The sequence below is a fragment of the Planococcus rifietoensis genome, from assembly GCF_001465795.2.
GTDB classification, from domain to species: domain Bacteria; phylum Bacillota; class Bacilli; order Bacillales_A; family Planococcaceae; genus Planococcus; species Planococcus rifietoensis.
On sequence record NZ_CP013659.2, the window covers coordinates 688,646 to 744,722 of the forward strand.

The 56,077-nt window shown below is 49.9% G+C and carries 57 protein-coding genes and 1 riboswitch (2 of these 58 cut by a window edge); of the genes, 39 read left to right on the forward strand and 18 right to left on the reverse strand.

Annotated elements, in window-relative coordinates; translation table 11 throughout:
• The 8 genes from pcrA to AUC31_RS03245 form a co-directional block, all read left to right on the forward strand.
• On the forward strand, window positions 1–1,473 hold the 3' portion of the coding sequence (gene pcrA / locus AUC31_RS03210) for a DNA helicase PcrA (RefSeq protein ID WP_058381398.1). It extends 744 nt beyond the left edge of the window; the window shows 1,473 of its 2,217 coding nt (coding positions 745–2,217); its start codon lies beyond the left edge, outside the window; its stop codon occupies window positions 1,471–1,473.
• A gap of 15 nt (window positions 1,474–1,488) precedes the next feature.
• Entirely contained in the window at window positions 1,489–3,495 is a 2,007-nt protein-coding gene (gene ligA / locus AUC31_RS03215) for an NAD-dependent DNA ligase LigA (RefSeq protein ID WP_058381397.1), read from the forward strand.
• 12 nt (window positions 3,496–3,507) lie between these two features.
• Window positions 3,508–4,638 carry a CamS family sex pheromone protein gene (locus AUC31_RS03220; RefSeq protein ID WP_058381396.1) on the forward strand — a complete coding sequence of 377 codons (1,131 nt, stop codon included), beginning with the start codon at window positions 3,508–3,510 and terminating at the stop codon, window positions 4,636–4,638.
• 100 nt (window positions 4,639–4,738) lie between these two features.
• Entirely contained in the window at window positions 4,739–5,029 is a 291-nt protein-coding gene (gatC, locus tag AUC31_RS03225) for an Asp-tRNA(Asn)/Glu-tRNA(Gln) amidotransferase subunit GatC (RefSeq protein WP_058381395.1), read from the forward strand.
• An 18-nt stretch (window positions 5,030–5,047) separates the two neighbouring features.
• Window positions 5,048–6,517: an Asp-tRNA(Asn)/Glu-tRNA(Gln) amidotransferase subunit GatA gene (gene gatA / locus AUC31_RS03230; protein ID WP_058381394.1), complete on the forward strand. Its 1,470-nt coding sequence runs from the start codon at window positions 5,048–5,050 to the stop codon at window positions 6,515–6,517.
• Window positions 6,514–7,944, forward strand: coding sequence for an Asp-tRNA(Asn)/Glu-tRNA(Gln) amidotransferase subunit GatB (gene gatB / locus AUC31_RS03235; RefSeq protein ID WP_058381393.1), 1,431 nt, complete (start codon window positions 6,514–6,516; stop codon window positions 7,942–7,944). Before gatA ends, gatB begins: the two co-directional genes overlap by 4 nt.
• Window positions 7,945–8,928: 984 nt before the next feature.
• Entirely contained in the window at window positions 8,929–9,489 is a 561-nt protein-coding gene (locus AUC31_RS03240; protein ID WP_058381392.1) for a thioredoxin family protein, read from the forward strand.
• Between the two features lie 100 nt (window positions 9,490–9,589).
• The gene (locus AUC31_RS03245) at window positions 9,590–10,504 is read left to right on the forward strand and encodes a diacylglycerol kinase (protein ID WP_058381391.1); all 915 of its coding nucleotides are present in this window, start codon (window positions 9,590–9,592) and stop codon (window positions 10,502–10,504) included.
• Between the two features lie 54 nt (window positions 10,505–10,558).
• On the opposite strand, the gene AUC31_RS03250 is transcribed toward AUC31_RS03245, so the two are convergent.
• On the reverse strand, window positions 10,559–10,993 hold the full coding sequence (locus tag AUC31_RS03250; RefSeq protein ID WP_058381390.1) for an NUDIX hydrolase: 435 nt from the start codon (window positions 10,991–10,993) through the stop codon (window positions 10,559–10,561).
• A 199-nt stretch (window positions 10,994–11,192) separates the two neighbouring features.
• On the opposite strand from AUC31_RS03250, the gene AUC31_RS03255 reads away from it, so the two are divergent.
• From AUC31_RS03255 to AUC31_RS03285, 9 genes are all read left to right on the forward strand, one after another.
• Window positions 11,193–12,536 carry a cytochrome ubiquinol oxidase subunit I gene (locus AUC31_RS03255; protein WP_058381389.1) on the forward strand — a complete coding sequence of 448 codons (1,344 nt, stop codon included), beginning with the start codon at window positions 11,193–11,195 and terminating at the stop codon, window positions 12,534–12,536.
• Entirely contained in the window at window positions 12,536–13,564 is a 1,029-nt protein-coding gene (locus tag AUC31_RS03260) for a cytochrome d ubiquinol oxidase subunit II (protein ID WP_058381388.1), read from the forward strand. Before AUC31_RS03255 ends, AUC31_RS03260 begins: the two co-directional genes overlap by 1 nt.
• 14 nt (window positions 13,565–13,578) lie before the next feature.
• The gene (cydS, locus tag AUC31_RS18010) at window positions 13,579–13,689 is read left to right on the forward strand and encodes a cytochrome bd oxidase small subunit CydS family protein (RefSeq protein ID WP_374703198.1); all 111 of its coding nucleotides are present in this window, start codon (window positions 13,579–13,581) and stop codon (window positions 13,687–13,689) included.
• An 88-nt stretch (window positions 13,690–13,777) separates the two neighbouring features.
• Window positions 13,778–15,139: a 23S rRNA (uracil(1939)-C(5))-methyltransferase RlmD gene (gene rlmD / locus AUC31_RS03265; RefSeq protein WP_058381387.1), complete on the forward strand. Its 1,362-nt coding sequence runs from the start codon at window positions 13,778–13,780 to the stop codon at window positions 15,137–15,139.
• Window positions 15,140–15,350: 211 nt separating this feature from the next.
• Window positions 15,351–15,827, forward strand: coding sequence for a flavodoxin family protein (locus tag AUC31_RS03270; protein ID WP_058381386.1), 477 nt, complete (start codon window positions 15,351–15,353; stop codon window positions 15,825–15,827).
• A gap of 48 nt (window positions 15,828–15,875) precedes the next feature.
• Window positions 15,876–16,346: a GNAT family N-acetyltransferase gene (locus AUC31_RS03275; protein WP_058381385.1), complete on the forward strand. Its 471-nt coding sequence runs from the start codon at window positions 15,876–15,878 to the stop codon at window positions 16,344–16,346.
• 96 nt (window positions 16,347–16,442) lie between these two features.
• A complete protein-coding gene (locus AUC31_RS03280) occupies window positions 16,443–16,868 on the forward strand; it encodes a DUF1801 domain-containing protein (RefSeq protein ID WP_058381384.1) in 426 nt (141 codons plus the stop codon).
• Between the two features lie 126 nt (window positions 16,869–16,994).
• Window positions 16,995–17,153, forward strand: a complete 159-nt coding sequence (gene fbpA / locus AUC31_RS17545; RefSeq protein WP_083509116.1) for a Fur-regulated basic protein FbpA — start codon at window positions 16,995–16,997, stop codon at window positions 17,151–17,153.
• 69 nt (window positions 17,154–17,222) lie between these two features.
• Window positions 17,223–18,671, forward strand: a complete 1,449-nt coding sequence (locus AUC31_RS03285) for an amidase family protein (protein WP_058381383.1) — start codon at window positions 17,223–17,225, stop codon at window positions 18,669–18,671.
• Window positions 18,672–18,714: 43 nt separating this feature from the next.
• Here the strand turns inward: AUC31_RS03285 and AUC31_RS03290 are convergent, their stop codons facing one another.
• Complete coding sequence (locus AUC31_RS03290; protein WP_058381382.1) at window positions 18,715–19,554, reverse strand: TetR/AcrR family transcriptional regulator; 840 nt, start codon at window positions 19,552–19,554, stop codon at window positions 18,715–18,717.
• Between the two features lie 182 nt (window positions 19,555–19,736).
• Here AUC31_RS03290 and AUC31_RS03295 point away from each other — a divergent pair, with 182 nt between their 5' ends.
• The 4 genes from AUC31_RS03295 (at window position 19,737) to AUC31_RS03310 (ending at window position 24,641) form a co-directional block, all read left to right on the forward strand.
• Window positions 19,737–21,203, forward strand: a complete 1,467-nt coding sequence (locus tag AUC31_RS03295; protein ID WP_058381381.1) for an MDR family MFS transporter — start codon at window positions 19,737–19,739, stop codon at window positions 21,201–21,203.
• A 109-nt stretch (window positions 21,204–21,312) separates the two neighbouring features.
• A complete protein-coding gene (locus AUC31_RS03300) occupies window positions 21,313–22,470 on the forward strand; it encodes a DEAD/DEAH box helicase (RefSeq protein WP_058381380.1) in 1,158 nt (385 codons plus the stop codon).
• The gene (locus AUC31_RS03305) at window positions 22,470–23,693 is read left to right on the forward strand and encodes an aminopeptidase (RefSeq protein ID WP_058381379.1); all 1,224 of its coding nucleotides are present in this window, start codon (window positions 22,470–22,472) and stop codon (window positions 23,691–23,693) included. Before AUC31_RS03300 ends, AUC31_RS03305 begins: the two co-directional genes overlap by 1 nt.
• A 12-nt stretch (window positions 23,694–23,705) precedes the next feature.
• Window positions 23,706–24,641, forward strand: a complete 936-nt coding sequence (locus AUC31_RS03310; protein ID WP_058381378.1) for an SGNH/GDSL hydrolase family protein — start codon at window positions 23,706–23,708, stop codon at window positions 24,639–24,641.
• A 61-nt stretch (window positions 24,642–24,702) separates the two neighbouring features.
• Here the strand turns inward: AUC31_RS03310 and AUC31_RS17835 are convergent, their stop codons facing one another.
• Both AUC31_RS17835 and AUC31_RS03315 read right to left on the reverse strand, forming a co-directional pair.
• Window positions 24,703–24,852 carry a hypothetical protein gene (locus tag AUC31_RS17835; protein WP_167456542.1) on the reverse strand — a complete coding sequence of 50 codons (150 nt, stop codon included), beginning with the start codon at window positions 24,850–24,852 and terminating at the stop codon, window positions 24,703–24,705.
• Between the two features lie 64 nt (window positions 24,853–24,916).
• Window positions 24,917–25,999 (reverse strand): M20 family metallopeptidase, encoded by a 1,083-nt coding sequence (locus AUC31_RS03315; protein WP_058383676.1) that lies wholly within the window; start codon window positions 25,997–25,999, stop codon window positions 24,917–24,919.
• 139 nt (window positions 26,000–26,138) lie between these two features.
• Window positions 26,139–26,238: riboswitch (TPP riboswitch) on the forward strand.
• Between the two features lie 98 nt (window positions 26,239–26,336).
• Here AUC31_RS03315 and thiT point away from each other — a divergent pair.
• Both thiT and map read left to right on the forward strand, forming a co-directional pair.
• On the forward strand, window positions 26,337–26,912 hold the full coding sequence (thiT, locus tag AUC31_RS03320) for an energy-coupled thiamine transporter ThiT (protein WP_058381377.1): 576 nt from the start codon (window positions 26,337–26,339) through the stop codon (window positions 26,910–26,912).
• Window positions 26,913–27,073: 161 nt separating this feature from the next.
• A complete protein-coding gene (gene map / locus AUC31_RS03325) occupies window positions 27,074–27,826 on the forward strand; it encodes a type I methionyl aminopeptidase (protein ID WP_058381376.1) in 753 nt (250 codons plus the stop codon).
• A gap of 45 nt (window positions 27,827–27,871) precedes the next feature.
• On the opposite strand, the gene AUC31_RS03330 is transcribed toward map, so the two are convergent.
• Complete coding sequence (locus AUC31_RS03330; RefSeq protein ID WP_058381375.1) at window positions 27,872–28,612, reverse strand: hypothetical protein; 741 nt, start codon at window positions 28,610–28,612, stop codon at window positions 27,872–27,874.
• Between the two features lie 186 nt (window positions 28,613–28,798).
• Between AUC31_RS03330 and AUC31_RS03335 the strand changes: the two genes are divergently transcribed.
• The 3 genes from AUC31_RS03335 (at window position 28,799) to AUC31_RS03345 (ending at window position 31,710) form a co-directional block, all read left to right on the forward strand.
• Complete coding sequence (locus AUC31_RS03335; protein ID WP_058381374.1) at window positions 28,799–30,598, forward strand: M3 family oligoendopeptidase; 1,800 nt, start codon at window positions 28,799–28,801, stop codon at window positions 30,596–30,598.
• Between the two features lies 1 nt (window position 30,599).
• A complete protein-coding gene (locus tag AUC31_RS03340) occupies window positions 30,600–31,148 on the forward strand; it encodes a GNAT family N-acetyltransferase (RefSeq protein ID WP_058381373.1) in 549 nt (182 codons plus the stop codon).
• Window positions 31,149–31,227: 79 nt separating this feature from the next.
• The gene (locus AUC31_RS03345) at window positions 31,228–31,710 is read left to right on the forward strand and encodes a DinB family protein (protein ID WP_058381372.1); all 483 of its coding nucleotides are present in this window, start codon (window positions 31,228–31,230) and stop codon (window positions 31,708–31,710) included.
• Window positions 31,711–32,060: 350 nt separating this feature from the next.
• Here AUC31_RS03345 and AUC31_RS03350 read toward each other — a convergent pair whose 3' ends face one another.
• The 4 genes from AUC31_RS03350 to AUC31_RS03360 all read right to left on the reverse strand — a co-directional run bounded on the left by AUC31_RS03350 (window position 32,061) and on the right by AUC31_RS03360 (window position 35,257).
• On the reverse strand, window positions 32,061–32,633 hold the full coding sequence (locus tag AUC31_RS03350; protein WP_058381371.1) for a beta-class carbonic anhydrase: 573 nt from the start codon (window positions 32,631–32,633) through the stop codon (window positions 32,061–32,063).
• Window positions 32,634–32,663: 30 nt separating this feature from the next.
• Window positions 32,664–33,671: a rod-share determining protein MreBH gene (gene mreBH, locus AUC31_RS03355; protein ID WP_058381370.1), complete on the reverse strand. Its 1,008-nt coding sequence runs from the start codon at window positions 33,669–33,671 to the stop codon at window positions 32,664–32,666.
• Window positions 33,672–33,799: 128 nt separating this feature from the next.
• On the reverse strand, window positions 33,800–33,940 hold the full coding sequence (locus AUC31_RS17840) for a hypothetical protein (protein WP_167358028.1): 141 nt from the start codon (window positions 33,938–33,940) through the stop codon (window positions 33,800–33,802).
• Between the two features lie 84 nt (window positions 33,941–34,024).
• Entirely contained in the window at window positions 34,025–35,257 is a 1,233-nt protein-coding gene (locus AUC31_RS03360; RefSeq protein WP_058381369.1) for an aminopeptidase, read from the reverse strand.
• A 144-nt stretch (window positions 35,258–35,401) separates the two neighbouring features.
• On the opposite strand from AUC31_RS03360, the gene AUC31_RS03365 reads away from it, so the two are divergent.
• From AUC31_RS03365 to AUC31_RS03380, 4 genes are all read left to right on the forward strand, one after another.
• Entirely contained in the window at window positions 35,402–36,496 is a 1,095-nt protein-coding gene (locus AUC31_RS03365; protein WP_058381368.1) for a carbohydrate kinase, read from the forward strand.
• Window positions 36,493–37,404, forward strand: coding sequence for a pseudouridine-5'-phosphate glycosidase (locus AUC31_RS03370; protein ID WP_058381367.1), 912 nt, complete (start codon window positions 36,493–36,495; stop codon window positions 37,402–37,404). Before AUC31_RS03365 ends, AUC31_RS03370 begins: the two co-directional genes overlap by 4 nt.
• Window positions 37,405–37,514: 110 nt before the next feature.
• Window positions 37,515–38,822, forward strand: a complete 1,308-nt coding sequence (locus tag AUC31_RS03375) for an FAD-dependent oxidoreductase (RefSeq protein WP_058381366.1) — start codon at window positions 37,515–37,517, stop codon at window positions 38,820–38,822.
• Window positions 38,819–39,817 carry a class I SAM-dependent methyltransferase gene (locus AUC31_RS03380; RefSeq protein ID WP_058381365.1) on the forward strand — a complete coding sequence of 333 codons (999 nt, stop codon included), beginning with the start codon at window positions 38,819–38,821 and terminating at the stop codon, window positions 39,815–39,817. Before AUC31_RS03375 ends, AUC31_RS03380 begins: the two co-directional genes overlap by 4 nt.
• Before the next feature lie 625 nt (window positions 39,818–40,442).
• Here AUC31_RS03380 and AUC31_RS03385 read toward each other — a convergent pair.
• Window positions 40,443–40,664 (reverse strand): DUF1128 domain-containing protein, encoded by a 222-nt coding sequence (locus AUC31_RS03385; RefSeq protein WP_058381364.1) that lies wholly within the window; start codon window positions 40,662–40,664, stop codon window positions 40,443–40,445.
• 58 nt (window positions 40,665–40,722) lie between these two features.
• Window positions 40,723–42,084 carry an alanine/glycine:cation symporter family protein gene (locus tag AUC31_RS03390; RefSeq protein WP_058381363.1) on the reverse strand — a complete coding sequence of 454 codons (1,362 nt, stop codon included), beginning with the start codon at window positions 42,082–42,084 and terminating at the stop codon, window positions 40,723–40,725.
• A gap of 188 nt (window positions 42,085–42,272) precedes the next feature.
• On the opposite strand from AUC31_RS03390, the gene AUC31_RS03395 reads away from it, so the two are divergent.
• Together AUC31_RS03395 and AUC31_RS03400 are read left to right on the forward strand one after the other, a co-directional pair.
• Window positions 42,273–42,737, forward strand: a complete 465-nt coding sequence (locus AUC31_RS03395; RefSeq protein WP_058381362.1) for a YtxH domain-containing protein — start codon at window positions 42,273–42,275, stop codon at window positions 42,735–42,737.
• A gap of 11 nt (window positions 42,738–42,748) precedes the next feature.
• Window positions 42,749–43,663 carry a YihY/virulence factor BrkB family protein gene (locus tag AUC31_RS03400; RefSeq protein ID WP_058381361.1) on the forward strand — a complete coding sequence of 305 codons (915 nt, stop codon included), beginning with the start codon at window positions 42,749–42,751 and terminating at the stop codon, window positions 43,661–43,663.
• A gap of 26 nt (window positions 43,664–43,689) precedes the next feature.
• Here the strand turns inward: AUC31_RS03400 and AUC31_RS03405 are convergent, their stop codons facing one another.
• The 3 genes from AUC31_RS03405 to AUC31_RS03415 form a co-directional block, all read right to left on the reverse strand.
• Window positions 43,690–45,564 (reverse strand): heavy metal translocating P-type ATPase, encoded by a 1,875-nt coding sequence (locus AUC31_RS03405; protein WP_058381360.1) that lies wholly within the window; start codon window positions 45,562–45,564, stop codon window positions 43,690–43,692.
• Between the two features lie 167 nt (window positions 45,565–45,731).
• Window positions 45,732–45,929: an SE1561 family protein gene (locus AUC31_RS03410; RefSeq protein ID WP_058381359.1), complete on the reverse strand. Its 198-nt coding sequence runs from the start codon at window positions 45,927–45,929 to the stop codon at window positions 45,732–45,734.
• A gap of 321 nt (window positions 45,930–46,250) precedes the next feature.
• Window positions 46,251–46,631 (reverse strand): OsmC family protein, encoded by a 381-nt coding sequence (locus AUC31_RS03415; RefSeq protein ID WP_058381358.1) that lies wholly within the window; start codon window positions 46,629–46,631, stop codon window positions 46,251–46,253.
• Window positions 46,632–46,710: 79 nt separating this feature from the next.
• Here AUC31_RS03415 and AUC31_RS03420 point away from each other — a divergent pair, with 79 nt between their 5' ends.
• A complete protein-coding gene (locus tag AUC31_RS03420) occupies window positions 46,711–47,883 on the forward strand; it encodes an MFS transporter (protein WP_058381357.1) in 1,173 nt (390 codons plus the stop codon).
• Between the two features lie 116 nt (window positions 47,884–47,999).
• Here AUC31_RS03420 and AUC31_RS03425 read toward each other — a convergent pair whose 3' ends face one another.
• From AUC31_RS03425 to AUC31_RS03435, 3 genes are all read right to left on the reverse strand, one after another.
• Window positions 48,000–48,551, reverse strand: a complete 552-nt coding sequence (locus tag AUC31_RS03425; RefSeq protein WP_058381356.1) for a flavodoxin family protein — start codon at window positions 48,549–48,551, stop codon at window positions 48,000–48,002.
• 138 nt (window positions 48,552–48,689) lie between these two features.
• A complete protein-coding gene (gene rlmD / locus AUC31_RS03430; RefSeq protein ID WP_058381355.1) occupies window positions 48,690–50,054 on the reverse strand; it encodes a 23S rRNA (uracil(1939)-C(5))-methyltransferase RlmD in 1,365 nt (454 codons plus the stop codon).
• 41 nt (window positions 50,055–50,095) lie between these two features.
• Complete coding sequence (locus tag AUC31_RS03435; RefSeq protein WP_058381354.1) at window positions 50,096–50,995, reverse strand: TIGR01777 family oxidoreductase; 900 nt, start codon at window positions 50,993–50,995, stop codon at window positions 50,096–50,098.
• 99 nt (window positions 50,996–51,094) lie between these two features.
• Here AUC31_RS03435 and recX point away from each other — a divergent pair, with 99 nt between their 5' ends.
• From recX to AUC31_RS03450, 3 genes are read left to right on the forward strand one after another with little or no spacing between them, the layout of a single operon-like run.
• Window positions 51,095–51,901, forward strand: coding sequence for a recombination regulator RecX (gene recX, locus AUC31_RS03440; protein ID WP_058381353.1), 807 nt, complete (start codon window positions 51,095–51,097; stop codon window positions 51,899–51,901).
• A complete protein-coding gene (locus AUC31_RS03445) occupies window positions 51,894–52,226 on the forward strand; it encodes a YfhH family protein (RefSeq protein WP_058381352.1) in 333 nt (110 codons plus the stop codon). The genes recX and AUC31_RS03445 overlap by 8 nt, the downstream gene beginning before the upstream one ends.
• A gap of 4 nt (window positions 52,227–52,230) precedes the next feature.
• Window positions 52,231–52,485, forward strand: coding sequence for a YfhJ family protein (locus tag AUC31_RS03450; RefSeq protein ID WP_058381351.1), 255 nt, complete (start codon window positions 52,231–52,233; stop codon window positions 52,483–52,485).
• A gap of 45 nt (window positions 52,486–52,530) precedes the next feature.
• Here the strand turns inward: AUC31_RS03450 and AUC31_RS03455 are convergent, their stop codons facing one another.
• Window positions 52,531–53,511 (reverse strand): metal-dependent hydrolase, encoded by a 981-nt coding sequence (locus tag AUC31_RS03455; protein WP_058381350.1) that lies wholly within the window; start codon window positions 53,509–53,511, stop codon window positions 52,531–52,533.
• 137 nt (window positions 53,512–53,648) lie between these two features.
• Here AUC31_RS03455 and mutY point away from each other — a divergent pair, with 137 nt between their 5' ends.
• The 3 genes from mutY to ntdP all read left to right on the forward strand — a co-directional run.
• A complete protein-coding gene (mutY, locus tag AUC31_RS03460) occupies window positions 53,649–54,713 on the forward strand; it encodes an A/G-specific adenine glycosylase (RefSeq protein WP_058381349.1) in 1,065 nt (354 codons plus the stop codon).
• A complete protein-coding gene (fabL, locus tag AUC31_RS03465) occupies window positions 54,710–55,456 on the forward strand; it encodes an enoyl-[acyl-carrier-protein] reductase FabL (protein ID WP_058381348.1) in 747 nt (248 codons plus the stop codon). Before mutY ends, fabL begins: the two co-directional genes overlap by 4 nt.
• 103 nt (window positions 55,457–55,559) lie before the next feature.
• Window positions 55,560–56,077, forward strand: partial view of a nucleoside tri-diphosphate phosphatase gene (gene ntdP, locus AUC31_RS03470; protein ID WP_058381347.1) — the 5' portion only. The gene runs 28 nt beyond the window's last position; 518 of the gene's 546 nt are visible here — the first part of the coding sequence; its start codon is at window positions 55,560–55,562; its stop codon lies beyond the right edge, outside the window.

Consider the following 56,077-nt stretch of genomic DNA (forward strand, 5'->3'; position numbering starts at 1 on the left):
ATTTGTGTTGTCGGCGATTCCGATCAGTCGATTTACCGTTGGCGCGGTGCGGATATCACCAATATTCTGTCATTCGAAAAGGATTATCCGGACGCCAAAGTAATCATGCTCGAACAGAATTACCGTTCGACCAAACGCATTTTGCAGGCAGCAAATGACGTCATCCAGAAAAACACGAGCCGCTACCCGAAAGAATTGCGCACCGACAACGACGAAGGACCGGCGATCACGCTCCATAAAGCGGGTGATGAGCGCCAGGAAGCCCAGTACATCGTCCAGACCATCCAAAACCTCATGCAGGAAGAAGGATACAAAACCTCTGACTTCGCCATTCTTTACCGGACCAATGCCCAATCGCGTATTTTAGAGGAAATGTTCGTCAAATCGAATATGAGCTATACAATCGTCGGCGGCACGAAGTTCTATGACCGCAAGGAAATCAAGGACTTGCTCGCGTATTTGCGCTTGATTGCCAATAACGAAGATGACCTGTCGCTCGCGCGCATCATCAATGAACCGAAGCGAGGGATCGGTGCGACGTCATTCGAGAAAATGGCGCGCTTTGCCATCGAGCAGGACCGCACCATCATGGATTCCTTGCAGGAAGCGGATTTCATGGGCTTGACGGCGAAAACCGCACAGACCGCGCTTGAATTCCGTGCGATGATCGCCGGATTCACCGAAATGCAGGAATTTCTGTCGGTGACGGAATTGGTGGAAGAAGTGCTGAAGAAATCCGGTTACCGCCAGATGCTTCAAAACGACAAGACGATCGAAGGCGAAAGCCGCCTGGAGAACTTGGATGAATTTCTGACCGTGACGCAAGCGTTCGAAAAACAAAGCGATGACAAGTCATTGGTAGCGTTCCTGACCGATTTGGCTTTGATTGCGGACATCGATTCACTGGACGAGGAAGAAGAACAAGGCGACGGCCCGATCATCCTCATGACGATGCACGCTGCGAAAGGTTTGGAATTCCCGGTCGTGTTTATCGCTGGTTTGGAGGAAAATGTCTTCCCGCACTCGCGTTCGAACAACGACGAGGAAGAATTGGAAGAAGAACGCCGGCTTGCTTATGTTGGCATCACGCGTGCCGAGAAACGGCTGTATTTGACGCATGCCTCGTCACGGACGATTTTCGGCAAGAGCAATTTCAATCTGCCATCGCGCTTCATCTCTGAAATTTCGGAAGATCTCATCGAGCAGACGTTTGCCAATCACCGTGCAGGCGCAGCGACGAGTTATAAACAGGCACCGAAACGTAAAGCGGTTATAAAGCCTTCCTACCAAGCATCCGGCGGCGATCGGCTGGGCTGGAAAACAGGCGACCGCGCGAAGCATAAAAAATGGGGCACAGGCACTGTCGTTAATGTCAAAGGCGACGGCGAACAAACAGAACTCGATATCGCCTTCCCAAGCCCGACAGGCATCAAGCGGCTGCTCGCAAAATTTGCGCCGATCGAAAAAGAATGATCTGGAGGAACCCGAATGGACCGCATCAAAGCTGAAGAACGTGTAACCGAATTGAATGAATTGCTCCGGAACTACGGGCATGCCTATTATGTGCTCGATAAGCCAAGCGTGCCGGATGCCGTGTACGATCAATTGCTCAACGAATTGATCGAGCTGGAGAACCTATATCCCGATTTGATTTTCCCGGACTCCCCAACGCAACGGGTCGGGGGGACACCCTTGTCGAATTTCGAGAAAGTCCGCCACGAGCGGCCGATGCTCAGTTTGTCGAACGTCTTTAACGAAGAAGATTTGCGTGATTTCGATAAACGTGTGCGCGGCGGTGCCGGGGACTCGGTCGAATATGTGTGCGAACTGAAAATTGACGGCCTGGCCGTTTCGCTTCATTACGAAAACGGCAAATTCGTGCGCGGTTTGACGCGCGGCGACGGCCGTGTCGGAGAAGACATTACGGTCAACCTCCGCACAGTCCGCTCGATTCCGCTTAAATTAAAAGAGCCGGTATCGATCGAAGTGCGCGGCGAAGTGTTCATGCCGAAAAAATCGTTCCATGCACTTAATGAAGACCGCGAGGAGCGGGGCGAAGAATTATTCGCCAATCCGCGCAATGCTGCAGCCGGTTCTTTGCGCCAATTGGATTCAAAAATTGCCGCTAAGCGCAATTTGGATGTCTTCATCTACGGCATTGGCGGAGACGGGGAAACTTACGGCTTGAACAACCATAACGAGTCCCTTCAATATTTGACGGATCTCGGCTTTAAAACGAACGGCGAGCGGAAAGTTTGTCGCTCGGTGGAAGAAGTGCTGGCATACATTGAGCAATGGACAGATGGGCGCAACCAGTTGAGCTATGAAATTGATGGCATCGTCATTAAAGTCAATCGCTTTTTGCACCAGCAAGACCTCGGGTTCACGGCAAAAAGCCCGAAATGGGCGACCGCCTATAAATTCCCGGCAGAAGAAGTGATGACGACCGTACGTGATATCGAGCTGAGCATAGGCCGGACCGGCGTCGTCACCCCGACAGCTATTCTTGAGCCTGTCGCTGTTGCCGGCACCACGGTGCAGCGTGCGTCTCTCCATAATGAAGACTTGATCCGGGAGCGCGATATCCGCATCAATGATAAAGTGATCATCCGAAAAGCGGGCGATATCATTCCGGAAGTCGTCAAGGCGCTGATTGAAATGCGCTCCGGCGACGAACTGCCGTTTGAAATGCCGACCGAATGCCCCGCATGCGCAAGCGAATTGGTCCGCATTGAAGGGGAAGTGGCGCTGCGCTGCGTCAACCCGAAATGCCCGGCGCAAATCGTCGAAGGCATGATACATTTCGTTTCGCGCAATGCCATGAATATTGACGGGCTCGGTGAGAAAGTGATCGAGCAATTATATCGCGAAGGGCTCATCCACGATATTTCGGATCTCTATGCTTTGACGAAAGAGCAATTGTTGGAACTCGAGCGCATGGGCGATAAATCCGCCACCAACTTGATCGAGGCGATAGCAGCTTCCAAGAGCAATTCGATGGAACGCTTGTTGTTCGGCCTTGGCATTCGCCACGTCGGTGAACGCGGGGCGCGCATCTTGTCGGAGCATTTCGGCTCGATGGATCAATTGATGCAGGCAAACTTGGAAGAATTGATTGCCATCCATGAAATCGGCGATAAGATGGCCGATGCAGTCGTCACCTATTTCGAAAAGGAAGAAGTTGCAGCACTTGTGGAACGTTTACGCGAGCGAGGCGTCAATTTATCCTACACGGGCACAATCGTCCGCGTAGAAGAAGGCGCCAATGCGTTTGCCGGCAAGAAAATCGTGCTGACCGGTAAGTTGGAAAACATGACCCGCCAGGAAGCCGGCGAACGGATCGAGGCACTCGGCGGCAAATTGACCGGCAGCGTCAGCAAGAAAACCGATTTGCTGATTGCCGGCGAAGAAGCCGGGTCCAAACTCGACAAAGCGCAGGATCTCGGCGTAGAAGTGTGGAACGAAGAACGCCTGCTTATGGAATTGAACGAATAAGGAGATTAGCATATGAAACGCATTTGGTGGATCCCGATCAGCATCTTGCTGCTTTCGGGATGTGTCCCTTCCGGAAATGACGAGGCGGAAGTGATCAACACAGAAGAAGAAGAGGCGGAAACGGCGATCATCCCGAGCATGCAGCTCGATGATCAATATTACCGGACGCTGTTGCCGTATAAGCAAAGCGCCACCCGCGGAAAAATCGTCAGCCGGCTGAATTCTCGCTACGATATCAAGGAAGCGGAGCACGGATTATTGCGCCTATCGCAGCAGCAGTTCTCACCGGATGATTATTATTTCCAGGAAGGCCAAAAAATCACCGATGAAGAAGCTTCGCTGTGGCTCCAACGCGAAAGCAAAGATAATCCGCAAGGGCTAAACCCGGAGGATGGCCGCAGCCAAGCGGAGACCGACGGCGGCGAACGCCCGCAACCGGAATTGCTGGCGCATATCCTTGAGCAAAATTACCTCGTCAAAACCGAGGAAGACAAAATTCGTCTTGGCGGGGTTTCCATCGGACTTGCCATGAATACGGTTTATTATAGTTCGACGGACGACATCCCCTACGAAGAATCGATTCCTCAAGATCAGATTGCTGAAGAAGGCAAACGGATGGCTGATGAAATCGTCAAGCGCTTAAGGGAGAAAGAAGGAATGGCGGATGTGCCGATCCTCGTCGCTTTATTCGCACAAAACAGCCGCAACGCGATGACACCCGGCACATACTTCTCTTACGGCGCTGCCCCGAAAGGCGAGACCGAAGTGGCGAACTGGAATGATGTCGACGAAGAGTATGTCGTATTCCCGACTTCTGGGACGGACGAGCAATACCGGGATATCGATACGGCGTTCCGCAACTTCAAGCAAGACGTCGAATTGTATTTCTCGAATTTCACGAGCGTCATCGGCAAAGGCTTCTATCAAAGCGGCCAATTGCAGGAGATGAAAATCGAAATCCCGATCCAGTTTTATGGCTCGGCTGAAGTGATCGGCTTTACGCAATACGTCACCGGCCTGATCTTGGATCATTTCCCAGACGACATCCAAATTGAAGTGAACGTCACGTCGACCAACGGCGCGGAAGCACTCATTTTACGGAAAGCCGGGGAAACGGAACCGGTTGTCCATATTTACGAGTAAGTCTGTAATTTAAAGGGGCAGCCAGCTGGCTGTCTCTATTCATTTTTTTAGAAAAATGGTATGATAGACCGTATGTTTATTGAATCCGGAGGTGTAGAAAATGGCGAAAATGACAAAAGAAGAAGTAATCGAAGTGGCCCACTTGGCGCGTTTGGCAATTACCGATGAGGAAGCTGTGCATTTTGCGGATCAATTGGAAGCGATCACCAATGCGATGGAATTGCTGAATGAATTGGATACGGAAAATGTAGAACCGACGACGCATGTATTGCCGCTGGTCAATGTGATGCGCGAAGACAAGTCGATCGAAGGCTTGCCGCGTGAATTGGTAATGAAAAACGTAAAAGAACATGAAGGCGGACAAGTGCGTGTGCCAACGATTCTGGACTGATTGTGAGGAGGGAAAAAGATGAAGTTAGCTGATAAAACTGCAAGCGAATTGCAGGAATTACTACATAGCAAAGAATTGACGATTGCGGAGTTGACGGAAGCGACATTCAAGCGCATCAAGGAATTAGACCCGAAAGTTGATGCCTTTTTGGCTTTGAATGAAGAGCAGGCGACAAAGCAAGCAGCTGAAATGGATCAAACGGATACAGGGGAACGTGGCCCGCTTTACGGCTTGCCGATCGGCGTAAAGGATAATATCGTCACGGAAGGACTCGAGACGACAGCATCGAGCTTGATCCTGAAAGGCTTCAACCCAATCTACAACGCAACGGTTGTGGATAAATTGCGCGAAGCCGGCATGGTCATCGTCGGTAAATTGAATATGGATGAATTCGCAATGGGTTCTTCCAATGAAAACTCTTACTATAAAAACACGAAAAACCCGTGGAACTTAGAAACTGTTCCAGGCGGTTCGTCGGGCGGTTCAGCTGCGGCTGTAGCAGCAGGTGAAGTTCCGTTCACACTCGGTTCCGATACAGGCGGATCCATCCGTCAGCCAGCTGCTTTTTGTGGTGTTGTCGGCATGAAGCCGACATACGGCCGTGTATCCCGTTTTGGGTTGATCGCTTATGCGTCATCGTTCGACCAAATCGGCCCGATCACGCGCACGGTTAAAGACAACGCCCTTCTTTTGAATGCCATTTCCGGGCACGATGAAAAAGACTCGACATCCGCAAATGTTGAAGTGCCTGACTTCACAGCAGCACTCACTGGCGACATCGAAGGCCTTCGCATCGGTGTGCCGAAAGAATATTTCGCAGAAGGCGTCAGCGAAGCATCGAAACAAGCTGTAAAAGATGCACTGAAAGTATTGGAAGAAAAAGGCGCAACATGGGAAGAGATTTCCTTGCCGCATTCCAAATACGCGCTTTCTACGTATTACATCTTGGCTTCATCTGAAGCATCTTCCAACTTGTCCCGTTTCGACGGCATCCGTTACGGCTACCGCACGGAAAAAGCCGGAAGCTTGCTTGAGTTCTACATGAACACACGCTCTGAAGGCTTCGGCGACGAAGTGAAGCGCCGCATCATGCTCGGAACGTACGCACTCAGCTCGGGCTATTACGACGCTTACTACAAAAAAGCGCAAAAAGTGCGTACTTTGATCAAGCAGGATTTCGATAAAGCGTTCGAAAACTTCGATGTCATCGTCGGGCCGACAACGCCGACACCGGCATTCAAGATCGGCGAAATCATCGATGATCCTTTGACAATGTATGCGAACGATATCTTGACGATTCCTGTCAACTTGGCAGGCGTTCCAGCCATTTCAGTCCCATGCGGCTTCGAAAACGGATTGCCGCTCGGATTGCAGATCATCGGCAATTATTTCGATGAAGAAACCGTCTACCGCGTCGCGGATGCTTTTGAGCAGGCGACCGAGTTCCATAAAGAAATACCGCAAACATGGGAGGGAGCAGCACAATGAATTTCGAAACGATCATCGGGCTTGAAGTCCACGTCGAACTGAAGACGGAATCCAAAATGTTCTCGCCTTCCCCAGCTCATTTCGGTGCTGAACCGAATACCAACACAAACGTGATCGACCTTGGCTACCCTGGAGTCTTGCCGGTCGTCAATAAAACGGCAGTCGATTGGGCGATGAAAGCGGCACTTGCGTTAAACTGTGAGATTACGCGCCACACCAAATTCGACCGTAAAAACTATTTTTATCCGGATAACCCGAAAGCCTACCAGATTTCCCAGTTTGATCAGCCGATCGGTGAACATGGCTGGCTTGAAATCGAAGTGAACGGCGAGAAAAAACGCATCGGCATCACGCGTCTCCATATGGAAGAAGACGCAGGAAAGCTGACGCATACCGGAAATGGCCATTCTCTTGTCGACTTTAACCGTCAAGGCACGCCATTGATCGAAATCGTCTCGGAACCGGATATCCGCACGCCGGAAGAAGCGTATGCGTATTTGGAAAAAATCAAATCGATTATCCAATACACAGGCGTTTCCGATGTGCGCATGGAAGAAGGCTCGCTTCGCTGCGACGCCAATATCTCCTTGCGCCCATACGGCCGCGATGAATTCGGCACGAAAACTGAGCTGAAGAACTTGAACTCGTTCAACTTCGTTAAAAAAGGCTTGGAGCACGAACAGATCCGCCAAGAGCAAGTATTGCTTGCAGGCGGCATCATCGAGCAGGAAACACGCCGCTACGATGAATCAACTGGCAAAACTTTGCTGATGCGCATCAAAGAAGGCTCGGATGATTACCGTTACTTCCCGGAACCGGACCTGGTTGATATCGTCATCGACGACGCATGGCTCGAGCGCGTGCGTGCAGAAATTCCGGAACTTCCGGATGCCCGTAAAGCCCGCTACGTATCAGAACTTGGCTTGTCGTCATATGACGCGATGGTGTTGACTTTGCAGAAACCAATTTCCGATTTCTTCGAAGCGACCGTTAAAGCCGGCGCTGATGCGAAACTGGCATCAAACTGGCTCATGGGCGAAGTGTCCGCTTACCTCAATGCTCAGAATAAAGAGCTTGAGGAGACGGAACTGACGCCGGAAGGACTTGCCGGCATGATCAAATTGATCGGCGAAGGCACGATTTCTTCGAAAATCGCCAAGAAAGTCTTCAAGGAATTGATCGAAAAAGGCGGCGACCCGAACAAGATCGTCAAAGCGCAAGGCTTGGTGCAGATCTCGGACGAAAACGTATTGCTTGAGTACGTCACCAATACTTTGGACGCCAACCCCCAATCGATCGAAGATTACAAGAACGGGAAAGACCGTGCAATCGGTTTCCTCGTCGGGCAAATCATGAAAGCGACAAAAGGGCAGGCTAACCCGTCGCTCTTGAACAAAATCCTCCTCGAGGAAATCGCGAAACGTTAATCAGAAAAAGGATGGCTCACTCAGCCATCCTTTTTTTTGTGGTTTATTTTAGTGAATGCGATCCAAAAGTTAAATCTGGTAGTCGAAATGTTCTTTCCTTGAGATTCCGCTGCAAGGGGCACGCTTGAGGTCTGCAGGATGCAGGTCATGCAGCTGATGCGACAGGAAGTCGCGTTTTCAGCTGCCCGGGTACAGGGCGGGTGTTGAGCCAAGGTGGCTAATGTCACTGCGTTCGAACATCAGATAAAAAGCGTTGCTCCCACATCTGCTACGCAGATGCGTCGCAAATGAATGGACTCGGCTCCTCCTCGCCATCCATTCGCCCCTTTCCGCTCCATCTCTAGGTATAGAATAGAAATTCAAATGTTTTCTGCATTGAAATTATGTGAACAGTTTTGATTTGTTCGATAAATGCGCGGAAAAGATGAATCATCCTTAATATTAATATTGAGTCTAGCTAGGCGTCTTCACCAGCGGACGAATATAATAAAAAAAGACGCGTCCTCGCATGCAACATCCAATGAAATCCAAAAGCCGAACCACGCACACGGGCGAGCCGAAGCAATGAGACGAGCGTCTTTCTCGGCTCATTGCGAAAGGCCAGCCCAAAGCGGGAGGCGATTGCTTCATGATGAAATAATCAATGGATATTTCATCTTACTATCAATTCCAGCCAAGCGACGATACCAGCGGACGAAGACAATCAAAAGTGACGCTTCTTGGCACATAACACCCAATGAAATCTAAAAGCCGAACCGCGCACACGGGCGAGTCCAAAGCGGGAGGCAGCTATCTCGTGATAAAATGTATAATGAATTATCCATCTCGCGCTCACGTCTAACTTACTGCTCCGCATTCTGCATTATAAAACAGAAACCGACTGCGAAATGTAGAGTTAATTGGAACAATTCACAGCTTTTTGCTTAAAAGTTTGCCGCAAAGGGAAAAGAACAGGTAAACTGTTTTGTAAGGAGACGTGATAGAATGATGACGGAACTGGAATATTTTGAGCATGCCATCTCACTGGAGAAATATATGGCGCAGATGGAATCCAATCAGGAAAAAACCTACACGATCTATGAGAAATTCGAGTTGCCGGACGATCCGGAATTTATCGATATGCTGAAACAGCAGCAATTGAACATCTTGGCGATTACCGAAGATTGGTGTGGTGATGCGATGATGGTCAACCCGATTCTCCGGAAATTGGCGGAAGCGGCGGATCTCGAAGTCCGCTGTGTTTACCGCGACGACAATCCGGAACTCATGGACCGTTATTTAACGAATGGCGGCAAGTCGATCCCGAAATACATTTTTCTGTCCGAAAGCGGAGAAGTGAAAGGGTCGTGGGGGCCACGGTCACCAAAAGTCCAGCAGATGGTCGATGAAAAGAAAGCAAGACTGCCGGAAAAAGAAGATCCTCAATACGAGCTGCACTGGAAAACGGTAATCGGGGAGATTTCGGATCGTTTCACATCCGACCCGGAGCTTTGGCAAGAGACGTATGAAGACATTCGCAAGAGCTTGCAAAAAAGCTTGGCTTAACACTATACAGACAGCCGGCTGCAGAATGCCCGTCCGCGGGAACTTTCTGCAGCCCTGTCATGTCCTGTTTCTATAGAATGGTCCAGAAAGGCTGAATCCGATGAAACGAGCACGCATAATTTATAACCCGACATCCGGCAGGGAACTGTTCCGCCGCCACCTCCCGGAAGTATTGGAAAAAATGGAAATTGCAGGATACGAAACGTCCTGCCATGCGACCACCTGTGAAGGGGACGCAGTAAAAGCGGCGGAATATGCGGTCGAGCGCAAATTTGATTTGGTGGTGGCAGTCGGTGGGGACGGGACACTCAATGAAGTCGTTTCCGGAATCGCCAAATACCCGGTACGCCCGAAAGTGGGCTTGATTCCGATGGGCACGACCAATGATTTTGCACGGGCTGTGCGCATTCCACGCGATATTAACCGCGCTGTCGATATCATCATCAAAGGCGAGTCGATCCCTGTCGATATCGGGGTTATGAACGATGACCGCTATTTCGTCAATATTGCAGGAGGCGGGCGCTTGACGGAATTGACGTATGAAGTTCCGAGCAAGCTCAAGACGGTGCTTGGCCAATTGGCGTATTATTTGAAAGGCATCGAGATGATTCCCTCGATTCGCTCATCTCGTGTCCGCATTGAATACGATGGTCAAGTGTTCGACGACAAAGCGATGATGTTTTTGATCGGCTTGACCAATTCCGTCGGCGGCTTTGAAAAACTGGCGCCGGATGCCAGCATCAACGACGGCAAATTCACCTTGCTCATCCTGAAGGAATTGAACATGGCGGAATTTATCCGTGTGGCATCACTTGCGCTTCGCGGGGAGCATTTATCCGACCCGCATGTGTTGTATGTGAAAGCGAGCAAGATTTCCGTGACGTCCAATGAACGCGTCTTGCTGAACCTCGACGGCGAGTTCGGCGGTATTTTGCCGGCTACCTTCGAAAACCTGGAGCGTCATATTGAAATGTTCGTGCCGCTGGAGTATATCAAAGAAAAAGACCGCAAATAAAAAAGCGATCCGCTCAATCCGAATGGGGATGAGTGGATCGCTTTTTTGAATAGATCAGTATTCCAGCAATTCGATTGCTTCGTCCTGGTCCGCCGCAAGCTTCGGCAAGCCTTCAATCGGCTCCCAGCGATACTGAACGATAAGGCCATTGTCGCGCCCTTCGCTTTTGATGGTATGTTCGAACTCGTCGATTTTTTCGCCAGTGTATTCAAAATGGAAGATGTTGCGCTCGTACGCTTTGTCTTTATGCGCCGGGTAGTAATTGTATTTGTGGATTTTCCCGACGAATTCCAGCACATCGCGCGGCAAGCCGGTTTCTTCTTTCACTTCGCGGTATAGGGCATCGATCAATAATTCGCCTTCCCCAATCGTTCCGCCTGGCACTTGTAAGCCGACTTCGGGTTCGCCTTTGTACTCAAATAAGAGCAATTCTCGGTTGTGTTCTTCGCCTCTGGTAATATAGGCAAATACCTTTCTGCTTGTTTCCATATGAATCATCCTTTTCTTTTGTTCATTATAGAATACTAAAAATTCAGCAAAATTTCAATGGGGATGTTTTCATTTTGTCACAGCTTATTCAAACATCGGGCGGAATCGGATGCCTCACAGAAGTCTATGGGAGGGCCTTTAAGGTACAATAAAACATATAACGGGCTGTGCTTTGGCCCATGTAAAGGGGACGAGAATTTTGGGATTTGAAGATGTGGCTTTACAAAGCCGGATACTGACCTTGATGACCCTATCATTCCACATCATCTACGCGACGATCGGTGTGGGGGTCCCACTCATGATCATGATTGCCCAATGGGTCGGGATCAGAAAAAATGACGAGCATTATATTCTCCTGGCACGCCGCTGGGCGAGAGGGTTCGTCATCACGGTAGCGGTCGGTGTCGTGACCGGTACCGCAATCGGGCTGCAATTATCCTTGTTGTGGCCAAACTTTATGCAGATGGCAGGGAATGTCATTGCGCTTCCGCTGTTTATGGAAGTTTTCGCCTTTTTCTTTGAAGCGATTTTCCTCGGAATTTATTTATATACGTGGGACCGTTTTGAAGACCAGCGCAAACATTTCCTATTGCTGGTTCCGGTCGCACTCGGAGCAGCTGCTTCCTCTGTATTTATCACCATCGTCAATTCGTTTATGAATGCGCCGCAAGGTTTTGATGTGTTGAACGGCGAGTTGGTCAATGTGAGCCCATTGCTCGCGATGTTCAGCCCGGCCGTGCCGACGAAAGTCGCACACGTCCTGTCGACAGCGTTCATGACGAGCGCCTTCGTGTTGGCATCGATCGCTGCCTTCCGTTTGCTGCGCGGATCGAATCATATTTACCATAAGAAAGCATTGTTCCTGACCATGAAGCTCGCGCTAGTCTTTTCGGTTGCCACCGCTATCATCGGCGACTTTTCAGGGAAATACTTGGCCGAATACCAGCCAGAGAAACTGGCGGCTGCCGAATGGCATTTTGAAACGGGATCGGAAGCTGAACTGGTGTTGTTCGGTGTGTTGGACGGCGAAGAGCCGAAATACGCAATCCGCATTCCATACGCGCTCAGCATTTTGGCGCACGGTGTACCAAGCGGTGAAGTCATCGGCTTGAATGATTTCCGGGAAGATGAAATTCCGCCGCTGTGGATCCATTACCTCTTCGATACGATGGTCACCCTCGGCATGTGGCTCGCGTTCTTCTCCTTCGTTTACGTCGTCGGAGCGTGGCGCGGCTGGTCCATTGTCACAAGGAAATGGTTCCGCTGGCTGACTGTACTGAGCGGGCCACTCGCGATGCTCGCGATACAGGCCGGCTGGTGGTTCACGGAAGTCGGCAGGCAGCCGTGGATCTTGCGCGGCTATATGAAGACCAGTGAAGGGGCAACGACAAGCGGGCAAGTCGATTTGATGATCGTCATGTTCGCCGGTCTCTATGTCATTCTCGGAATCGGCACAGTTGTCGTCTTGTCACGCATGTACAAACGCAACCCGGTCGAGAAGGAATTGGCACAGCGTGAATCCGTAAAAGGCGGTGAAGAATAATGACACTCGAAATTATCGGGATTTCCGTTCTTTGGCTGTTTTTATTCCTCTACGTCATCGTGGCGTCGATTGATTTCGGCGCTGGATTCTTTAACGCCTACAGTGCTTTTTCCGACAAGCAGCATATTTTGACAGGCATCATCCAGCGTTATCTGTCGCCGGTATGGGAAGTCACGAACGTCTTTTTCGTGTTCTTCTTCGTCGGCATCATCGGGTTTTTCCCGCAGACGGCGTTCTATTACGGCACGACGCTTCTTGTGCCGGCAAGCATTGCGCTTATCTTGCTGGCAGTGCGTGGTTCCTATTACGCGTTCGCCACATACGGTGCGAAGATCAACCACCGCGGTTATATCTATATGTACGGCTTATCCGGCCTAATGCTTCCGGCGGCACTGTCGCCGGTGCTGGCCATTTCAGAAGGCGGCTTTATGCGCCTGGAGGGCGGGCAGCCGTCGCTTGATTACTGGGCGCTGTTTACAAGCCCCTTGATGTGGAGCATCGTCGTCTTGAGCATTGCCGCAGTATTGTATATTTCTGCCGTGTTCTTGACTTGGTATGCGTGGAAAGCTGGAGACGAGAAAGCGACTCAGCTCGTCCGCAAATACGCATTGGTTTGGGCAGGCCCGACAATTGTCACGGCGACCGGCATCATTTTCGAGCTTCGCGGGCACAACCCGGAACATTATGCGAGCTTGCTCGATTTGTGGTGGATGTTCGCGCTGTCGTTCCTGTTGTTCCTCGGTACCGTGTTCTTGATCTGGAAGAAACGCAATTACGGCTTGGCGTTCATCTTGCTCGTCGGCCAATTCTTTACCGCGTTTTTTGCCTACGGGGCGTCTCATTACCCTTATCTGTTGTATCCGCACCTGACGATTTACGATAGCTTCACGAATGAATCGATGGCGATCGCCTTGATCATCGCCTTTATCGCAGGGCTCGGGCTATTGCTGCCATCGCTTTATCTCTTATTCCGCCTGTTCCTATTCGACAAAGATTACGTCAAAGGGAAATCGGATTATCATGCCTAAGGAGGCTGTGAAAGATGAATGATTTCTTCATTTTCTATGCGCCGTTTCTGGTGATCATCCTGGCGATTGCCGTCGGGTTCTGGATATCACTGAAAGATGGCCCGGTAACGAAAGACAAAAAATAAAACTGTGGCGGGAATTTCCCGCCGCAGTTTTTTACTGCTTAAAAAGTAGATATGTTACAATAAGTCAATGTGAAATGGAGTGAACGTAATGAAACCAGTAACGAAAAATGACCGCTTGTCCGTCTACGTCGAAGACTTGACGCATGATGGTGCCGGCGTTGCCAAAGTGGACGGCTATCCGCTGTTCATCAAAGATGCATTGCCCGGTGAGACCGTAACGGTGCATGTATTGAAAACATTGAAATCCTACGGGTTTGCGAAACTCATCTCGATCGAAGAGAAATCCGCAGACCGCATCGATGCGCCGTGCCCGGTGTTTGAGATTTGCGGCGGCTGCCAATTGCAACACCTGTCCTACGAAGGGCAATTGAAATACAAAGAGAAAGTCGTGCGCGATGCGATGGCGCGACTCGGCAAATTGCCGGACGTGCCGGTCCATCCGGTCAAAGGCATGGACAATCCGTGGCGCTACCGCAACAAATCGCAAATCCCGTTTGGCCTTGATGACGGCCGAGTGGTGGCTGGTTTTTACCAGCCGCGCTCGCACCGTATTGCGGATACCGATATCTGCTTGATCCAGACGCCGGAAGCGGATATTTTGATGGCGTCGCTCAAGCGCAATTTGGTAGATATGGGCATCGAGCCGTATGAAGAGAAGACACACCGCGGCATGCTGCGCCACGTCGTCCTGCGCAAAGGGCGCGTAACGGGCGAATTGATGGTCGTGTTGGTGACGAAGAAGCAGAAATTCCCTCAAGCAGAGCGCGCCGTGGAAGCGATCCGTGCGGCTTTGCCGGACGTGACGTCGATCATGCAGAACGTTAACCCAGAAAAGACCAATGTCATTTTCGGGAATGAAACGATCAATCTATGGGGCAAGGACATCATCGAAGACCGGATCGGCGATGTGCGCTTCGAGATCTCTGCGCGTTCGTTCTATCAGGTCAACCCGGAACAGACGGAAGTGCTGTACGGGCAGGCGCTAGATTACGCGGGGCTGACAGGAACGGAAACGGTGATCGATGCGTATTGCGGCATCGGCACGATTTCGCTATTCCTTGCACAGCGCGCGAAATTCGTCATGGGTGTCGAGATCGTCCCGCAGGCGATTGAAGATGCCAAACGCAATGCCGATTTGAATGGTTTTACGAATACCTTATTTGAAGCAGGACCCGCCGAAGAAGTCATTCCGCGCTGGTATAAAGATGGCAAAGAAGCCGATGTGCTTGTCGTCGACCCGCCGCGCAAAGGCTGCGATGAAGCACTCCTTCAAACGATGCTCGAACAACAGCCAGAGCGCATCGTTTACGTTTCCTGCAACCCGGCGACGCTGGCACGCGACCTGCGAATTTTGGAAGACGGCGGCTACCGGACGCAGGAAGTCCAGCCGGTCGATATGTTCCCGCAGACGACGCACGTTGAATGTGTCGCGTGGCTGACGAGAAGCTAATTCTTTATTAGTTAATGGAATTAAATGTAAAACCCCACCCCTGATGACTGTTCTTTGAACAGCATTGGGGGTTTTTTTATGCAATAGGGGATCAAAATGAAAATTTGTACTTTAGCAGGAAGGAATATTCTGCGGGGCAGGGAAGTAATCAATCATCATTGATGGAGTGCGGCCATGGGATTGCGGATGTTTCAACGAAGGAGGGAACGGTATGAAAATCGGTATTATCGTGCATTCCCAGACCGGGCATACCTTGCTTGTCGGGGAACGGCTTCGTGAAAAATTACAAAGTGATGGGCATGAAGTTCGTTTAATGAGGATGCAAAATCTAGAGAAAGAAGAAGCGAAAAACCCTACAGATGTACAATTGGATTCATTGCCGGAAACCAAAGGATATGATGCTTTGATTTTTGGCGCATGGGTACAGGGCTTTACGCTATGTCCTGGGTTTATAAAGTATGCGGAACAACTTCCGGATCTCGGCCAAGCGTCGGTATCTTGTTTTTTGACGCAGCAATTCCGCTATAAATGGATGGGCGGCAATAGGGCCATGTCCAAAATGACGACATCGCTTGAAACAAAAGGGGCAGTGGTCAAATCGACCGCCATCATCAATTGGTCCCATAAGAAAAGAGAACAGCAAATCGAGGAATTGGCGGAACGCTTCACTAGACAATACAAAGCGTAGGCACTGGTAAGAGAGCAGGGCAAGTAGCAAGAAAGGGAGTCGGAAATCATGTCAGACATCCACTTTAAACGGCTGGCGGATGATGCACAGTCGCTGGAGCGGTTCAGGGAATTGAATGCTTTGTTTGCGGATGCATTTGAAGAGGACGAAACGTATCTTGGAAACCCACCGTCCGATGGCTATCTCCAATCTTTATTGGCAAAAGAGCATGTCCTCGTTTGTGTGGCATTGTCCGGCGGCGAACTTGCAGGCGGGCTTGTCGCATACGTCTTGGATAAATTCGAGCAGCAGCGGAAAGAAGTATACATCTATGATTTGGCAGTGGCCAGCAAATACCGCAGAAGAAAAGTCGCGACCAGGCTGATCCGGTTTGTCCAGGCGGAAGCGCAAGAGTTGGGCGCATGGGTCGTTTTCGTGCAGGCGGATCCTGTGGACACGGCTGCTGTGAAACTATACAGTTCGCTCGGAACAAGAGAAGATGTATTTCATTTTGATTTCACCTTAGCGGAACGAAAATGACCATCACGTTCCGTATCGGGCGTTAGGTGTTGAGGCAGGACAATGGACATTGTATGTGGAAGTAGAGACCAAGAGTTTTCAGGAGGAGGATGAGCAATGTACGAACAAAAAACGAAAGAACACGAAGGCAGCGTCATTGAGTTCATCGAGTCGGTCGAAAAGCCGTCAAAAAAAGAAGATGCCTACCGGCTGTTGGAGATTTTCGAACAAGCGACCGGCCATCCGGCGAAAATGTGGGGAGATAGCATCATCGGTTTCGGGTCTTACCATTATCGCTACGCGACAGGCCATGAAGGCGACGCGCCTCTAGCCGGGTTTTCCCCGCGCAAAGCGAAAATCAGCTTATACCTGACAGGCTGTGCAGAAAAAGAGCCAGATGCGCTTGAGCGCCTGGGGAAATGCACGTCGGGCAAATCCTGCATCTACATCAATAAACTCAGCGATATCGATTCGGAAGTGCTGAAAGAATTGATCCAAAATGCAGCAGCGTATTTGCAGGAGCGCTATCCTGACAAAGGCTAAGCTGAAATTTGTCGAAACGAGGGCGGACCAAAAAATTATCGGCAGTTTTTCTTTTGGCAGGTTTTAGGCTGTGATCGTTTCGGGTATAGAAATAGTGATACTATCTGCAAGGAGAGAAGAAGCACGATGGAACACATACCCGAGTCAAAATTCGAAGACAAACGGTCGATGGTCATTGATGAGCTCGTTTCGAAGAATGTCTTCAAGATCAACGGCAGGCAGCTTTACGAACTGTCCTTATATGAACTGTTAAAGGAATATACCGATAAAAGCCTAAGCTCATGAGCTCAGGCTTTTTTAGATATCCATGGCCCTGGAAAAGGGTTTATTTTGCATCATGTGGGAGGAACAGTCATGCATCATCAAAAACTGGAAGACTACCGCAAAAACAAGCTCGACGAAATGACGATTGCCCAGTTGCAAAAAGAAATGGAAACGGGCAAGCTGACGTCGGAAGAACTTGTGCTCATGTATAAAGAAAACATTTCACTGCGTGACAAGAATACAAGAGCCGTGCTTGAGATCAACCCCGACGCCTTGCTTATTGCCCAAGCGCTAGATTTCGAACGGAAGCATAGAGGGCCGCGCTCGAAACTGCACGGCATCCCTCTGCTCGTCAAAGACAATATGGACAGTGGCGATAAAATGCATACAAGTGCCGGTTCACTCGCCATGGCAGACCATTACGCGCTGCGCGATGCGAAAGTGGTGGAAAAACTGCGTGCGGCGGGTGCGATCATCCTCGGAAAAACCAATATGACCGAGTGGGCGAATTTCATGAGTGATAAAATGACCAACGGCTATAGTTCGCGCGGCGGCCAAGTGAAAAACCCATACGGCACATTCGATGTCGGCGGGTCGAGTTCAGGATCGGCGGCCGGAGTGGCTTCGAATCTGGCTACGGCTGCGGTCGGGACGGAAACTTCCGGTTCGATCATCAATCCGGCAGCGCAGAACAGCCTCGTCGGCATTAAGCCGACGATCGGCCTCATCAGCCGCGCAGGGATCATTCCTTTATCGCATACGCAAGACACTGCCGGGCCGCTTGCGCGCACAGTGGAAGATGCGGTTACGGTGTTTGCGGCTTTGGTCGGGACGGACCCGGATGACGAAATCACGCTGTTTGCTGAGCAGTTCAAGGGCTATGATTGGCAGCAGCATTTAAAACAAGACGGGTTATCTGGGGCTGTATTCGGTGTGGACCGCCAATTGTTCACGGATATTACGGAACAGCAATCTGCTGCATTCGAACAGGCCGTGGAGCAGCTGCGGGCACGCGGAGCCACAATCAAAGAAATCGATCTTGGCGCCGATCAGGAAGATCTCGGCTTTGCGGTGTTGCTCCACGAATTTAAATCAGACTTAAACGCCTATTTGGCGCGCTCGAATCCTAACCATCGGATCCGTTCAATGAGTGACATCATTTCATATAATGAAGCGCATGCGGAGCGGATGTTGAAATTCGGCCAGAATTTATTGGAGCAAGCCAATGGCATGAGCGGAAACTTGACGGAGAGGGAATACGTCGAGGCGCTTGAACGCAACCGTTTCCTGGCGGCTGAACAGGGCATGAATAAGCGCCTTGGGCAAGCCGGAGCAGATGCGCTTGTTCTGCCGCAGGATTTTGGCTGCAATATCGGTGCCGCTGCCGGGTTCCCTTCAATCACCGTGCCAGCAGGCTTGACGGAATCAGGCGAACCGTTCGGCATCACGTTTGCCGGGCAGGCATTTGATGAACCGAAGCTGATTGAATATGCTTATGCGTTTGAGCAAGCAGCAGCGGGGCGGAGGCGTCCCTCATAAAAAAATCCCCTTCCTTGGAATTTCATCCGAGGAAGGGGATTTTTCATTTGATCTGGCGCCATACATGTTCCAAGAAAATCTGCAGTTCGGCATCGTCCGTGCTTTGGCCTAAAGTAGTCAGCACGCTATTGACGATCGCTTTACGCGGATTTGGAGCTATAAGTTCATCGGCAAGAAATGCGATCATTTGCTGCAAGTCCGGATTTTTTTCAGCAGCGGCAAGCGCCTGCAATTGCTTTGAGCTGTCGGCTAAAGTTGGCGACTGACCGTTTTGCTCTAGCAGATGCTCGGATAAAAATCGCTTGCCGTCTTTTAATTGAGCCTGTACTGCTTGTTTCATGCGATGAACGATATAGACGGTCAGTTCATCAAGCGGCAGCTGCTGGCCGGTGCCGAGCCGCCAAACATGCATCAATTGCTGGAGCGCTCCGTTGGCCATCGCGGCATTTTCCAGTGCATAAGGACGCGCCTCTTCACCGAACATATCCACAATGCGGCTGCTCAGCCACTTGAGCTCCGCAATGTACTGGCTTTTCCCGAAAGCTTTCAATTCCTCGTCTTGTGAATAGAAGATGCTTTCGTAAAGGGAGAATAGGTTCTTCTCATGATTCATGCGGATGCGAATCGCTAATTGTCTCGCAAACAGGTCGGTGTCGGATGGAGATTCCCCGAAAGCGGCGGCGATGCGTTGTGCGCGGATATCTTCACTGATCGATTCCATCAAAGCGATCAGGCATTCCGATTTCGACGTGAAGTAATTATAAAAAGTTCCTTTGGAGATGCCGGCTTCATCCAGAATGTCCTGAATAGATGAAGCGTTATAGCCCTTCTGGATGAATAAGCGATGGGCGGCATGGACAATTTGCTGTTTTTTAGGATTCATAATATCCCCTTTTTGGACTGATAGTATAAAAAAAGCATACCGTCAAAAGCTGATGAAATCAATGTTTCGAACTTATAGACTGTTCTCAAGACGTCTTTCTTGTAAAAAATATACCGCGAGTATAAAATGTGTCAATAGAGTATAATCAGCCGAATTAAATCGGCGAGACGGAGGAAAGAAAGATGAAAGAAACAACGAAACCACCTTATGCAATCATCGCCATTTTGTTCACCGGAGCATTTGTGGCGATTTTCAACCAAACCCTTTTGAATATTGCACTCCCGGAAATCATGATCGACTTGAACGTAGACGCTGCGACAGCCCAATGGCTCGTCACAGGTTATATGCTCGTCAACGGTATCCTGATTCCGGCGAGCGCTTATTTGATCCAGCGTTATTCCAACCGGGCCATCTTTATTGTCGCGATGTCCTTGTTCTCACTCGGGACTTTGCTTGCCGCACTCGCCCCGACATTTGCTATCTTGTTGATCGGCCGTATGGTCCAGGCGTCAGGCGCTGCACTCATGATGCCTTTATTGATGAATGTCATGCTCGCCGCGTTTCCTGTCGAAAAAAGAGGGCAGGCGATGGGCGTCTTCGGGATGGTCATGGTCGTGGCGCCGGCGATCGGCCCGACGCTCTCAGGCTTTATCGTCCAAACCTACTCATGGAGAATCCTGTTCTTTATCGTATTGCCGGTCGCTTTGATTCCATTATTGCTCGGGATTTTCAAATTGAAAAACCTGACCTTTCAAAACCGTGAGCTGTCGCTTGATCCGTTGTCTCTCGTGCTATCGAGCCTTGGGTTCGGCGGCTTGCTTTACGGATTCAGTTCAGCTGGATCGCTCGGCTGGGAAAATCCGGCTGTTTATTTAACGATAGCGGTCGGCCTGTTGTCCTTAACAGCCTTTGCGTTCCGACAAATGAAGTTAAAAGAGCCGCTATTGGAACTGCGCGTCTATAAGCATCCGATGTTTGCATTGTCTTCGGTCATTTCAGTCACTTTGTCGATGGCAATGTTTTCGGCCATGATCCTCATGCCGATCTATATCCAGACCATTAAAGGCATCTCCCCGATTCAATCCGGTTTGATGATGCTGCCGGGAGCGCTCGTCATGGGAGTTATGTCTCCAATTACAGGCCGCATTTTTGACCGATACGGAGCTAAAGTGCTGGCATTGCCTGGCCTGGCACTGGTTGTCATCACTACCTATTTGTTCAGTAATTTAACACTGGATACGGGTTACTATGAAATTATGGCCATCTATACATTGCGCATGTTCGGCATTTCGATGGTCATGATGCCGGTCATGACGAACGGGCTCAACCAATTGCCGATGAAATTTTATCCGCACGGAACGGCCATCAACAATACTTTGCAACAGGTTTCCGGCGCAATTGGTTCAGCGTTTCTTGTCACTTTGATGAATACGCGCACCGAATCGACGGCACAAGAACTGGTTGCTTCGGGGACAAGCGCCCAGGAAGCGACCATTCCTGCCATGCTCGAAGGCATTAACTTCTCCTTTACGGTGTCGACTTACATCGCACTCGCTGCGTTTCTGTTGGCGTTATTCATTAAAAAGCCCGACCAGAGAGCGACAGAAAGACAAAAAGAACGCGTTTATAAACAACGCTATGCAGAATGACAAGAGGCGGCTCCTTCTAAAAAAGGAACCGCCTTTTCATTTGCCGAAAAAGGCGGCAAAGAGCCGGATATGGTACACTTAAGGCATCGAAAAGAAGGTGGAATGACACATGAATTTTATAAAAGAACTAAGTCCTGTCTGGCAGGATAAATGGAAACAAACCGGCTTTACCGAAGCGATGCCGATCCAGGAACAGATGATTCCGGAAATGCTCTCAGGAAACGACATCGTAGCGGAATCTCCGACCGGTTCGGGGAAAACACTGGCTTACCTGTTGCCGATCTTGGAACGCGTCGATCCGAAAAAACCGAATACACAAGCGATGATCATCGCGCCTTCACAAGAGCTCGCGATGCAAATCGTCAACGTCTTGCGTGAATGGACAACGGGGACGGATGTCACAGTCACGCCGTTGATCGGCGGCGCGAATATCCAGCGCCAATTGGACAAGTTGAAGAAAAAACCGACGATCGTCGTCGGCACCCCGGGACGCTTGAATGAATTGGTCAAGACCAAGAAACTCAAGATGCACGAGGTGCGCATCATGGTTCTTGATGAAGGCGACCAATTGATGGCCCGGGAACACCGCGGCATCATGAAGGACCTCATTGAAAGAACGCAGCAGGATCGCCAGCTTGTGTTGGTATCGGCGACCATTACAGAGGAAATCGAATTGGTCGCAGAGCGCCTGATGAAGCAGCCGACAAGATTGCAAGTATCGGCTGAACAGTTGCCGAAACAAGGAAAAGTGACGCATTCGTTCATTAAAGTCGATGAACGCGACAAGACCGACTTGCTTCGCAGCCTATCGCATATGACAGGCGTAAAAGCACTTGCATTCGTCAATAATCTCGACCAAGTGTTGATGAAGGAAAGTAAGTTGAAATTCCGCGACGCCAAAATCGCGACTTTGCATTCCGAAATGAAAAAAGAAGAACGCAAGAAAGCATTGGACGATTTCCGCAAAGGCGACACGGCGGTATTGATTGCAACCGAGGTGGCAGCGCGCGGGCTTGATATCGATCAATTGACGCATGTTATCCATGTCGATGCGCCGATGACAGTCGAGCAATATTTGCACCGTTCCGGCAGAACCGGTCGCGCAGGGGCTGATGGGGAAGTGTTGACGCTTCTGGCTTATGCCGATGAAAAGCATTATAAGAAGTTGACGAAAGAATTGCCGAATAAGCCGGTGCAGAAAATTATGCATGGCGGCGAATTGATGGAAGGCAATAGCAAAACCATGACAGCAAAGGGGAAAAAATGATGAGCTTTCAGGACAAGTTAGCGCAATATGCGGAATTGACTGTCCGTGTCGGCGTCAACATCCAGCCGGGGCAGGAGCTATTGATTGCGACGACGACGGATACCGTGGAATTCACGCGTTTGGTCGTTGAAAAAGCCTACGAAGCCGGGGCTAAGCAAGTCCATGTCGCGTTTTCGGACCCGTCAGTTATACGGACGCATTACGAATTGGCACCGGACGCCGCGTTTCATGAATTTCCGGATTGGGTCGTCAAACAGCGCGACGCTATCATCGACCATAAAGGCGCATTCTTGTGGATCGATGCGGAAGACCCGGATTTGCTTACAGGTATTCCGGCAAAACGCCTAAGCGATGCTCAAAAATCCGCTGGAAAGGCATTGGAACGCTATCGCCAGGCTGTCGGATCCGATAAGATCGCTTGGTCGATCGTTGCGATCCCCTCTGAAAAATGGGCGCAAAAAGTGTTCCCGGACGAACAGGATCGAATGGCCGCTCTGTGGCAAGCGATTTTCCAGACCGTGCGCATCGGAGACGGTGACGCAGTCGCATTGTGGCAGGAGCATATCGCCAACTTGGAACGGCGGGCGGCCGCATTGAACGAACGGCGCTACCGGAAATTGCATTACCGTGCGCCAGGAACCGATTTGACGATCGGTTTGCCAGATGGCCATATTTGGATGAGCGGCGCTTCCCGCACGCCGGACCAAGTGCCGTTCATCGCCAATATGCCGACTGAAGAAGTATATACCGTGCCGGCCAAACTGGAAGTCGAAGGCACCGTGCGCAATACGAAGCCGCTCGTTTACCAAGGCAATATCATCGATGGCTTCACGTTGCGCTTCGAAAACGGCCGTATCACACAAGCGCGAGCGGAAATCGGCCAGGAACTATTGGATGAATTGCTTTTAGCCGACGAAGGCGCAGCATATCTTGGGGAAGTAGCACTTGTGCCGGTTGAATCGCCGATTTCGGCTTCCGGCATTTTGTTCTACAATACCCTATTCGATGAAAATGCATCGAATCATTTGGCAATCGGCGATTCCTACCCGACTTGCCTCGAAGGCGGAAAAGACTTGGAACGCGATCAATTAAAGGATTACGGATTGAATACATCGATCGTCCATGAAGATTTCATGATCGGTTCGAGCGAGATGGACATCGACGGCATTACAGAAGACGGCAAGACCGAAGCGATTTTCCGAAAAGGAAATTGGGCATTCTAACGAGGTGAGCATATGAAAAAGACGATGATTGCAATGGCGGCGGGAATGATGCTAGTGGCAGCAGGGAACCCGGCGTCTGCGGAGCCGCAAATTCCTGCCGCTTATGTGGCGATCGGCGATTCACTGGCGGCAGGCCAGACGCCGAACCGGTCAATCGACAGCGGTTATACAGATTTGATTGCGCAGGAATTGACGCGCAACCAGCCGCTGGCGTTCTATTCAAAAGACTTGGCGTTTCCTGGATTCACCACAGGAGATGTCCTGGAAAGCATCGAGTCGGATGAAGCAAAAGAGCTGCTGGGCCAGGCGAACATCATCACGGTGTCTGCCGGAGCGAATGATTTGCTGCGCCTCGTGCAAGCGAATGCCGCTGAAGGGGCGTTGAGCTTTGAAGAGATCCAAGCGGATTACGCGCTGAATGCGGCGCGTGAAAACGTCGAAACAATTCTTTCTGAACTGGAGGAGCTTGCGCCGACAGCGGATATCTATATAATGGGCTATTATTTTGCATACCCGCATGCCCGTGACAGCCAAAAACAAGGCACGGCTGGGCAATTGGAACAATTAAACGACATCCTCAAGCAGGAAGCAGAACAGGCGGGCGCGACATTTGTCGATGTAGCCGACCGTTTCGGTGAGGATGCCGTGGAACTCGTCCCGAATTCCGGAGACGTCCATCCGAACGTAGATGGCTATCAGGAGATGGCGAATGCATTCTTCGAGCAATACGGCGAAGGGTTTAAAGTGGAAGATGCAGAACTTCCGGAACCGGCGCCTGTAACGTTCGAAGAAATCCAGCAAATGCAAGAACAGGAAGAGCCGTCAGGTGAAGCGGATGAAGAAGAAGCCGATTCGGAAGATGTTTCTAGTGACGATTCTGCCACCAAGCCTTCTGAAGGCAAGGATCTGGATTATTTAGCGATTCGCCAGGCATTGCCGCTCATTTAAAAAACTTAAGCAATATAAAAAGGCCGGAGAAAATGATTCATTTTCTCCGGCCTTTTATTGTTCAGCGGCTTTTTCGTGAGTCGCTGCGGTTACGTGCATCATTTTCATTGTTTGCGTTGTTCTTCTTGCGGTTGTTCATCACTTTGCGGATGATTGGGTATGCAATCGGTCCGTATTTAATCGCAGATCTGACAAGTCTTCCAATAGCCATATTTATCGCTCCATTCATTTTTTCGTATTGAGGTTTATTAGAGTTTTCCCGGTTTCAGCCTTTTTTAAACCTCTGTCGGGGCGATGGCGTGTGCGATCAGAATATCCTTATAGGAATGGACGCTTGAAATCGAGACGTATTCCGCATTGCCATGCCAGTCGTCTCCACTCGGCCCGAACTCGATGGCGCCTTGCCCGCCGATTTTCTCGGCGTAATAACGGGTATCGGCAGCACCGTGCTGGCCGAACAGCACCGGCTGTTCCGAAAGCGTCGATTCGACGGCCTTCATCAAGGTCTGGATATACGGATGGTCGTCCGTCGTCGTCAAGGCAGGGGTCGAGCCGCTCGCTTTGTATTCCATATCGACACCGAGCGTGTTGGCCAGCTGTTCCATTTGGCGGACGATCTCATCCTTGTCCTGTCCCGGCATGAAGCGGATATCGTAGGACATCTTGCAGATTTCAGGCACGACATTATAACGATCGCCTGCATTGATGATCGGCAAGTTGACGGAAGGCTGCTCATAGTATTCCGTCGATTCTTTGCGGAACGGCAAATCGTTCATGCCGGCATGGAATTTCATCGCCGATTCGATGGCGTTAATGCCTTCCCATGGGCGCGATCCGTGAGCCGGTTTGCCTTTGAATGTCAAATCCATTCTCAGGATGCCTTTCGATTGCAAGCCGATCTTCAAATGGGTCGGTTCACCGCAAATGACGAAGTCGCCGTAATGGCCTTGGTCGACGAGCCATTTCGAAGTATTGCGTCCGCCAATCTCTTCATCGGTGACAATGTGCAAATGCACTTCACGCGGCAATGCAGAAGCGTCGAGTTCGACAAATGCCTGCATCATCGCAGCAACCCCGGCTTTCATGTCTGCCGACCCGCGGCCATATAGTTTATCGCCTTCTTCGATTGGGGAAAATTGCTCTTTATGCCCGGGCACGACGTCGACATGGCCGTTCCAGATGATCTTTTCGGCGCCTTGCCCTTTAACTGCTGTCAGCATGAGGTAGCCGTCGTTATCGTGTACTTCGACTTCTTCGCCTTTCGCCTTTAGCCAGGCAGAGCAGAACATCAGCGCTTCGTTCGCTCCTTCTTTCGTATCGCTTTCGATTTTGATCAAATCCTTCAATAAATCAATCATTGATCCGGCAGTTTTCAAACTGCCTCCACCACCTTCCACAAAGTTTGCTAGTTTCTATCTACCCTAATCCGTTTGGCTGAAACGGCCTTGCAAGCCAAGTATGCGTTGTGTACAATACACATAATAGCGGAATAATTGTATACACCACAAGGGGAGCTTTGGCTGAGAGTGAACGAGTAAGTTCTTACCCTTCGAACCTGTAAGTTAACACTTGCGCAGGGATGTGGATGGAAAACCGGCCCAAGCGGCGCCAGGATCTGTCCTGGCGCCGTTTTTTATATGGTTTTTTAAAAACGGCCCTTCTGGTGATGTGCAAATCCAAAAGGAGGCAGTTTGAATGAGGAATAAACGTGTATTGTTAATGGTCGAAATTGCGATTTTTGCAGCTCTCGGCTTTGTATTGGATTTTATCGCCTTTCGCATGCCGCAAGGGGGATCGGTCAGCCTGGTCATGATCCCGATCGTGCTGATGGCATTCCGCAGGGGCATCGGAGCGGGTGTCATCACGGGCCTTTTAGTCGGCTTGCTGCAAATTGTCACGGGCTTTATCTCGGTAGCGCCGCTGTCGTTCGGCTTTGTGGTCATGCAAGTCATTTTGGATTATTTGCTGGCATATGGCGTCGTCGGTTTGGCCGGTATGATGCGCGGCCGTTACTTGGAAGCCGTGCGTGCGAGAAAGACCGGAAAAGTCATTGCCATGGTCGCACTTGGCGTATTGATTGGGTCATTTCTCCGTTATGTGATCCACGTCATTACGGGGATCCTATTCTTCGGCATGTTTGCGGAAGGCAATGTCTTCGTCTATTCAGCAGTCTATAACGCTACTTATATGATTCCCGTTGCGATCGTCGCAGCGATTGTTTGCTCTTTGTTGTTCATTACAGCGCCGCGTTTGACGCAGCCGGATTCATGATCAAAAAACCGCCTATCGCTAGGCGGTTTTTTGATGGATAAAGAAAATAATGAATGCTGTTTATTGGTTATTTATGGGAAATCATCGGAAGGTAGGAGAGGCGAGAGCGGCTTATTCTATGTTATAATGTCCAAATAGAATAGTTTGAAAGAAGGGTCAGTATGATAGCGACTAATGAAAAAGATATTGAAGGTTTGAAAAAAGCCGGACAAATGGTGGCAGAAATCCGCGAAACGATGAAAGCAGCCGTGAAGCCGGGCATTACGACGAAAGAACTCGATGAACTGGGCGGCCGCCTGTTCAAAGAATGGGGCGGCGTTTCTGCCCCGAAATCGGAATATGATTTCCCGGGCTATACATGCATCAGCGTTAACGAAGAAGTGGCGCACGGAATTCCTGGTAAGCGTGTCATCAACGATGGCGACATCGTCAATATTGATGTGTCTGGATCATACGGGGAGTATTTCGCGGATACGGGCATTTCATTCGTGGTCGGAGAAGGGCACGAAGCGAAAGAAAAACTTTGCCAAGCGGCAGAATCCGCATTCGAACGTGCCATGATGAAAGTGAAAGCCGGCGCCAAACTGAATCAGATCGGCAAGGCAGTCGAACGCGAAGCGAAAGACCAAGGCTTGTTCGTCATCAAGAACCTGACAGGTCATGGCGTTGGAAAATCGCTTCACGAGGCGCCGCAATATATCCTTAATTATTACGATGCGTGGGAAACGACGATCTTGAAAGAAGGCATGGTGCTTGCAGTCGAACCGTTTATTTCCCAAAAGGCTGAGCATATCATCGAATCAGGGGACGGCTGGACCTTTATCACACCGGACCAATCGCTCGTCGCACAGATCGAACATACCGTACTCGTCACAAAAGGCGAACCGATTTTGTTGACGAAACTCGAAAAATAAAATCAACGAATATAAAAAAACAACCATCAGCCGATGGTTGTTTTTTTATGGTGTCATACCTGTTTTTGCCGGCTTCTTCTTAATCAAAAGAATGCCGGTCAGTAAGACTCCGCTTAAGAATAAAGCTGCCGTGCTGACCAATAGTTCATCCATGCCGTGGCGTACGGCAATCGCGACGAACGCCCAGATAAAGACCAAAGTCAGCGGGATATCCGAATGGTGGAAACGTATGTGAAGCGCCAATGCGGTCGCCACGGTCAGCATGATGACCGTCCATAATTGATCGCTCAGCCCCCAGCCGCTCCAGCTGTAGAAAGTCAGGACATAGCTAATATTAGCGATGGTCGCGACACTGATCCAGCCCAGATTGACAGAGACCGGCAAACGTTCTGTAAAGCCCCGTTCGCCGTTTCCGTATTCCAAGTACAAAGCGATCAGCGACAATAGATAGGCAATCATTGCAGCGATCGACCAAATAAAGAACTCATAATGCCAGCAAAGCAGCCAGGCGATATTGAAAACAGCGCTCAAGATGAAATACAATGACACTTTTGCTGAAGGGTGCACTCCTTTTTTCAAGCGCAGCCAAAAGCCGATGATCCAGATAGCCAATAAAATATATATAACGGACCAGATGGAAAATGCATAACCGGCCGGCGTAAAGAGGACCGGCACACGGTCGGAGATTTCACCGGTAGTCTGACCGTTGATCGGCAAAATATTCGCCAAGGCATTCATGGTGACGACGGCGATAAATGCCAGCGTCATCAGCAGTACGCGAATCATATGAAATCCCTCCTCAAATATCAGTATAAACTCGCCAGCCCGCACGACCAACAAGAAAGTGCAGGAAGTTTTTGAAAAATGGCGATATCGTGAAATGTACCAGGCAGTCGTCGTTCCCGTTCCTTGAAGGGAGATGTTATACTTATTAATGTATTTTGAAAATTCGTGACTGCAGGGGGAAAAAAGATGACGAATACGTATCCGGAAGTCTGGGAGCTCGATAGTTTATTTTCAGGGGGAAGCGATTCAGCTGAGTTGAGAACGCATCTGGACGCGACAGGCAAAAAACTGGCCGATTTTGAACAAACTGCTGCTACATTTGACGTGCCAAACCGAAGAGCCGACGCGCAGCTAGTAGCGGCGTTCTTGGAACAGACCAGTGATGTATCGGTGGACCTCCGCCAAGCCGGGGCGTTTATCGGCTGCTTGATGGCGCAAAACACCGAAGACAAAAAAGCGGCATTGCTGCAAAGTGAACACGCATTGCTGCGGTCGCGTTTCCAAAGTGCTTTCTTGAAATTCAAGCAGGCCCTAATGGAGGCGGATCCGAATCTCTGGTCAGATCTGCTTTCGACTGAAGACTTGAAGGAATTTGCCTTCATTTTGGACGAATGGCGCAAAGAAGCGAAACGGCTATTATCTGAACAAGAGGAAGGGCTCATTACATCGCTCGGCATCGATGGCTATCACGCGTGGAGCGAATTATACGATTTGCTGATCGCTTCCGTATCGGTCCAAGTGGAAGTCGATGGGGAAGATAAGACCTTGTCTGTTGGGCAGGCAAATAATTTGAGCTCCCACCGAGATGCAAGCGTACGGAAGGAAGCTTACGACAAGCTGGAAGCGGCATGGGGCGAAAAAGAAGAGCTATTTGCCAAAACCTTGAACTCACTCGCAGGGTTCCGGCTGCAAATGTATAAAAAGCGCGGCGTCGACAATGTGCTAGAAGAGCCGTTGCAGATGAACCGCATGAAACAGGAAACCTTGGACGTCATGTGGCAAGCCATCAGCGAACATAAACAGCCATTTGCGGATTACTTGGCGCGCAAGGCGCAACTGCTCGGTAAAGAAAAGCTCGCCTGGTACGATGTCGACGCGCCGGTCGTGGAAAACTCCCAGTCGTTCGACTACGAACAAGGGTCGGAGTTCATCATCCGCCATTTCGGGAAATTCGGCCCGGAATTGGAGAAATTCTCCCGCCACGCGCTGGAAAACGGCTGGGTGGAAGCGGAAGACCGCGCGCATAAGATGCCGGGGGGCTTTTGCACATCGCTTCCGAAAAGCGGCGAATCGCGCATCTTCATGACCTACAGCGGATCGATGTCCAATGTCGCGACATTAGCCCATGAATTGGGGCATGCCTTCCATACGCATGCGCTGCAACCGATGCATGACTTGAACCGCAGCTATGCGATGAACGTCGCCGAAACGGCGTCGACTTTCGCGGAAATGATCGTAGCCGACGCAGCGGTCAAGAATGCTGTGACCAAAGAAGAGAAAATCTCGTTGCTGGAAGACAAGATCCAGCGCAGCGTGGCGTTTTTCATGAACATCCATGCCCGCTTCCTGTTCGAGACTAGATTCTATGAAGAACGCAAGAATGGCGTAGTTCCGGCAAGCCGCTTGAACGAATTGATGGAACAGGCCCAAAAGGAAGCGTTTGCCGGCAGTTTATCGGAAGGGCATCCACATTTCTGGGCATCGAAATTGCATTTCTATATCACCGATGTGCCGTTCTATAATTTCCCGTATACATTCGGTTACTTGTTCTCGCTCAGCGTGTACGCGAAAGCGCTCGAAGAGGGACAAGGGTTCGAAGAGAAATATATGGCCTTGCTCCGTGACACAGCGGTCATGAGTACAGAACAATTGGCGATAAAGCATCTCGGAGAAGATATCACCGAAAAAGGGTTCTGGGAAAAAGGCATTGCCTTATGTACAAAAGATGTTGAGGAATTCATCAAATTGACTGCAGAAGAGGGATAAGATGAATCTGCTTTTTGAAGGCAAAACCTGTTATCTGCGCACACTCACCGTAGAAGATGCTGAAGACATGGTGCGGATCCTGGTGAAAAACCGCGATTATTGGGCGATTTATGAGCCGAGGCATCGCGATAGTTATTTCACGATCGCCGTACAGCGCGAGAAAATCCGTGAATCGATCTACCAAGCGAGAGAAAACCGGGAATACAGTTTTGGGATTTTCTCACACGACACCAATCAGCTGATTGGTCATATTTCCATATACAGCATCAAGCGCTTGCCGTTCCTAAGCGCCTTGGTCGGCTACTCGATGGACGAAGAGTTTATCGGCCGCGGCATTGCGAGTGAAGCGGTCCGCTTGATCACGGCTTTCGGATTTGAGCAATTGCGCCTCCACCGTGTGGAAGCGTATGTCGCCCCGGATAACATCGGCTCGTTGCGCGTGCTCGAAAAAGCGGGATTTGAAAAAGAAGGCTTGCTCAAGCAATTCCTGTTCATCAATGGGGAATGGAAAGACCATTATTATTACGCATTGCTCGAACAGGATTTTTGAAAGGGCAAGGCCGCTTATCTGAGATGGTGGAAGGATATGCGGAGATGGTTTGAAAGATAAAGAAGGGAGAGGGTGCTATATGGATCCCGAGAAATTATTTGCCTATCACCAATGGGCCACTCAAAAGGTTCTGCAATTGGTGGAAGACTCAGGCGAAGAGTATTACACGAGAGCGGGTCAGAATTCATTTCCATCGATCCGGGAAACGGTTGCCCATGTCATTGGCGTCGAAAAGATGTGGTTCAAACGGATGAATGGGGTCAAGAGCCCGGAATTTGAACATTTCGATGTCGACACGGTCGAGAAAGCGAAAAATGCCTTGCTCTTGCTTCATGCGGAGATGGAATTGTATTTCGCCTCACTATCAGAAGAAAGCTGGCAAGAAGAGCTGAATTACCGCAACATGAAAGGCGACGAGTTTCGCCACAGCCGCGAAGAAATGCTTTTCACTGTCGTCAACCACGCGAGCTACCACCGCGGGCAGATCACTTCTTTATTGCGCCAATTCGGCAAAGCCGGAATCCCGCTCGATTATATTTATTTCCAAAAAGAAAACCGCTGAGATTTCTCAGCGGTTTTCTTTGAATATTGAAGAACTCTATTAATCCGTTATGAATTAAAAGTAGAAACAGGTTTTCAACATTCAAAATCAATGACCTATTTAAGTATTTGGAGAAGCGTTCGCTCGTAACCCCTTCTGCTCAATAATGCTGCGCATTACTTTCGCAAAGATAATGTCTCCCGTAGGTCGACCTTATCTTTCCAGTGGATCAGCGAGACGACCGAGACCCCGCAAGACGCGCAGCGGCTGAGGAGGCTTGGGCGCGAGCCCACGGAAAGCGAGCGATAAGCTTCGGAAAATACGACTTCTGACCTTTTTTCGACAAGCCGAAAAAAAACCGCTGAGATTTCTCAGCGGTTTTCGTCTTTATTGCCATCGATGACGACATCGAGTTTTCCGGTTTTCGGGTCGATGACAAGGCCGTGGACGGGAACGGTTTTATCCATCAATGGGTGATGGCGGACCATGTCGACGCTGTGGCGCACGCTATCCGTTACGTTGTCGAAGCCTTGCAGCCACTCGTCGAGGTTGACACCTGAGAATTTCATCTGTTCGATCGTACTCTCTTCAACGCCGCGGGCTTTCATCTTTTCGATGATGCCTTCCGGTTTCACTTTGGCCATCCCGCAGTCGTGGTGCCCGATAATATAGATCTCGTCGGCATTCAATTCGTATACTGCCACGAACAAGCTGCGCATGATGCCGCCAAACGGATGGTTGATGACAGCGCCGGCACTTTTGACGATTTTCACGTCACCGTTCTTGAAGTTCATCGCTTTTGGCAATAGTTCAAGCAGGCGGGTATCCATGCAAGTCAAGATGACGATCCGCTTATCCGGGAGATTGGTGGTGATGAATTCCTCATAATGTTTTTCTTCTACAAATTTTTCGTTGTAATCCAAAATCTCATTCAATAAAGACATCGTTTTTCCTCCTTGATGGTGGTTTGGGATTTAACGCGACATTTTCTCGAGCTGGTCGATCATGCCGAGCGAGCGGCCAGTGCCGATCGCAACGGATTCCAACGGATCCGGCGCAATATGGACCGGTACGGAAATTTCTTGCGCCAGCCATTCCTGCAAGCCTTTCAACAAGGCACCGCCGCCAGAAATGACGACACCCTGGTCGACCATATCGCCTGACAATTCAGCGGGGCAATTTTCCAGTGTGGCACGGATACATTCCAAGATGGCTGACAAGGATTCACTGAGTGCTTTTTGCATTTCGTCAGAACTCAATTCAATCGTTTTCGGTAATCCGCTCAATACGTCACGGCCGCGGATATTCATCTTTTTCGGTTCGTGAGGGATTGGTGCATAGCCAATTTCTTTTTTGATTGTCTCAGCCGTTTTCTCGCCGATCAATAAATTATAATGCTTGCGGACGTATTGGATGATGTCTTCATCCATCCGGTCGCCTGCGATCTTGATCGTATTGGAAGACACCACGCCGCCAAATGAAATGATGGCGACTTCTGTCGTGCCTCCTCCAATATCGACGATGACCGAAGCGACAGGTTCCGTAATCGGCAAGTCAGCGCCGATTGCTGCGGCAACTGTTTCTTCGATCAGGTGCACGGATTTTGCGCCACTTTGTTTGACGGCATCATGGATGGCCCGGCGTTCAACAGCCGTTGCGCCGGACGGGGTACATACCATGACTTTCGGCTTTCTGAGAGAGCCGCCGAGTTGTTTAGCCGCTTTTTGCATGACCAGCTTCAAGAGCTCGCGGGTCACGTCAAAGTCGGCGATGACGCCTTCTTTCATCGGGCGCACGATACGGATGGAATCGGGCGCTTTGCCGAGCATCGCTTTCGCTTCGGTTCCGATGGCAATGACAGCGCCACTGCGGGCATCCAGGGCGACAATCGATGGTTCATTCAAGATGACGCCTTTTGATTTTGTATAGACGAGAATATTGGCGGTACCGAGATCGATCCCGATATCCGTTGCAGAAAACATGGATGAATTCCTCCTAATCGGTATAAACACTGCTTATTCAAATTTTATCACTTTTCTGTGAGATGTGATAGAGGGAGGAGAAACAGAAAAAAGCCCTGCCCCGCATATGCGAGGCAGAGCTTTTTTACTTAATGACGCTCTTTCGGAAGCGGATCGATATGCTCTGCATCATGGCTATGAAGCTCTTTGCCAAGGAAATGAAGCAGTGTGAAGAAGAACATGAAGATCACAGCCATAAATCCGAGGACAGCAGTAATACCGTATAGCATAGTGATAACCCCTCTCTAAACTGTAATAATCCTATTCAGTATACATGAAAACGGATGGAAAATTAAGTGTCGAATTATCGACCTTTAAAATGCCCAGTTGCCGCCTCGGAAGATCGGTTCGCGCGTGCCGTCTTCCAAAATGCCGTCGATGTCCATATCTGCAGACCCGACCATGAAATCGACATGGGTGATGCTTTGGTTCAAGCCGTGTTCTTTCAATTCATCCGCTGACATCGTCTTGCCGCCTTCTAGGCAGAACGCATAGGCGCTGCCGATCGCGAAGTGGTTGGACGCATTTTCATCGAATAAAGTATTGAAGAACAAGATGCCGGAATCCGAAATTGGCGATTGGTGAGGCACTAATGCCACTTCGCCGAGGCGGTGGGAGCCTTCGTCCGTGGCGACCAATTCCTTGAGCACTTCTTCGCCTTGTTCGGCTGTGACATCGGTGATGCGCCCGCCTTCGAACGTGATTTTAAAGCCGTCGATGATATTGCCGCCGTAGCTGAGTGGCTTGGTGCTGGAGACGAAGCCGTTGACATCGTCTTTATGAGGCACTGTAAACACTTCTTCTGTCGGCATATTGGCCATGAAAGTATGTCCTTTTTCATTGACTGAACCAGCGCCTGCCCATAGATGGCCTTTTGGTAGCGCGACTTCGAGGTCGGTGCCAGGTGCCTGGTAATGAAGCTTGGCGTATTTCTTGTCATTCAAATAATCGGCTTTGGTGTGGAGCGTGCGGTCATGCTCGAGCCAAGCTTCAATCGGGTCTTTCGTATCTGCACGGACAGCCTTGAAAATCGCTTCCCAGAGCGCTTCTACTTGCTCGTTTTCCGGGAGGTCCGGGAACACTTTGTTCGCCCATTGTGCAGACGGTGCTGCTAGGACGCACCAGCTGATTTTATCGGATTGGACGTATTGGCGGTATTTATTTAGCGCTTGGCCGGTCGCTTTCTGGGATGCAGAAATGCGTTTGGAATCGATGCCTTTCAGCAGGTCCGGGCTTTGCGAAACGACGCTGATGAACGCAGCACCTTGTTCGGCCAATTGCTCGCGCTCCTGGACTTTCCATTCCGGGAATTCGGCAAAAGAATCTTCCGGTGCTTTTTCGAAGCGCGTGCGGGAAATCACATCGTCGCTCCAATCCACGAATACTTGTCTCGCACCTTCTTCATAAGCTTTCTTGACAATCAAGCGGACAAACGGTGCTGCATCTATGGAAGCTGCAATATACAATTTTTGGTCAGGCTGGATATTGACGCCTACCTTTACCGCCAATTCAGCATAGCGGGATAACTTTTCATCAAATGTAGTCATTTCCAAAAACACTCCTCTCATCCTTTCTATAGTAGCAATATTCAAACACGTAGCGCAATAGTGGGGCACATGAAAGAAAAACGATTTGCATTATTTATTATAAAAGTTTAAAATATAAACAAAAGTTTGAAAGGGAGGGAGCCAATGAATCGCAACGAACAGAAAATCCTGGAGCTAATCGAGCATGATCCGTATTTGTCCCAACAGGAAATGGCAGATGCGCTCGGGATTTCACGGCCATCTTTAGCCAATCTGATCTCCGGGCTCATCAAGCAAGGCCGGATTCTCGGCCGTGCATATGTGCTGCCCGAAGAAAATGCGATCTTGTGTATCGGCGGGGCGAATGTGGACCGGAAATTCCATTTGAAAGCACCGTCTGTCCACGGCACCTCGAATCCGGCAACGGTGACGAGGAGCGTCGGGGGCGTCGCGCGTAATATCGCTGAAAACCTGGGCCGTCTTGGCCACGAAGTCCAATTGGTATCGGTTGCCGGAGACGATCCGGAATGGCGTTTCATCGAAGAAGTGTCTTCGCCTTATATGGACACTGCCATGACCAAGACGCTTTCACAAGGCGCAACCGGCAGCTATACCGCTGTGTTGGAACCTGACGGCGAAATGACTTTGGCACTGGCGGACATGGACATCTACACGGAAATGACACCTAGCTACCTGGAGCATCACCGCAGCAAGTTAATGCGTGCGAAACTATTGGCAGTCGACTTGAACTGCCCGAAAGAAACCGTTATGTACCTACAGGCTCTCGCATCGTCTTCGAATGTGCCGCTGGCTGTCATTCCCGTATCAGCCCCTAAAATGGATCGGTTAGGAGAAGACTTGAGCGGGATCAGCTTTCTGATCTTGAACCGCGACGAAGCAGCTCTCAGGCTCGGCATTTCCATCCAGGATCAAGCGGATTGGAAGCGCTCGGTTGAAATGCTTCTTGAGCAAGGCGCAAAAACGGCCGTCGTAACTGGCGGAAAAGACGGGGCCATGGCGGGCGACGAAAATGGCGTGATGCATTTCCCGGCAATCGAAACGCAGCAAGTGGAAGACGTCACGGGAGCTGGAGATGCCTTCTCTGGCGGCCTACTTCACGCCCACCTATCCGGCTATGGTTTTCATCAAGCGGTACAGATGGGCATGCTCAATGCATCCAAGACACTCGCAAGCAGCCAGACAGTGCGCCCTGAATTAACGGAAACAGTGTTAACTAAAGAACTGGAGGAATTGAAATGACAAACATGATCAGCTATTCAACAGAAGTACAGGAAGCCATCGAACAGAAAAAACCACTCGTCGCTTTGGAGTCGACAATCATCTCTCACGGCATGCCGTATCCACAAAACGTGGAAACGGCGCGTGAAGTCGAGCAGATCGTCCGCGACAACGGAGCCGTTCCGGCAACGATCGCATTGATGGACGGGCAAATCAAAATCGGCTTGTCGGATGAAGAACTTGAACTTCTGGGCAATTCACCGGACGTTGCGAAAGTATCCCGACGCGACATCGGCCAATTGCTTGCCACGAAAAAAATCGGCGCAACGACGGTTGCCGCGACGATGATCTGTGCAGAACTCGCCGGCATCCGCGTCTTCGCGACCGGCGGCATCGGCGGAGTTCACCGCGGGGCAGAAGCGACGATGGATATTTCGGCTGATTTGGAAGAGTTGTCGAATACAGGGGTTGCGGTCGTCTGTGCAGGCGCGAAGTCGATTCTCGATATCGGGCTGACACTTGAATACCTCGAGACCAAAGGCGTGCCGGTCATCGGCTACCAGACAGACGAGATGCCGGCGTTCTACACACGCCACAGCGGCTTCCCGCTAAGCTACGGTTCGCAAACGACTGAAGAGCTTGCGGCTATCCTAAAAGCGCAATGGTCGCTCGGCTTGAAAGGCGGGGCGGTCATTGCCAACCCGATCCCACAAGAACATGCACTCGATAAAGACTTCATCGATGGCATCATCGAACAGGCGATGGCGGAAGCGAAAGCAAACGGCATCAACGGCAAAGACGTCACGCCGTTTCTTCTCGGCAAAGTGAAAGAGTTGACGGAAGGCAAGAGCTTGGTCGCCAATATCGAACTCGTCAAGCACAATGCCAAAGTCGGTGCGGAACTGGCCGCTTCATACGGAGCACTTTAAGAACAAATTGTGAAAAAAAGACCCTTCGAGGGTCTTTTTTTAGTGTTTGCCGGCAGTTCTGTTTTCACGGGCTCGTTTTCAGGGTAAGGAAAGTCAAGGAGTTGAAGCTCATGAAAACGGATGTGTTCATCGGCGGAGGGGGAATAGGCGGGCTGACGCTCGCATTGAAACTGGCGAGGCGCGGCTTTGATGTCGTTCTGGCCGAGCGCATGGCCGTCCGCTCGCCGACCTACAAGGGAGAGTTGCTGCAGCCGAAGAGCATGCAAGTATTCGATGGCCTTAATGTATACGATGCGATTTGCGATCGGTCCAATGAAATCAAAGTGCTCGATATGCTGGAACTGTCCAGCACCTTGAAAGTGAAAGATCAATCGTTCATGGATTACAGTGTGTTGCCCGGAAAATACAACGCCGCTTATATGATCCATCACGAAGAGCTAAAGACCATCATTCGGAAAGCGGCTTGCGAATACGACAACTTCCGTTACTTGAAAGGCACTGCTTGCAAAGGATATACCGAAAACACCGCCATTCTTCAAAAAGGAACCGAAAAGTTCGAAGTGGAAGCCAAGTTTTTCTTCGGGGCGGAAGGCCGGTCATCGGTGACCAGAAAAGCGATGGACATCGAAGTGAAGCAGACGACGTACAACCATCATTTCCTGACGGTGACGTTTCCTCGGGCTGAGAACTTCACGGACGGCAAGATCATCTCGACTTACAACCGCTTTCTCGGTTTATTTCCGCTTCCAGATGACCAAGTGCGCAGCGTCTATTTGATTCCGCCAGGGGATTACAAAACCTTGAAAGAAAAGCCGATCAGCCATTTCCATAAACTTTATACCGATTTGGCACCGGCCGTGGACGGCTATGTCCAGCGCTTGACCGACTGGAAGAAAATCCAGTTGATGATCCCGGTTATGTATCATGCTGAATCCTATGTAAAGGGCAATAAAGCAATCATCGGGGATGCGGCACATGCTGTCCATCCGATGGCGGGAGAAGGCATGAACATGGCCATACAGGACGCTGACGTTTTGGGTGAGCTTGCGGCTGACATTTTATCCGATGGAAAAATCGACCCGGAAAATCTTAAGTGGTACGAAAAAGTGCGCTACCGCCGGGCGGACCATGTCATCCAGCTAAGCCATCTGGCGGCGCTCGCCTATTCATTCCCGTATCGTCCAGTCAGCTATTTGCGCCAACGCACTTTCGAGCGCATGGAAGAAGATCCGATTCTTCATTTCAAGCAAATGTTGAATGTCTCGGGGCTTGGCTTATGGAAAGAGAATGTCCGGGACCGCTTTATCCAAGGCGGGTTCATGCCGGTCCGCGCGAAGGAACTGACAGAAGACACGAAAGAACTGAAATACTACAAACCGGAAGATGACTACCCGTGGAAAGTGGAGGGACTTATATGATCGATATAATGAAGATGGTAAAAGCAAGAACGTATATGAAACGAAATGAGCCCTTCCTGTACAGCTGGCATGCTTATGTTGGCTACGAATTGGATCTGTTCAAGGCATTTGAACGCCCGATGACCCAGTTTGATGTGGCGGATGCTTTGGAACTCGATGAGCAGTTGCTTGCGCAATGGGTAGCGATCGGCGTCTCGATCGGCTATTTAAAAGAAACCGGGCGCAACCGCTACCAAATAAAGAACCGCTGGAAATTGCCGAAATCCAAAGGCAATAATTCATCGGGTGTATTGCTGAAGGAAATGATGGAACTGCACATTCCGACGCTTTTGGAGTACCCGAAAATGATGCGCAACCAAAGCCGTCTTCACTTTGATGAAGATGAGCACGCATCGACTGTCGCAGAAACGAGCCGTCTGCTTGAAGTATTGGCTTATCCGAAAATGGCCAAGAGATTGAAGGAAAAAGACTGCCGCCGTGTGCTTGATATCGGCTGCGGAGAAGGCGGCTACATAAAGAAATTGGGCCAGCGATTCCCAACGACGCAATTCACGGGAATCGAAATCAGCGAAGAAGTTGTCGAGAAGGCGAAAGAACTGACAGCAAACCAAAACAACGTCTCCATCGAGCAGGCGGATTTGTGGAATTACAAACCCGAATCCCCACAAGATATGGTGATGCTCAATAACGTGCTGCATTACATCCCGCTCGAGAAGCGCCAGGCCTTGTTCAAGGAAATCAGCAGCTGGATTGCACCGGGAGGCATTTTCTCGGTCGTCACCCCAATCGCCGGCGGCCCGGACAGCCCGCCTTTCGCCAATGTCTTCAATAGCTTCTTCTCATCATTCGACAATCTCTACAGGCTGCCGAAAAGGGAAGAAGTCATCGAATGGGGCGAAGAATCAGACCTCGAAATCCTCAGCCTCCGCACCGTCATCAAAGAAGGCGGCTGGTACATCGTGCAATATGAAAAGAAAAGCGAGAGCGCCCGTTAAGCTTCGACAGGCATAAGGCGAGTTTCCGAAGCGGCGCTCTTTGCCGCACAGGAAAATTGACTTATGACCCAAGAAGCTGGGCGATCGAGCTGGACAAAGAAAAGCTGAGACAGCCATGTAGACCCGACAAGCACAAGACGGTTTGCTGAAGCGGCGTTACTTGCCGCGTAAGCAAAATGGCTTGTGACCTCGAGGGTCTGGCTGTCGAAGCTAGCCAAAAAGAAAAGCTGAAGTGGCCGTTCTGGCTCGACAGGCGTAAGCCGAGTCCCCGAAGCGGCGTATTTCAGCCGCACAGGGGAATTGGCTTACGGCCCGAGAGTCAGGCCACTGAAGCTAGACAATAAGAAAAGCTGAAGCAGCCGTTTAGATTCGACAGGCATAAGACGGATGGCCGAAGCGGCGCTTTTTGCCGCACAGGACAGTTGGCTTATGACCCGAGAATCTGGTTGCTGAAGCTAGACAAAGAAAAGCGAAAGCGCCCGTTTTTAGGAAGCTAACCTAAGGACGCGACGTCCTGTCGCAACGGTTAGCTGACCCACATCCTGTGGCTCCTCGACAGGTGTAAGGCGAGTTTCCGAAGCGAATCACAAAAAAAGCCCTGAAGCGTTTAGCTTCAGGGCTTTTCTTATTTGCGCAATGAACCGAGTTCAGAGGCAATGGCCTGCATTTCGTTCGGGCTGAAATTATCGCGATTTTTAACCATCTCGTAAATTTCACGCAAGTCTTCGTACTCGGACGTGTTGAAATGCTCTGCTTTCATTGCATCCACATTGACCATGCGCAGTTTCGTTTTTATTTCTTCAATCATAAAATCGACGTTCTCAGGTGATTGTTTGGATAAATCCATGAGCCATTCCTGCCTTTCGGGTGGGTATGCTTTATCATTTCATTATTCAAATGGAATGTCAATTGCCAGAACGCGCCTGTTCTTTCTCTTCTTTGATCTTCGCCGTGATTTTCTTCGTCTCGTAAACGATGACGCCAGAAAGTCCGAGAAGGCCGATCAAGTTCGGGAAAGCCATCAAGCCGTTCATGACGTCCGAGAATGTCCAGACGACATCAAGCGAGACTGTCGCGCCCACAAAGACCATCGCGACGAAAGCGATACGGTAGACAATCAACAAGCTTGGATTCTTGAACAGGTACTGGAAACATTTCTCGCCGTAGTACGACCAGCCGATGATTGTCGAAGAAGCGAAGAAGATCAAGCCGATCGCCACGATAATCGGGCCGGCACCGCCAAGGAACTGTTCGAATGCAGCCGTAGTCAGCGCAGCGCCTTCAAGGCTGTCATCCAGATACAGGCCGGACATGACGATAGTGATACCTGTGATTGAACAGATGATCAAAGTATCGAACAACACTTGCGTCATCGATACCAAAGCCTGGCGTCCAGGCATGTCGGTTTTTGCTGCAGCTGCAGCAATCGGAGCAGATCCAAGGCCCGCTTCATTGGAGAAGACGCCTCGTGCGACACCGTAGCGGATTGCAGCACCGATGGCACCGCCGACTGCCGCTTCGCCTGTGAAGGCGGCGCTGAAAATCGTGCCGATCGCTGCAGGAATAAGATCCATATTGAGAATCATGATGATGATTCCCGCAATGATATAGAATAAGGCCATGAATGGAACAAAGAATGCTGTAACTTTACCGATTGTCTTGATTCCGCCGATGATGACGATAGCAGCGAAGACGGTCAGGATGATGCCCGTGATCCATGTCGGCACAGAGAACGTATCGCGCACGACGGATGCAACGGAGTTGGACTGCGTGCCGTTACCGATACCGAATGCTGCGATGGCGCCGAAAATGGCAAATAGCACGGCCAACCATTTTTGTTTCAAACCGTGTTCAAGGTAATACATTGGCCCGCCGGCCATTTGTCCTCGAGCATCCACGATGCGGTATTTGACGGCGAGTACGGCTTCACCGTATTTTGTCGCCATCCCGAAGAATGCTGAAAACCACATCCAGAAGACGGCTCCCGGGCCGCCCAAAATAACGGCAGTGGCGACGCCGACAATGTTCCCTGTTCCGACTGTCGCGGCCATTGCCGTCGACAAGGCCTGGAAATGGGAGATATCGCCTTGTGATTCAGTATCGGGATTTTTGCTGAATGTTAGCTTTAATGCGTACGGCAAAAGGCGCAATTGCAAGAGCCCCAGACGTATAGTCAGGAAAATCCCTGTCCCCACCAGGAGAATCAAAAGCGGCGGTCCCCATACATAACCGCTGACAGTGCCTAGAAATTCTGTTAATGCCTCCATCTTTTCTCCCCCTTTTCAGTTCTCTTTTCTTTAGGAAAAATTCCTCCTGTAGAGTTAATATTCCGAAAGTTTTATGGCATAGTCAAGTTATTTTTAAAAAATAATTTGTGAAGTGTTTAGATTATGGAGGAACAGGGAAAAATTCGAAGTATGATAGAAACTATATTTTATACTAGGAGGAATTTGGAATGAGCCAAAACAAATTGATGACAGGATTATTAATAGGGGCGGCAGTCGGCGTGCTTGTATCGCTGCTTGACCGGAATACCCGTGAGGATGTTATGAACAAATCGAAAAAAGCGAGCGAAAACGCAAAATACTATGCAAACAATAAAGATGAATTGAAATCAGCATTCAAAGAACAGGCAGAGCGTGCGCAAAATCTATATGCCCGCATTTCAGAAGATGCTGCATATGTCGGCGGCAAAGTAGAGCAAGTGAAAAAGCTTGTCCCTGAAGTGAAAGAAGTGGCAATGGAAGCAAAAGGCGCCGTACTGGAAACAAAAGATGCGGTTGTCGAATCCAAAGATGATGTTGTATCAGCGGTCAAAGAAGATAACCCGTCACCGAGTTCTTCACTGACGGACGATTCTTCTTCTACAAACGGCCCTTCATCAAACACCACCAACTCTCAGAACCAGAACCGCAACTAAAGGCCAGGTTCATGGCAACACATAAAAAAGGCGGCCAGTCCCAAGTACGGAAACCAAGATACGACGTGCTGACTGGCCGTGGATTTATAAAAGAATTAGGAATACGGATCAAAGACGTCGATGTGCAGGGACTCGGAGCGCAATTGGCGTTTTTTTTCCTATTATCGATTTTCCCTTTGCTAATTTTTCTTGTCACTTTGCTTCCATATTTGAATCTGCCGAGGGAAGAAGTCTTCCTGTTTATGGAAGATGTCATTCCATCGGAAGTATATGTGTTGATTGAGCAAACCTTGAACGAAATTTTGACGGATCAAAATAGTGGCTTGTTATCATTCGGTGTGCTTGCGACGATCTGGTCAGCGAGCCTGGGCATGGATGCATTGATCAAATCCTTGAATGCTACCTATGGAGTCAAAGAAAGCAGGCCGTTGTTAGTAGCGAGGGGCATGTCGATTTTAATGACCATTCTGTTGATCATTATGCTGGTGGTAGCGCTGGCACTGCCGATATTCGGCCGCCAGATCGGCTTATTCTTCTTTGCATTCCTCGGCCTGGAAGAAGGATTCCTTGAATTATGGGGCATGATCCGTTTCACCATTCCAGCCTTGATTACATTCATTGTATGCGCAGTGATCTATTGGCTTGCGCCGAATGTCCGGATCAGTTTCTGGACGGTGCTGCCCGGAGCGGCTTTCGCATCGCTCGGCTGGCTATTGCTGTCATTTTTGTTCTCCATCTACATCAATAATTTTGGCAACTTCTCAGCCACGTACGGAAGCATCGGCGGGATTATCCTGCTATTGCTATGGCTTTACCTTTCAGCGATGCTCTTGATCATCGGCGGGCAAATCAATGCCGTCATGCAAGGAAGGCGGCACTCCAGAAAACGGCTGCATAAAAAAAAGACGGCTCTTCCCGGTAAATGAGGGAGAGGCGTCTTTTTTGTGTGATTTCAGACATTGCGATTGAGCATGCGCAATCCATTCAAGATGACCAAGATGGTGCTGCCTTCATGCCCGATGACACCGAGCGGCAACGAAATCGCCTGGAAGAAATTCGATAGGATAAGCAACAAGATGACTGCCACAGAGAAAAAGATATTCTGCTTGATGATGCGCTGCATTTTTCTTGCCAGACGGATCGAATAGGATATACGGGATAAATCATTTTTCATCAAAATGACGTCCGCAGTTTCTAGGGCGATGTCAGTTCCTTCACCCATGGCGATGCCGGTTGTCGCTGTCGCTAGAGCTGGAGCGTCGTTAATGCCATCTCCAGTCATCGCCACATATTTGTACTGAGCCAATAATTTTTTCAAGTGCTGCACTTTATCGCCAGGCAGGCATTCGCCGATGTACTCATCGACACCGGTTTCTTCTGCAATGGCTTTTGCGGTTTTCCGGTTATCACCGGTCAGCATGATGCAATAAATGCCGCGGTCCTGAAGTTCCGCGATGGTGGATTTGGTAATGTCGCGGACCGTATCTTTGAGCGCCATGGCAGCGAGAATCCCATGCCCGTCCCTGACAAAAGTGACGGTCTTTCCTTGATTCGCCAGGCTTTCTAGAATGCCCCTTTGAAACGCGTAAGCTTCATGCTCACCAACAAAGCCGGGTTTACCGATCAGGATTTCATCGCCATTCAATTGCGTTTTCAACCCGTTCCCGGGCACGTCCACAACTTGCAGATTGCGCAGCGGCTCGAACCCTTGCTGAATGACAAAATCGGTCATCGCTTTTGCAAGCGGATGGTTGGATTGGGATTCAATTCCTGCGACCAGCGCCATCACTTGTTCGCGATCTGCGTCTTGGCGAATGATGAAATCTGTCACTTCGGGTTTGCCGCGTGTCAATGTGCCGGTTTTATCGAATGCGATGGCTTTAATGACGCTTAAATTCTCCAGATGCGCACCGCCTTTAAAGATGACACCGCTCTTGGCACCGTTGGAAATGGCAGCAAGCGTGGCGGGCATAATAGAAGCGACCAGTGCACAAGGCGATGCGACCACAAGCAGCACCATGGCCCGGTAGAATGTTTCATTCCAGCTCCAGCCTGCTAAAAAATGCGGCAGGAAAAGCATGAGCACGAATACGATCAGGACAATTTTGACATAACGGCCTTCGAAGCGTTCGATAAATTGTTGGGAAGGAGACTTCTCGCTTTCAGCGGATTGCACGAGCTCGATGATTTTTTGGAACATCGTTTCAGAACTCGGTTTGGTCATGACCATCGTGACCGAGCCCGACAGATTGACGGTGCCCGCAAATAAATTATCGTGTTGGTATTTGGACACCGGAATCGCTTCACCGCTGATGGCAGATTCGTCGACGGCGGTTTGTCCTGAATGGATTTCACCGTCGACAGGAATGCGTTCGCCGGGCTTTACGGCGATGAGGTCTCCTGTGTTCAATTCACCGACCGGAACGCGCACTGTCTCGCCGGATTCTTTCAATAGCCACGCTTCATCCGGCTGCATCTCCATGAGGGCTGAGAGTTCTTTACGGCTTTTGTTCATCGTATAAGTTTCAAGTGCGCCGCTTAATGCAAAGATGAAGATCAGGATGGCGCCTTCCGTCCAATAACCGATGATGGATGCGCCGACAGCTGCCAGAATCATCAGGAATTCGACATTCAATTCTTTGTCTTCGATGGTTTTCTTGATGCCGTATTTCGCCTTGGCGTAACCGCCGATTACAAAAGCCAGCAAATAGATGGCGACGGAAGGAAGAGCGATATCCTGTAATTCCAGGATATAGGCGATGATGATCAGGACGCCTGATAACACCGCGGCGATCAATTCGATATGAGGCCGAACTTTATTCCACATAGCCACTCCTCCATCAAATAGTCAGATATCGGTAATTACTGTCAGTTTACCATAAGGCTCTCCGGATAGAAGCGGGATTTTGCTTAATAGATGTCATTTTGGCTAATCCTTTTGCGAATGACATAAAAAGCCCTAAAGCTTTCATTGAAAGCTTCAGGGCTTGGGGATTATTCGTTTTCAGTAGATGGCCGGTTTTTGAATTGCTGCATTTTGTTGTCCAAATCGTCGACCATGGCAATCAGCCGGTCAATATCTTCAAGCTCCGTGCTTTCCGGTTCGATGGCATCTAACACATCGAGGAACATGCTGAGCCTTTGTTTCATATAAGTTACTTGCTGTTCCTTATCAGTAATGGATTTTCCCATTGATTCCACCTCATTTCCATTGTATATAGTAGCTGATAACTAAAGGAATATCAATAGTACACAAAAAATGCGGGAATAACAAAAAAATATTAATTGAATATTTACACTATTCGATTAATGTGATATAGTAGCATCAATCCTTTACGAGGGGAGGACAAGACGGATCACCGAACCATAAAGAACGCGATCGGAAAGAGGAGGCGATTCGAGCATTTAGGTGGCTTCACCGACAGTGCGATTATGGAAACGAACTGTAAACATAAAACATAAAGGCTCAGCCCGCAATCTGCCATGCAGAAACGGACTGAGCCTTTTATGTGTTTAAATCAATTCGTATGTCTCCACAATATCAATGGTCTCTTCAACAGAACGGACCATCGAGCAGTTTTTACGCGTCAGTTCCATCACGCGGGGCATTTTCGATTCATTGATATCGCCTTTGATGCGGAAATGCAGATGGACTTTTGAAACGCGGTCCGCTTCTTCGGCGACGCGGACGATTTCCTTCACTTCCACTTCGATGTCTTCTGCCGGCATCCGTTGCTTGTCCAGTACTTTGCGGATGATGCCTGCGCTGCAGATGGCCAGTGAAGAGACCAGCAACTGATAAGGGCGGAACCCGTATTCTTCATTGGTTGAGACGTGGAGCTCACCAAAAGGCAAATGCCCGGTAAATCCGTGTTCATTCATGGAAAATTTCATCTTGTATCTCCTCCTTATGTTAAAATTGTAGCGGAAACTTCCAAAAATAGAAAAGAACGTGCTCGTTCGGGGAGGCATTATGAAATATTATTTATCAAGCGCCCGCGCCCGCTTTTGGATTTTGGTTGCTATTGTGTCGATATCAGGGTTTTCGCAAGGCATGCTATTGCCGCTCATTGCCGTCATTTTCGAACAGGACGGCGTGTCATCTGCGCTAAACGGACTCAGTGCAACAGGCTTATACATAGGTATTATCGCTGTCGCTCCGTTCATGGAGCCACAGCTGAGAAAGTTCGGGTTTAAACCGCTGATTCTCGTGGGCGGCGCAATGGTCATCCTTGCACTGCTTGCGTTTCCATTATGGAAAAGCGTCTTGTTTTGGTTTATCTTGCGCATTTTGATCGGCGTAGGGGACCAGGCGCTGCATTTTTCGACGCAGACCTGGATCACCAGCACTTCGCCTCACCATAAGCTGGGCCGCAATATCGCGATCTATGGCATGTCATTTAGTGTCGGTTTTGGTGCAGGTCCGCTGTTCGTGCCGCTCGTCGAAGTGTTCGAAGCATTGCCGTTCATCATTTCCGGGGTTCTCTGCTTGATTGCCTGGTCGTTGGTATTTTTCCTGCGCAACGATTTTCCGGAGCATTCCGCCAGTTCAATGGGGGCCAAAGGAACCTTGCAGCGCTTTCAAACGGCTCTTGTCATCGGCTGGGTCGCTTTTTTGCCCCCGCTCGGCTATGGTTTTTTGGAAGCATCACTGAGCGCGATCTATCCGGTCTATGCTTTGCGCCAATCATTCGATATCAGTATGGTCTCCTATATTCTCGCTGCCTTTTCCATCGGAGCGATTGCGACGCAATTGCCGCTCGGTGAACTCAGTGACCGCATCGGACGGAAAAAGGTATTGATGATTGCGCTAAGCGGCGGGGGGATGGCGTTTTTGGTGGCGACGTTCTTTGAATCAAATGCCTGGCTCACGCTCGTTTTGTTTGTGGTGGCTGGCATGTTTGTCGGATCGACTTTTTCGCTCGGCATTTCTTATATGACTGACTTGATGCCGAAAGAATTACTGCCGACGGGAAATTTATTATGCGGTGTGGCATTCAGCGTCGGCAGTTTGCTCGGCCCAGCGGCAGGGGGCTTGTTCCTTGAAGTCACAGAGCAGCTGAGTTTCCTATTGCTGATCACCGGGATCTTATTGACCTTGTTCACCATCATCGCTTTTAAAGGGCCGCGCAAACAGACGGCCTAACTTCTGAAATTAATTTGGTGTTGTTAAAGTTTAGGGGCAGACGCTTCCTAAACTTTTTTAGTTCCATGAAAAAAAGCCACAGGCCCCGTATTCAACGGTTTGGCCTGTGGCTTGAATTATGTCAGCGTTTTGGGATCTTGATCTGCGTGCATTGCCATTTCAATGAAGAACCTGATTTCTTGATCGAATTGGCTGAAATGCTCACGCTTGAGCCGGAACTTATTGGTGTACTTAATTTTATTGCGCTGTTCTTCAGGGAGCAGGTTGTTGATCCACAACTCGGCTAATGCGGATGGTTCGTGGGAGGTGAGCGCAAGCAGTTCTGCGCCGATCTTTTCCCGCTGTCCAGGCCCGCCGCTGCAAATGGTGATAAACGAGTAATCGATTAAACCATCTTTTGACTTTTTAATAAAGGTCCGCATCGGCGCTGCAATTTTTCCAGCCCAAATCGGAGCCAGCAAAATCACCGGGCTGTATTCTCTCAGGTCAAAATCCAGTGGTGCCAAACGGGAGTCGCGCTTGATAAGGAAATCCATCAAGATCGATATATCTTTCCGTTTCTTTTGTTCTTTGATTTCGCGCAATTCGCACCCGATCCGGCTTTGCAGTTCTATCGCTAGCTTTTGATTGTTCTCGGAATGGGAGTAATAGACGATCAACGGCTTCATGACGATCCCTCCTGATTAGCTGGTTTCACCTGGGCTTTGGCAATAAGTGCCTTCAAAACCTGATGGACTGCTAAAAAATCAAATACATTGGCTGGAGTCGAGAGTATGCGAAGCGCGAATCAAAGAGCGGGAAACCTTCTATTTCAAGGTCAACAAGCACACCGCTTCCACTTGCGAAGTCTGCGGGAACATATCGATCGGCTGGATGTATTCGACGCGGTAAATCTTCGTCAATTGCTGCAAGTCTTTCGCAAGCGTGGACGGGTTGCAGGACGTATAGACAAAACGTTTCGGTTTTACTTTCAAGATGGTTTTCAAAAGCGAATCCGCAAGCCCGGTGCGCGGCGGGTCGACTGTCAACACATCCGGTACATACCCTTCCTTGCGCCAAGTATCGAGCCATTTTTCTGCTGTGCCCGTCACATAAGTGGCTTGGTGGCCTTGTTTTTTTGCGTTGGCTTTTGCATCGGCAACGCTTTCCGGGATGGTGTCCATGCCACGGATTTCACGGGCGGAATCCGCCAGCCACAGGCCGATTGTGCCGACGCCGCAGTACGCATCGACGACGGATTCCTTGCCGGTCAGTTTCGCCGCGCGCTTGATTTCATCGTAGAGCTTCACGGTCTGTTCCGGATTCAATTGGAAAAACGCACGGGCAGACAAGTCGAACGATAATTCGCCGAGTTCTTCGTGAATGGTCGGTTTCCCGAACAGCGTACGTGTCGTTTCGCCGAATACGAGTGAAGTTTTTTCGGTATTGACATTTTGGACGATGGACACCAAGTTCGGGTCGATTGCGCTCAATCGTTCGACGAGCACTTTTTCTTTCGGGATGTCTTTGCGCGTCGTGATGAGCACAAGCTGGATTTCGCCGGTTTTGACGGCTGTACGGACAGCGATCGTCCGGACCAGTCCTTTCATCGATTTGCCGTCGTAGATGGATAGGTTCAATTCTTCGATGATGCGCTTCGCGGCATTAGTGATTTTCACCGTATCCGGATGCTGGACGAGGCATTGTTCGATATCGAGCAGCTGTTGGGAGCCTTCCGCGAACAAGCCGGCCATTACTTTGCCGTCTTTCTTGCGTGTTTGGAACTGGCTCTTATTGCGGTAATGCCAAGGGTCGTCCATGCCGATCGTCTTGCGTACTTGGATGTCCGTCCCGCGCAAATAACGGTCGAGTGATTGCAATACCAGATCGCGTTTTTCAACGAGCTGCTGGCTATAGGATAAATGCTGCAATTGGCAGCCGCCGCATGTTTCAAAAATTGGGCACGGCGGCGTCTGGCGGTGGGGGGAAGCTTTACGGATTTTCAATATCCGGGCTTGTGCGAAATTATGTTTCACAATGGTCACTTGTGCTGTTACTTCTTCACCTGGCAGTGCGCCCGGAACGAAGACGACATTGCGCTTGAAAAAGCCGACCCCTTCTCCGTTAATGCCGAGCTTTTTAATGGTTAAGGGGAATTTCTGCCCCATTTCAATGATTGGTTTTTCAGTCATGCAGGTCACGTCCTTCAGTTGGTCATCCCTTCATTATACGCTTATTTGTATATGTCAGCCAGTGCTTCCGGCAAATTCGGGAACTCGAACTTAAATCCATGGTCGAGAAGGACGGTTGGCAGTGCCCGCTGTCCTTCGAGCACCAGCCTGCTTTTATCGCCGAGCGCCGCTTTCAACGCAAACGAAGGGGCAGGGATCCAATGCGGCCGGCCGAGCGCTCGCCCGATTTCCTTGCCGAACGCCTTCATGCGCTGCGGGTTCGGAGCTGTCACATTGAATGGGCCTGTAAGTTCTTTTTGTTCGATTGCGAAAAGAACCGCGCGCGCTGCATCGCGGACGTGGATCCACGACAGCCATTGTCTGCCGCTGCCGACTGTGCCCCCGGCGAACAATTTATACGGAAGCGCCATTAATGGTAGGGCGCCTTCTTCTTTTCCAAGCAGGATGCCGAAGCGCGCATAAGCGGCGCGGACGCCATCAAGTTGCGCCTGTTCGGCTAAGCTTTCCCAAGCGAGCACCGTTTCGGCAAGAAAATCATTGCCATATTCGCGGTCAGCTTCGGTATAGGTTTTGTATTCAGAAGCCGGATAGATTCCGATCGCGCTTGCATTGATGAGCACTTCCGGTTTTTTTTCAAGCGCTGAAATGATGCGCAGCACTTCTTTTGTCGCCGATACGCGGCTTTCATAAATTTTCTTTTTTTGTTTATCTGTCCACAAGCCATCGTTGATCGACGTACCGGCTAAGTTGACCAGCGCATCGATGCCTTCCAGCTGAGCTTCTGGGCGTGCCCCGTTAGACAGCCAGCGGACATACGTGATGCCTCGCTCTTTCGGTTTATCGGAACGTGTTAAAATAAACACTTCATGTCCTTTTTCCACCAGTAATTCCGTCAAGACAGAACCGAGAAACCCAGTGCCGCCAGTTATCGCTATTTTCATTTCCATCGCCTCCATTTCTATCCCATACCCAATTCGAGCGAAGCATATGCCAAGAGGGCGTGCAAAGTGTATAATGGTAGGAGAAGCGAGGGGAAATTGATGCCGATCATTACGAAAATAACCCGCGGAAAAAACAATCCGGAACGCTATAATATTTATTTGGAAGAAAAATTTGCGTTCAGTGTCGACGAAACTTTGATCATCCGCTACCAATTGACCAAAGGCAAAGAACTCGACCAGTGGACGATCGAAGAAATGAACTTTGAGGATGAAGTCCGCAAAGCATTCAATAAAGCGTTGCATTACCTTGGCTTCCGCATGCGCAGCGAGGGCGAAGTCCGCAAGAAGTTGAAGGAGAAGGAATTCGGCGAAGCCGTCATCGATGAAGCGGTCAAGAAGCTCTACGAACTCAGCTTCCTCGATGATCAGCAGTTTTCGGAAGCCTTGCTCCGAACACAAATTAAATCCGGCAAAAAAGGGCCGCGCGCAATCCAGCAGGATATGCAAAAGAGAGGAATTGATAAGGCTATGCAAAAAGATGTCTTAACCAATTACAGTGAAGAAGAGCAGCTCGAAGTCGCCACCGGCCTTGCGGAAAAAATTGCAGCGAAAGAACAGTCGAAAACCCCGAGCCAGGTCAAACAGAAAATCAATGATTCATTGATGAGAAAAGGCTATCCTTACGCGATCATCAAGCAAGCGATCGAAACCTTGGATCTTGAACGCGACGGAGACCAATGGCTCGACAGCGTCCGCCAACAAGGGGATAAATTATGGCGCAAGCACGAAAGCAAATTGTCGGGGAACGACCTGAGCCGGAAAGTGAAGCAAGGCCTGTATCAAAAAGGCTTCCCGGGCGATGTGATCAGCCAGTACATCGAAGAAAAGGAGCTTGAAGATGAGTGAACATAAACCATATTCACAAATGGACGAAACGGAACTGCGCAATGAAATCGCCCGTCTGAAAGAAAAAGCGCGCAAGGCGGAACAGCTCGGCATCGTCAATGAATTCGCGGTGCTCGAGCGCAAAGCCATCATGGCGGCATCGTTCCTGCTGGATCCAAAAGACTTTAAGCCAGGAGAAGTCTACCGTGTGGAAGGCGACCCGAATGTCTATTTCCAAATTGATTACTTAAAAGGCAATTTTGCCTGGGGTTACCGCATGGGCGGCGACAAGTATACGGAAGCGCTGCCGATTTCCATGCTCCGCCCATTAAAGGAAGGGAAGTGAATCGATGAAAGAAGTCATTGAGCAGTTAATCATCGAATTGAGAGAAAAAAATCCGCAGCTGTCTGAAGACAAAGCCCGGACGTGGATTGAACTTTTGGTATCCGATTTTGAATCTTCATACGCGAAAGCAGGATATGATTATCAAGGAACGGCAGTCGTCGAGAAAGTCGTGCGCCAGTGGATCGAAAGTTATGGCGATAAAATTCACGAATTTGCGGGGAACAACCCGAAATACGCACACCTTTTGCATGATTCTTAAACGATAAAAAACGGCCAGGGATAAGTACCCCGGCCGTTTTTCTGTTCAGTTATGGCTGAAATCGAGCTTTTTCCTCAATTTGTCTTCGCTGAAAATCCATCCTGTATAGGAGTTCAGGATGTTATGGTCCTCGTCCAGATGGGCAACCGCGACAAACGGATAATAATCGTTGCTGCGGTAGCGCAAATCGATCAAGCGGACTTCGTAGATTTCTCCGTATTGATTGATCTCCCAGCGATAAAGTGGGGAAAACGAGACGAAGGCATCCAGGTTCTTGTCTTTCATTGCCGTCTGGATCAAGTCGTTTTCAGGCATCGGCTTTTTCAGGAATTTATCATAGATATTGATCGAGCGGCCATATGCCTGGCCGACATAATGGTGCCGGTCGGTGTCAGCGGCGATGCGCCACTGAAAATAGCGCATCGTCGGCGCGACAAACACATCGTTCGTGCCCGGGATCGTATTGCGGATCGCCTGCTTGATCGCTGACTGCAGCGCAAAGCGCGAGACGTAATAGAAGAACAAGATGGCATACAAAATGCTCATCGTCCAAACCGGATCGGCTCCGAACGCCCAGATCATGAGGGCCACGACGTGTGCGCCGAAAATAATCGGGTCAAAAGTATTGATGACGCCGAGCGCCACCCAATGATTGGAAAATGGCCGGAGTGCCTGTGTACCGTATGAATTGAATATGTCCACAAATACATGCAGGAACACAGCCAGGAAAGTCCATAGCCATAAATGAAGCAAATTGGCTTCCGGGAAAATAAGGTAGATGGCGCCGGAGAGCAAAATAGGCCATGACAGCACGGCCGGCACTGAATGTGTTATGCCACGGTGATGGCGTATATACACCGCGTTGTCGCGCAGTTTTAAAACAGTATCGATATCGGGGATTTGTGAGCCGATAATGGTGCCGGTCATGACGGCAGTCCAAGTGGCCGGATGGGTAGCGACAACGGGATCGGCCATTGCCAACCCGCCGAGCGCAATGCCCATGACGATATGAGTTCCTGTATCCATCGACGCATCCCCCTTCTTTGCGAGCGTTTATAATATCTTGTGTGCTCGCCATTTGATAAAATAAGCATATTCCCTAAATATACATACCCGCTTCAGGGCCGGAATAATCAGCACGAACGGAGGCAGAAAACATAAATATGGACAAGCAACAATTTCAGCAGGATTTGATCGGCTGGTTCCGGAAAGAACAGCGGGACCTGCCTTGGAGACGTACAGCCGACCCTTACCAAATCTGGATTTCCGAAGTCATGCTGCAGCAGACGAGAGTCGATACGGTTATCCCTTATTATAAACGCTTTGTCGAGAAATTTCCCACTGTCGAATCTTTGGCGCAAGCTGAAGAAGAAAGTTTATTGAAGCTTTGGGAAGGGCTCGGCTATTATTCGCGTGCCCGCAACCTTCAGGCAGGCGTGCGAGAAGTCGCCGAACAATACGGGGGCATCGTGCCATCGACGCGCAAGGAGATTTCTTCATTGAAAGGCGTTGGTCCTTATACGGCAGGCGCGGTATTGAGTATTGCTTATGGCGTGCCGGAACATGCAGTCGATGGCAATGTCATGCGTGTGCTCAGCCGCATCCTCTTGATCGAAGAAGACATCGCCAAGCCAAAAACGCGCAAAGTGTTTGAACAGGCAGTAACAGAATTGATCAGCCACGAAGACCCATCTTCATTCAACCAAGGATTGATGGAACTCGGCGCGCTCATCTGCACGCCGACATCGCCAAAATGCCTGTTATGCCCGGTTCGCGATCATTGCGAAGCATTTCACGCCGGCAAGGAAACGGAATTACCGGTTAAGACAAAAGCGAAGAAAAATCGCAATGCCGATTTCGCGATGATGGCGATTTGGAGCGGGGACAAGCTTTTGATGGAGCAGCGCCCAGGAAAAGGCCTGCTTGCAGGCATGTGGCAGTATCCGATGCTCGAGCTGACCACGGCGCTTGAAGCGAATGAGATCGGTGAATTATATGCAGAGACATTAAACGGCGCGCTTTCTGATGTCGAGAAAATTACCGCTTTCAAACATGTCTTTTCTCATTTAACATGGAACGTGGATGGCTATTTGGCCAGAGCGGAAGAATTCACGCCGCCTGAAAACATGAACTGGGTGACACCGGAACAATTGGAGAATTTACCGATTGCCGGGCCCGGACAAAAAATGAAGACAGCTTTAGAGCAAAGAGGAGATGTAGCAAAATGACAGAACAAAAAGTGGCGTTAGTAACAGGCAGCAGCCGTGGGCTAGGAAAAGCGATGGCAATTGCGCTTGCGGAAGAAGGCTATGACATCGTCGTCAACTATGCGCGCAGCAAAACGGCTGCACTTGATACCGTAAAAGAAGTCGAAGCGAGAGGCAGAAAAGCGTTGCTCGTGCGCGCCAATGTGGGAGATGTCGAGAAACTGCGCGCCATGTTTGAGACGATCAAAGAAGAATTTGGCCGCTTGGATGTCTTCGTGTCAAACGCGGCATCAGGTGTTTTGCGCCCAGTTATGGAACTGGAAGAATCCCATTGGGACTGGACCATGAACATCAACGCCAAAGCGATGTTGTTCGGCGCGCAGGAAGCGGCGAAATTAATGGACAAAGGCGGCAAGATCATCGGCATCAGCTCGCTCGGCTCGATTCGCTATTTGGAAAATTACACGACGATCGGCGTGTCGAAAGCAGCCGTCGAATCGATCACCCGTTATTTGGCGGTGGAACTCGCGCCGAAAAATATCGCAGTCAATACCGTCTCCGGTGGGGCGCTCGATACGGAAGCGTTGAAGCATTTCCCGAACCGTGAGGAACTGCTCGGCGATGCGCGCGACAACACGCCAGCTGGGCGCATGGTCGAAATTGATGACATGGTGAAAACCGCGATGTTCCTCATTTCCGACCATGCCGATATGATCCGTGGTCAGACGATCATCGTCGACGGAGGTCGGTCTATCGTCATGTGATTCTCGCAACTTTCGGCTTATTGCTGTATGTTTTCAGAATTGATTGATATAATGAACGGGAGATAACATATAGTGATAGTTAGACGAAAAGGTGGGATGGTGCATGGCGGTTCCTGCGGAGGGTGAAACAATCCAGATCCACAGTTACAAGCACAACGGACGCATCCACCGTGTCTGGCAGGAAACAACTGTACTGAAAGGGACGAACAATATTGTGATCGGCGCGAACGAACGCACGCTGGTGAGGGAATCGGACGGCAGGACATGGTTGACGCGAGAACCGTCGATCTGTTATTTCCATGCCGAACATTGGTTCAACATCATCTGTATGCTGCGTGACGACGGCGTTTATTATTATTGCAATATCAGCTCCCCGTTCGTCTACAATAATGGATCGTTGAAATACATCGATTATGACTTGGATGTAAAAGTGTTTCCGGATATGTCTTACACGCTGTTGGATGAAGACGAATTTGAAGACCATAAGCGGCAAATGGGCTACCCAGAAGTCATCGATCAAATACTCTACCGAAATGTGGACAAGCTGATCAGCTGGATCAAGCAAAGAAGAGGCCCTTTTGCCCAGGACTTTATCGAAGTATGGACGAGCCGGTATGAATT

What these genes read in the sequence shown, in the direction of transcription:
- ligA (WP_058381397.1), top strand. Translation starts at nt 1,489, where the DNA reads ATGGACCGCATCAAAGCTGAAGAACGTGTAACCGAATTGAATGAATTG.
- AUC31_RS03220 (WP_058381396.1), top strand. Translation starts at nt 3,508, where the DNA reads ATGAAACGCATTTGGTGGATCCCGATCAGCATCTTGCTGCTTTCGGGA.
- gatC (WP_058381395.1), top strand. Translation starts at nt 4,739, where the DNA reads ATGGCGAAAATGACAAAAGAAGAAGTAATCGAAGTGGCCCACTTGGCG.
- gatA (WP_058381394.1), top strand. Translation starts at nt 5,048, where the DNA reads ATGAAGTTAGCTGATAAAACTGCAAGCGAATTGCAGGAATTACTACAT.
- gatB (WP_058381393.1), top strand. Translation starts at nt 6,514, where the DNA reads ATGAATTTCGAAACGATCATCGGGCTTGAAGTCCACGTCGAACTGAAG.
- AUC31_RS03240 (WP_058381392.1), top strand. Translation starts at nt 8,929, where the DNA reads ATGATGACGGAACTGGAATATTTTGAGCATGCCATCTCACTGGAGAAA.
- AUC31_RS03245 (WP_058381391.1), top strand. Translation starts at nt 9,590, where the DNA reads ATGAAACGAGCACGCATAATTTATAACCCGACATCCGGCAGGGAACTG.
- AUC31_RS03250 (WP_058381390.1), bottom strand. Translation starts at nt 10,993, where the DNA reads ATGGAAACAAGCAGAAAGGTATTTGCCTATATTACCAGAGGCGAAGAA.
- AUC31_RS03260 (WP_058381388.1), top strand. Translation starts at nt 12,536, where the DNA reads ATGACACTCGAAATTATCGGGATTTCCGTTCTTTGGCTGTTTTTATTC.
- cydS (WP_374703198.1), top strand. Translation starts at nt 13,579, where the DNA reads ATGAATGATTTCTTCATTTTCTATGCGCCGTTTCTGGTGATCATCCTG.
- rlmD (WP_058381387.1), top strand. Translation starts at nt 13,778, where the DNA reads ATGAAACCAGTAACGAAAAATGACCGCTTGTCCGTCTACGTCGAAGAC.
- AUC31_RS03270 (WP_058381386.1), top strand. Translation starts at nt 15,351, where the DNA reads ATGAAAATCGGTATTATCGTGCATTCCCAGACCGGGCATACCTTGCTT.
- AUC31_RS03275 (WP_058381385.1), top strand. Translation starts at nt 15,876, where the DNA reads ATGTCAGACATCCACTTTAAACGGCTGGCGGATGATGCACAGTCGCTG.
- AUC31_RS03280 (WP_058381384.1), top strand. Translation starts at nt 16,443, where the DNA reads ATGTACGAACAAAAAACGAAAGAACACGAAGGCAGCGTCATTGAGTTC.
- fbpA (WP_083509116.1), top strand. Translation starts at nt 16,995, where the DNA reads ATGGAACACATACCCGAGTCAAAATTCGAAGACAAACGGTCGATGGTC.
- AUC31_RS03285 (WP_058381383.1), top strand. Translation starts at nt 17,223, where the DNA reads ATGCATCATCAAAAACTGGAAGACTACCGCAAAAACAAGCTCGACGAA.
- AUC31_RS03290 (WP_058381382.1), bottom strand. Translation starts at nt 19,554, where the DNA reads ATGAATCCTAAAAAACAGCAAATTGTCCATGCCGCCCATCGCTTATTC.
- AUC31_RS03295 (WP_058381381.1), top strand. Translation starts at nt 19,737, where the DNA reads ATGAAAGAAACAACGAAACCACCTTATGCAATCATCGCCATTTTGTTC.
- AUC31_RS03300 (WP_058381380.1), top strand. Translation starts at nt 21,313, where the DNA reads ATGAATTTTATAAAAGAACTAAGTCCTGTCTGGCAGGATAAATGGAAA.
- AUC31_RS03305 (WP_058381379.1), top strand. Translation starts at nt 22,470, where the DNA reads ATGAGCTTTCAGGACAAGTTAGCGCAATATGCGGAATTGACTGTCCGT.
- AUC31_RS03310 (WP_058381378.1), top strand. Translation starts at nt 23,706, where the DNA reads ATGAAAAAGACGATGATTGCAATGGCGGCGGGAATGATGCTAGTGGCA.
- AUC31_RS17835 (WP_167456542.1), bottom strand. Translation starts at nt 24,852, where the DNA reads ATGGCTATTGGAAGACTTGTCAGATCTGCGATTAAATACGGACCGATT.
- AUC31_RS03315 (WP_058383676.1), bottom strand. Translation starts at nt 25,999, where the DNA reads ATGATTGATTTATTGAAGGATTTGATCAAAATCGAAAGCGATACGAAA.
- thiT (WP_058381377.1), top strand. Translation starts at nt 26,337, where the DNA reads ATGAGGAATAAACGTGTATTGTTAATGGTCGAAATTGCGATTTTTGCA.
- map (WP_058381376.1), top strand. Translation starts at nt 27,074, where the DNA reads ATGATAGCGACTAATGAAAAAGATATTGAAGGTTTGAAAAAAGCCGGA.
- AUC31_RS03330 (WP_058381375.1), bottom strand. Translation starts at nt 28,612, where the DNA reads ATGATTCGCGTACTGCTGATGACGCTGGCATTTATCGCCGTCGTCACC.
- AUC31_RS03335 (WP_058381374.1), top strand. Translation starts at nt 28,799, where the DNA reads ATGACGAATACGTATCCGGAAGTCTGGGAGCTCGATAGTTTATTTTCA.
- AUC31_RS03340 (WP_058381373.1), top strand. Translation starts at nt 30,600, where the DNA reads ATGAATCTGCTTTTTGAAGGCAAAACCTGTTATCTGCGCACACTCACC.
- AUC31_RS03345 (WP_058381372.1), top strand. Translation starts at nt 31,228, where the DNA reads ATGGATCCCGAGAAATTATTTGCCTATCACCAATGGGCCACTCAAAAG.
- AUC31_RS03350 (WP_058381371.1), bottom strand. Translation starts at nt 32,633, where the DNA reads ATGTCTTTATTGAATGAGATTTTGGATTACAACGAAAAATTTGTAGAA.
- mreBH (WP_058381370.1), bottom strand. Translation starts at nt 33,671, where the DNA reads ATGTTTTCTGCAACGGATATCGGGATCGATCTCGGTACCGCCAATATT.
- AUC31_RS17840 (WP_167358028.1), bottom strand. Translation starts at nt 33,940, where the DNA reads ATGCTATACGGTATTACTGCTGTCCTCGGATTTATGGCTGTGATCTTC.
- AUC31_RS03360 (WP_058381369.1), bottom strand. Translation starts at nt 35,257, where the DNA reads ATGACTACATTTGATGAAAAGTTATCCCGCTATGCTGAATTGGCGGTA.
- AUC31_RS03365 (WP_058381368.1), top strand. Translation starts at nt 35,402, where the DNA reads ATGAATCGCAACGAACAGAAAATCCTGGAGCTAATCGAGCATGATCCG.
- AUC31_RS03370 (WP_058381367.1), top strand. Translation starts at nt 36,493, where the DNA reads ATGACAAACATGATCAGCTATTCAACAGAAGTACAGGAAGCCATCGAA.
- AUC31_RS03375 (WP_058381366.1), top strand. Translation starts at nt 37,515, where the DNA reads ATGAAAACGGATGTGTTCATCGGCGGAGGGGGAATAGGCGGGCTGACG.
- AUC31_RS03380 (WP_058381365.1), top strand. Translation starts at nt 38,819, where the DNA reads ATGATCGATATAATGAAGATGGTAAAAGCAAGAACGTATATGAAACGA.
- AUC31_RS03385 (WP_058381364.1), bottom strand. Translation starts at nt 40,664, where the DNA reads ATGGATTTATCCAAACAATCACCTGAGAACGTCGATTTTATGATTGAA.
- AUC31_RS03390 (WP_058381363.1), bottom strand. Translation starts at nt 42,084, where the DNA reads ATGGAGGCATTAACAGAATTTCTAGGCACTGTCAGCGGTTATGTATGG.
- AUC31_RS03395 (WP_058381362.1), top strand. Translation starts at nt 42,273, where the DNA reads ATGAGCCAAAACAAATTGATGACAGGATTATTAATAGGGGCGGCAGTC.
- AUC31_RS03400 (WP_058381361.1), top strand. Translation starts at nt 42,749, where the DNA reads ATGGCAACACATAAAAAAGGCGGCCAGTCCCAAGTACGGAAACCAAGA.
- AUC31_RS03405 (WP_058381360.1), bottom strand. Translation starts at nt 45,564, where the DNA reads ATGTGGAATAAAGTTCGGCCTCATATCGAATTGATCGCCGCGGTGTTA.
- AUC31_RS03410 (WP_058381359.1), bottom strand. Translation starts at nt 45,929, where the DNA reads ATGGGAAAATCCATTACTGATAAGGAACAGCAAGTAACTTATATGAAA.
- AUC31_RS03415 (WP_058381358.1), bottom strand. Translation starts at nt 46,631, where the DNA reads ATGAAATTTTCCATGAATGAACACGGATTTACCGGGCATTTGCCTTTT.
- AUC31_RS03420 (WP_058381357.1), top strand. Translation starts at nt 46,711, where the DNA reads ATGAAATATTATTTATCAAGCGCCCGCGCCCGCTTTTGGATTTTGGTT.
- AUC31_RS03425 (WP_058381356.1), bottom strand. Translation starts at nt 48,551, where the DNA reads ATGAAGCCGTTGATCGTCTATTACTCCCATTCCGAGAACAATCAAAAG.
- rlmD (WP_058381355.1), bottom strand. Translation starts at nt 50,054, where the DNA reads ATGACTGAAAAACCAATCATTGAAATGGGGCAGAAATTCCCCTTAACC.
- AUC31_RS03435 (WP_058381354.1), bottom strand. Translation starts at nt 50,995, where the DNA reads ATGAAAATAGCGATAACTGGCGGCACTGGGTTTCTCGGTTCTGTCTTG.
- recX (WP_058381353.1), top strand. Translation starts at nt 51,095, where the DNA reads ATGCCGATCATTACGAAAATAACCCGCGGAAAAAACAATCCGGAACGC.
- AUC31_RS03445 (WP_058381352.1), top strand. Translation starts at nt 51,894, where the DNA reads ATGAGTGAACATAAACCATATTCACAAATGGACGAAACGGAACTGCGC.
- AUC31_RS03450 (WP_058381351.1), top strand. Translation starts at nt 52,231, where the DNA reads ATGAAAGAAGTCATTGAGCAGTTAATCATCGAATTGAGAGAAAAAAAT.
- AUC31_RS03455 (WP_058381350.1), bottom strand. Translation starts at nt 53,511, where the DNA reads ATGGATACAGGAACTCATATCGTCATGGGCATTGCGCTCGGCGGGTTG.
- mutY (WP_058381349.1), top strand. Translation starts at nt 53,649, where the DNA reads ATGGACAAGCAACAATTTCAGCAGGATTTGATCGGCTGGTTCCGGAAA.
- fabL (WP_058381348.1), top strand. Translation starts at nt 54,710, where the DNA reads ATGACAGAACAAAAAGTGGCGTTAGTAACAGGCAGCAGCCGTGGGCTA.